45 protein-coding genes, 2 pseudogenes and 1 riboswitch (1 of these 48 running past the window's edge) are annotated in these 57,671 nt (G+C 58.8%); of the genes and pseudogenes, 18 read left to right on the forward strand and 29 right to left on the reverse strand.

The genetic code is table 11. The annotated features are described in order from the left end of the window. Positions 1–146: 146 nt before the first annotated feature. The 5 genes from NJC38_RS06515 to NJC38_RS06535 form a co-directional block, all read right to left on the reverse strand. Entirely contained in the window at positions 147–1,190 is a 1,044-nt protein-coding gene (locus NJC38_RS06515; protein WP_253112266.1) for a histone deacetylase family protein, read from the reverse strand. A gap of 141 nt (positions 1,191–1,331) precedes the next feature. Then, positions 1,332–2,324 (reverse strand): AraC family transcriptional regulator, encoded by a 993-nt coding sequence (locus NJC38_RS06520; RefSeq protein ID WP_253112276.1) that lies wholly within the window; start codon positions 2,322–2,324, stop codon positions 1,332–1,334. A 119-nt stretch (positions 2,325–2,443) separates the two neighbouring features. Next, positions 2,444–3,505 (reverse strand): SDR family oxidoreductase, encoded by a 1,062-nt coding sequence (locus NJC38_RS06525; protein ID WP_253112278.1) that lies wholly within the window; start codon positions 3,503–3,505, stop codon positions 2,444–2,446. 133 nt (positions 3,506–3,638) lie between these two features. Continuing rightward, positions 3,639–5,024 (reverse strand): gluconate:H+ symporter, encoded by a 1,386-nt coding sequence (locus NJC38_RS06530; RefSeq protein WP_045494758.1) that lies wholly within the window; start codon positions 5,022–5,024, stop codon positions 3,639–3,641. 540 nt (positions 5,025–5,564) lie between these two features. Beyond that, complete coding sequence (locus NJC38_RS06535; protein WP_253112280.1) at positions 5,565–6,788, reverse strand: transposase; 1,224 nt, start codon at positions 6,786–6,788, stop codon at positions 5,565–5,567. 254 nt (positions 6,789–7,042) lie between these two features. Between NJC38_RS06535 and NJC38_RS06540 the strand changes: the two genes are divergently transcribed. After that, on the forward strand, positions 7,043–7,783 hold the full coding sequence (locus NJC38_RS06540) for an alpha/beta hydrolase (RefSeq protein ID WP_253112285.1): 741 nt from the start codon (positions 7,043–7,045) through the stop codon (positions 7,781–7,783). A 108-nt stretch (positions 7,784–7,891) separates the two neighbouring features. On the opposite strand, the gene NJC38_RS06545 is transcribed toward NJC38_RS06540, so the two are convergent. Continuing rightward, positions 7,892–8,188 carry a hypothetical protein gene (locus NJC38_RS06545; protein WP_253112288.1) on the reverse strand — a complete coding sequence of 99 codons (297 nt, stop codon included), beginning with the start codon at positions 8,186–8,188 and terminating at the stop codon, positions 7,892–7,894. A gap of 882 nt (positions 8,189–9,070) precedes the next feature. Here NJC38_RS06545 and drt2 point away from each other — a divergent pair. Then, positions 9,071–10,348, forward strand: a complete 1,278-nt coding sequence (gene drt2, locus NJC38_RS06550) for an antiviral reverse transcriptase Drt2 (protein ID WP_253112291.1) — start codon at positions 9,071–9,073, stop codon at positions 10,346–10,348. A gap of 378 nt (positions 10,349–10,726) precedes the next feature. Here the strand turns inward: drt2 and NJC38_RS06555 are convergent, their stop codons facing one another. Then, positions 10,727–10,912: a hypothetical protein gene (locus NJC38_RS06555; RefSeq protein ID WP_253112294.1), complete on the reverse strand. Its 186-nt coding sequence runs from the start codon at positions 10,910–10,912 to the stop codon at positions 10,727–10,729. Beyond that, positions 10,909–11,235: a transposase gene (locus tag NJC38_RS06560; RefSeq protein ID WP_253112296.1), complete on the reverse strand. Its 327-nt coding sequence runs from the start codon at positions 11,233–11,235 to the stop codon at positions 10,909–10,911. Before NJC38_RS06560 ends, NJC38_RS06555 begins: the two co-directional genes overlap by 4 nt. A 946-nt stretch (positions 11,236–12,181) precedes the next feature. Between NJC38_RS06560 and NJC38_RS06565 the strand changes: the two genes are divergently transcribed. From NJC38_RS06565 to NJC38_RS06580, 4 genes are all read left to right on the forward strand, one after another. Continuing rightward, on the forward strand, positions 12,182–13,594 hold the full coding sequence (locus NJC38_RS06565; RefSeq protein ID WP_253112299.1) for a hypothetical protein: 1,413 nt from the start codon (positions 12,182–12,184) through the stop codon (positions 13,592–13,594). Between the two features lie 271 nt (positions 13,595–13,865). Next, complete coding sequence (locus NJC38_RS06570; protein WP_253112302.1) at positions 13,866–16,007, forward strand: hypothetical protein; 2,142 nt, start codon at positions 13,866–13,868, stop codon at positions 16,005–16,007. Further along, complete coding sequence (locus tag NJC38_RS06575; RefSeq protein ID WP_253112304.1) at positions 16,004–17,908, forward strand: hypothetical protein; 1,905 nt, start codon at positions 16,004–16,006, stop codon at positions 17,906–17,908. The genes NJC38_RS06570 and NJC38_RS06575 overlap by 4 nt, the downstream gene beginning before the upstream one ends. Positions 17,909–17,943: 35 nt before the next feature. Further along, positions 17,944–18,861: a hypothetical protein gene (locus tag NJC38_RS06580; protein WP_253112306.1), complete on the forward strand. Its 918-nt coding sequence runs from the start codon at positions 17,944–17,946 to the stop codon at positions 18,859–18,861. 560 nt (positions 18,862–19,421) lie between these two features. Here NJC38_RS06580 and NJC38_RS06585 read toward each other — a convergent pair. From NJC38_RS06585 to NJC38_RS06615, 8 genes are all read right to left on the reverse strand, one after another. Then, positions 19,422–19,826 (reverse strand): DUF2251 domain-containing protein, encoded by a 405-nt coding sequence (locus NJC38_RS06585; protein WP_253112309.1) that lies wholly within the window; start codon positions 19,824–19,826, stop codon positions 19,422–19,424. A gap of 303 nt (positions 19,827–20,129) precedes the next feature. Continuing rightward, positions 20,130–23,726: an urea carboxylase gene (gene uca, locus NJC38_RS06590; RefSeq protein WP_253112312.1), complete on the reverse strand. Its 3,597-nt coding sequence runs from the start codon at positions 23,724–23,726 to the stop codon at positions 20,130–20,132. A gap of 279 nt (positions 23,727–24,005) precedes the next feature. Continuing rightward, entirely contained in the window at positions 24,006–24,128 is a 123-nt protein-coding gene (locus NJC38_RS29015; protein ID WP_290447159.1) for a hypothetical protein, read from the reverse strand. Further along, the gene (locus NJC38_RS06595) at positions 24,119–24,745 is read right to left on the reverse strand and encodes an urea amidolyase associated protein UAAP2 (protein ID WP_253112314.1); all 627 of its coding nucleotides are present in this window, start codon (positions 24,743–24,745) and stop codon (positions 24,119–24,121) included. Before NJC38_RS06595 ends, NJC38_RS29015 begins: the two co-directional genes overlap by 10 nt. A 9-nt stretch (positions 24,746–24,754) precedes the next feature. Next, positions 24,755–25,468 carry an urea amidolyase associated protein UAAP1 gene (locus tag NJC38_RS06600; protein WP_253112317.1) on the reverse strand — a complete coding sequence of 238 codons (714 nt, stop codon included), beginning with the start codon at positions 25,466–25,468 and terminating at the stop codon, positions 24,755–24,757. A 2-nt stretch (positions 25,469–25,470) separates the two neighbouring features. Further along, the gene (locus NJC38_RS06605; RefSeq protein WP_253112319.1) at positions 25,471–26,250 is read right to left on the reverse strand and encodes an ABC transporter ATP-binding protein; all 780 of its coding nucleotides are present in this window, start codon (positions 26,248–26,250) and stop codon (positions 25,471–25,473) included. Continuing rightward, positions 26,247–27,062, reverse strand: coding sequence for an ABC transporter permease (locus NJC38_RS06610; protein WP_045491134.1), 816 nt, complete (start codon positions 27,060–27,062; stop codon positions 26,247–26,249). The genes NJC38_RS06605 and NJC38_RS06610 overlap by 4 nt, the downstream gene beginning before the upstream one ends. 13 nt (positions 27,063–27,075) lie before the next feature. Next, complete coding sequence (locus tag NJC38_RS06615; protein WP_253112323.1) at positions 27,076–28,143, reverse strand: putative urea ABC transporter substrate-binding protein; 1,068 nt, start codon at positions 28,141–28,143, stop codon at positions 27,076–27,078. A 65-nt stretch (positions 28,144–28,208) separates the two neighbouring features. Next, a riboswitch (guanidine-I (ykkC/yxkD leader) is annotated at positions 28,209–28,309 on the reverse strand. Between the two features lie 302 nt (positions 28,310–28,611). Between NJC38_RS06615 and NJC38_RS06620 the strand changes: the two genes are divergently transcribed. Beyond that, positions 28,612–30,219, forward strand: a complete 1,608-nt coding sequence (locus NJC38_RS06620; protein WP_253112327.1) for a methyl-accepting chemotaxis protein — start codon at positions 28,612–28,614, stop codon at positions 30,217–30,219. Positions 30,220–30,260: 41 nt separating this feature from the next. Here the strand turns inward: NJC38_RS06620 and NJC38_RS06625 are convergent, their stop codons facing one another. The 3 genes from NJC38_RS06625 to NJC38_RS06635 all read right to left on the reverse strand — a co-directional run bounded on the left by NJC38_RS06625 (position 30,261) and on the right by NJC38_RS06635 (position 34,296). Beyond that, positions 30,261–30,665: a DUF2251 domain-containing protein gene (locus NJC38_RS06625; protein ID WP_253112329.1), complete on the reverse strand. Its 405-nt coding sequence runs from the start codon at positions 30,663–30,665 to the stop codon at positions 30,261–30,263. A gap of 107 nt (positions 30,666–30,772) precedes the next feature. Next, positions 30,773–32,098, reverse strand: a complete 1,326-nt coding sequence (locus NJC38_RS06630) for an LLM class flavin-dependent oxidoreductase (protein WP_253112332.1) — start codon at positions 32,096–32,098, stop codon at positions 30,773–30,775. 251 nt (positions 32,099–32,349) lie between these two features. Further along, positions 32,350–34,296, reverse strand: a complete 1,947-nt coding sequence (locus NJC38_RS06635) for a BCCT family transporter (RefSeq protein WP_253113003.1) — start codon at positions 34,294–34,296, stop codon at positions 32,350–32,352. A 539-nt stretch (positions 34,297–34,835) separates the two neighbouring features. Here NJC38_RS06635 and betB point away from each other — a divergent pair. After that, positions 34,836–36,308, forward strand: a complete 1,473-nt coding sequence (gene betB / locus NJC38_RS06640; RefSeq protein WP_253112335.1) for a betaine-aldehyde dehydrogenase — start codon at positions 34,836–34,838, stop codon at positions 36,306–36,308. 142 nt (positions 36,309–36,450) lie between these two features. Further along, positions 36,451–38,130: pseudogene (gene betA / locus NJC38_RS06645) on the forward strand (choline dehydrogenase); the annotation flags it as partial. Between the two features lie 171 nt (positions 38,131–38,301). On the opposite strand, the gene NJC38_RS06650 reads toward betA, so the two are convergent. Beyond that, positions 38,302–39,657: an LLM class flavin-dependent oxidoreductase gene (locus tag NJC38_RS06650; RefSeq protein ID WP_253112338.1), complete on the reverse strand. Its 1,356-nt coding sequence runs from the start codon at positions 39,655–39,657 to the stop codon at positions 38,302–38,304. A 343-nt stretch (positions 39,658–40,000) separates the two neighbouring features. On the opposite strand from NJC38_RS06650, the gene tauA reads away from it, so the two are divergent. The 7 genes from tauA (at position 40,001) to NJC38_RS06685 (ending at position 46,435) form a co-directional block, all read left to right on the forward strand. Beyond that, complete coding sequence (gene tauA, locus NJC38_RS06655; protein WP_253112366.1) at positions 40,001–40,981, forward strand: taurine ABC transporter substrate-binding protein; 981 nt, start codon at positions 40,001–40,003, stop codon at positions 40,979–40,981. A gap of 72 nt (positions 40,982–41,053) precedes the next feature. Beyond that, on the forward strand, positions 41,054–41,848 hold the full coding sequence (gene tauB, locus NJC38_RS06660) for a taurine ABC transporter ATP-binding subunit (RefSeq protein ID WP_253112369.1): 795 nt from the start codon (positions 41,054–41,056) through the stop codon (positions 41,846–41,848). Between the two features lie 26 nt (positions 41,849–41,874). Then, entirely contained in the window at positions 41,875–42,693 is an 819-nt protein-coding gene (gene tauC, locus NJC38_RS06665; protein ID WP_253113006.1) for a taurine ABC transporter permease TauC, read from the forward strand. 14 nt (positions 42,694–42,707) lie between these two features. Next, complete coding sequence (gene tauD / locus NJC38_RS06670; protein ID WP_253112371.1) at positions 42,708–43,541, forward strand: taurine dioxygenase; 834 nt, start codon at positions 42,708–42,710, stop codon at positions 43,539–43,541. Between the two features lie 340 nt (positions 43,542–43,881). Then, positions 43,882–44,379 (forward strand): hypothetical protein, encoded by a 498-nt coding sequence (locus NJC38_RS06675; RefSeq protein ID WP_253112374.1) that lies wholly within the window; start codon positions 43,882–43,884, stop codon positions 44,377–44,379. 272 nt (positions 44,380–44,651) lie between these two features. Then, positions 44,652–45,734, forward strand: coding sequence for a tetratricopeptide repeat protein (locus NJC38_RS06680; protein ID WP_253112377.1), 1,083 nt, complete (start codon positions 44,652–44,654; stop codon positions 45,732–45,734). A 335-nt stretch (positions 45,735–46,069) separates the two neighbouring features. Then, positions 46,070–46,435: a histone-like nucleoid-structuring protein, MvaT/MvaU family gene (locus NJC38_RS06685; RefSeq protein ID WP_253112380.1), complete on the forward strand. Its 366-nt coding sequence runs from the start codon at positions 46,070–46,072 to the stop codon at positions 46,433–46,435. 589 nt (positions 46,436–47,024) lie between these two features. On the opposite strand, the gene NJC38_RS06690 is transcribed toward NJC38_RS06685, so the two are convergent. Continuing rightward, entirely contained in the window at positions 47,025–47,573 is a 549-nt protein-coding gene (locus NJC38_RS06690) for a DUF4946 domain-containing protein (protein WP_253112383.1), read from the reverse strand. Between the two features lie 135 nt (positions 47,574–47,708). On the opposite strand from NJC38_RS06690, the gene gloA reads away from it, so the two are divergent. Beyond that, positions 47,709–48,230, forward strand: a complete 522-nt coding sequence (gloA, locus tag NJC38_RS06695) for a lactoylglutathione lyase (protein WP_253112385.1) — start codon at positions 47,709–47,711, stop codon at positions 48,228–48,230. A 78-nt stretch (positions 48,231–48,308) separates the two neighbouring features. Here the strand turns inward: gloA and ahpF are convergent, their stop codons facing one another. The 3 genes from ahpF to NJC38_RS06710 form a co-directional block, all read right to left on the reverse strand. Then, a complete protein-coding gene (gene ahpF / locus NJC38_RS06700; protein ID WP_253112387.1) occupies positions 48,309–49,871 on the reverse strand; it encodes an alkyl hydroperoxide reductase subunit F in 1,563 nt (520 codons plus the stop codon). Positions 49,872–50,049: 178 nt separating this feature from the next. Next, positions 50,050–50,613: an alkyl hydroperoxide reductase subunit C gene (gene ahpC / locus NJC38_RS06705; protein WP_045491089.1), complete on the reverse strand. Its 564-nt coding sequence runs from the start codon at positions 50,611–50,613 to the stop codon at positions 50,050–50,052. Between the two features lie 114 nt (positions 50,614–50,727). Further along, positions 50,728–51,687 (reverse strand): site-specific integrase, encoded by a 960-nt coding sequence (locus NJC38_RS06710; RefSeq protein ID WP_253112390.1) that lies wholly within the window; start codon positions 51,685–51,687, stop codon positions 50,728–50,730. Positions 51,688–51,855: 168 nt separating this feature from the next. Between NJC38_RS06710 and NJC38_RS06715 the strand changes: the two genes are divergently transcribed. Beyond that, positions 51,856–52,839 (forward strand): DNA-binding protein, encoded by a 984-nt coding sequence (locus NJC38_RS06715; RefSeq protein WP_253112393.1) that lies wholly within the window; start codon positions 51,856–51,858, stop codon positions 52,837–52,839. A 129-nt stretch (positions 52,840–52,968) separates the two neighbouring features. Here NJC38_RS06715 and NJC38_RS06720 read toward each other — a convergent pair whose 3' ends face one another. From NJC38_RS06720 to NJC38_RS06740, 5 genes and pseudogenes are all read right to left on the reverse strand, one after another. Then, a complete protein-coding gene (locus NJC38_RS06720; protein ID WP_257105737.1) occupies positions 52,969–53,403 on the reverse strand; it encodes a response regulator in 435 nt (144 codons plus the stop codon). After that, positions 53,389–54,684, reverse strand: a pseudogene (locus NJC38_RS06725) (ATP-binding protein); the annotation flags it as partial. The pseudogene NJC38_RS06725 and the gene NJC38_RS06720, both read right to left, overlap by 15 nt. A gap of 70 nt (positions 54,685–54,754) precedes the next feature. Beyond that, positions 54,755–56,113, reverse strand: a complete 1,359-nt coding sequence (gorA, locus tag NJC38_RS06730; RefSeq protein WP_253112395.1) for a glutathione-disulfide reductase — start codon at positions 56,111–56,113, stop codon at positions 54,755–54,757. Between the two features lie 112 nt (positions 56,114–56,225). Further along, positions 56,226–57,065: a UTP--glucose-1-phosphate uridylyltransferase GalU gene (galU, locus tag NJC38_RS06735; RefSeq protein ID WP_045491081.1), complete on the reverse strand. Its 840-nt coding sequence runs from the start codon at positions 57,063–57,065 to the stop codon at positions 56,226–56,228. Positions 57,066–57,109: 44 nt separating this feature from the next. Continuing rightward, positions 57,110–57,671, reverse strand: partial view of a UDP-glucose/GDP-mannose dehydrogenase family protein gene (locus NJC38_RS06740; RefSeq protein WP_253112397.1) — the end only. It continues 800 nt past the right edge of the window; the window shows 562 of its 1,362 coding nt (coding positions 801–1,362); its start codon lies off the right edge, out of view; its stop codon occupies positions 57,110–57,112.

The following is a 57,671-nucleotide window of genomic DNA, read 5'->3' on the forward strand; positions in this document are numbered from 1 at the left end:
CGGGACACGCCCGGTTAGCCTGTGAAGTGAGCGCAGAGGTCATGGCGCCAGCAGCAGGAACCCACCGAAGCGACTTGGGGGCGGCTCGATGCCGCGCCTGAGCGCCGTAGGAATCTCCGGCCTTCAGGCCGGGGAGGATGTCAACATCATGACTTCTCCTTGCGGGCGGTTTCGTAGCCTTCCAGCACATTGACGGCATTGATGCCGATTTCTTCGACGGCATAACCGCCTTCCATCACAAACAGCGTAGGCAGGCCGAGCGCCGCGATGCGCGCGCCCATGGCCAGGTAGTCGCCACTGTCGAGGGTGAACTGCGAGATCGGGTCTTGCTTGAAGGTGTCCACCCCCAGCGACACCACCAGTACCTCGGCGGCGTAGGCGTCGATGGCTGCGCAGGCGGTTTCCAGCGCCTGGCTCCATTGCGCCCAGCCGCTGCCGTGGGGCAAGGGCAGGTTGAGGTTGCAACCCTCACCCTGGCCTTGGCCGGTTTCATCGGCATAACCCAGGAAGAACGGAAACTCGTTGGCCGGGTCGCCATGAATAGAGGTGAAAAACACATCACTGCGGTCGTAGAAAATCGCCTGGGTGCCGTTGCCGTGGTGATAGTCGACATCGAGGATCGCCACGCGCTGGCGGCCCTGGTCGAGAAACGCCTGGCTCGCAATGGCCGCATTGTTCAGGTAGCAATAGCCGCCCATGAGGTCGCTGGCGGCATGGTGCCCTGGCGGCCGGCACAGCGCGAAGGCGCTGTCGGCACCGCTCTGTATCTCGGCCTGGGCGGTGAGCGCCACTTGTGCTGCGCTGTAGGCGGCCTGCCAGGTGCCGGCGGTGATGGGCGCGCCAGCGTCGAAACTGTAGTAGCCCAGCTCTCCGTGCAACCCGTGGGGCTTCAAGCGGCGCAGCGTGCGCGCCGGCCAGGTGAAGGGCAACAGGTCACCGTCCTGGCCCATGGCTTGCCAACGCGCCCACGCGCCTTTGAAGAACGCCAGGTAGTCAGCGCTGTGCACACGGGCGATGGGCACCAGGCCATGGTCGCGCGGCGGCTGCACTGGCCCCAGCTCACGGGCCTTGACCCGGGCCAGGACATGATCAGCGCGCGAGGGCATCTCAAAACAGGGCATGAGTTGCCCGTTGATCAGCTCGCAGCGGCCGTGGTGCAGGTGATGGTCGTCGGTATAGACAGTCAGCATGGTCGTGCTCCGTGTGGCGTGACGACTGGCATTGTTTCGCCAGAAACGCCTGCTGGAGAACGTTATGAACGGCCAGAAGGGGATAGATATGGCCATTAGATTTGACCGAATTTCGCCCTTTTTAAGGGCGCGCTGCACGCTTCAGGTGCGGTACTGGCTGGGCGCAACCCCGCTCCAGCGAATAAATGCATGGCGAAAGCTGGCGGTTTCGCTATAACCCAGGGCTTCGGCAACCTGCTGGACCGGCCACTGTTGTTCGACCAACAGCACCTTGGCCCGCTCGAAACGCAGGGCATCAAGCAACTCCTGATAACTGCTGCCCATGTCATGCAGGTGCCGGCGCAGGCTGCGCGCTGAGCAGTTCATCTGCCGGGCCAGCCCTTCAAGCCCCGGAGGATTGGCCAGATGCTCGGCCAGGTATTGGCGAATACGCCCCAGCCAGGCCTGGCGGCCGCTGAACTCGGCGTTTTGCTGACGGCAGCGCTCGGCCATGATCCGGTGCGTCAGCCGGTCGGCCAGCGGCAGGGGCTGCTCCAGCATCTGCGCAGCAAAGGCAAAGCCGTGTTCGTGCGCCTCGAAACGCACCGGGCACGGAAAGTTGCGCCGATAGCGCTTGCTGTAGGTGGGCGCCGGATGGGCGAAGCAGGCTTGCAGCAAGGGCAGGGGACGGCCCAGCAGGTCGTCGCAGATCACCTTCAATGATCCCAGGCACAGCTCGGCATTGAACACGGCCAGCTCGGGGCGCGAATGGTACTGCGTGGCCAGCAGCCAGGCGACGTCGCCACGCACCTCCAGGCGCAGATCGAAGAGGGTGCCAAGCAACGCCGGGTAACGCAGCGCCAGCTCCAGAGCAGCACCCAGTGTATCGCTGAGCAACATGGCGTAACCGAGCAGGCCATACGCGGATACGTGCATCCGCTGGCCCAATTGCAGACCGAACGTCTCGCGCAATGCCAGGGCATTGGCGCACACCCGTGCCTCCTGGGCTGTGGTAATGCGTGGGTCGGGACGAATCAGGTCGGCTTCCTCGATGCCACTGCCGGCCAGAAGCTCGCTGGCAGCAATACCCTCCTCACGCAAGGTTTCGAGGATCAGCGACACCGCGTTCAGGGTAGTGAGGGTGGAGTGCAGCATCGGGCAGACCTGTGGGTTTACAAAGCCTGGACGATGGTGCCGCGCCAGCGGCTAAAAACCAAGTCATGAAAAAAGGCCCATGAACGTCATGGGCCTTTTGCCTTGCGTGGGTCTGAGCCTCAGGGGATCAGCCGATCAGCCCGCAATTTGTCGAACACATCGAAAAACGCCTGATCGCTGGCCTGATAGGCGTTAAAGCCCATGAGCCGGCTTTTCGACATGTCGGTGACCACTTCGATGGGACGCCCGAGATCGGCGTCGGTATGCCATGGCGAAATCAGCCGATCAATGTCCGCCTCTTGCAGGCCGTGCTCGGCCACGATCTGGCTCCAGACCTTCTGGTCGTCGGCCATCTGTGACTCCAGTGGCGCGGGCGAAGCGGGGAAGTCAGCGGCTTCAAGGCCGAAGTACTCGGCAATCCGCCCCCACATCCACTTCCAGCGAAAGATATCGCCGTTGGTGATGTTGAACGCCTGGTTGGCCGCCGCTGGCGTGGTGGCCGCCCACAGTTGCTGCCTGGCCAACTGCCGGGCATCGGTCATGTCGGTGAGGCTGTCCCACTGCACCCTGGAGCCGGGAAATACGAATGGCCGACCGGTGTGTTTGCAAACCGTGGCGTAAACCGCAAGCGTGGTGGCCATGTTCATCGCGTTACCCACCGCAACGCCGGTGACCGTATGCGGGCGGTGGACGCTCCAGGTGAAGCCGTCTTTGTCCGCCGCGGCGAACACTTCGTCTTCCTGCGCGTAATAGAAGTTCTCGACGTCCAGACGACCCTGTTGCTCACGGAACGGCGTCTGCGGCAGGCTGCCTTTGCCATAGGCCTCGAACGGGCCCAGGTAGTGCTTCAGGCCTGTCACCAGGGCCACGTGGTTTACGCTGCCAGCCGGGCGCAGGGCATCCAGCACATTGCGCACCATCGCCGAATTGACCTTGATGTTTTCGGCCTCGGTGGCCTGCCGTGACCAGGTGGTGATGAACACGTGAGTGGGTTTGAGGTCTTTCAGCGCGGCCGTGACGGACGCCGGATCCTGCAGATCGGCCGCCACGGGTATCACCCCTTCCTGCCTGGCGGGGTTACGGGAAAGGGCGGCGACCTGCCAGCCGTTCTCCAGCAGAAGCTGGGTGGTTGCGCTGCCGACGATGCCGCTGGCGCCGACGATCAATGCCAGATGAGTCATGGGCTTCTCCAAAATGGTGTGCTTCTAGGAAAGCCACAGGGAGGAAAGGTTCATGGTTTACGAAGGCAGCGGCGCTGACAGGTCGCTTCCTGCCAGTGCTGCAATAAATGCCTCTGGGTAGCGGTATCCCGGTTCAAGTCACCGGGATGACGGCATTCAGAATCAACACCATGATCAAACCCACCAAGGAGACGATGGATTGCACCACCGAGATGGTTTTGGTGGCTTCGCCCATGGTCATACCGAACGACTCTTTAACCATCCAGAAGCCCGCATGGTTGGCATAGTTGAAAAACAGCGAACCGCAGCCGATGGACAGCGCCAGCAACGGCAGGTTTAGAGTAGGGTCAGCACCGGCAAGGGGCGCCAGCAGGCCGGCAGCGCCGACGATACCGACAGTAGCCGAACCGGTTGACACCGACAGCAGCATCGCGATCAACCAGCCGAGCAACAGCGGCGGGATGGCCGACTGCTGGGTCAGGTGAACAATGGCGTCGCCGACCTTGGCACTGGTCAGCAGCTCCTGGAAAGCACCGCCGCCGGCAATGATCATGATGATCGAGGCGATGGGCATGAGGCTCTTGCCCAGCGCCGCGCGCAGCTTGTCGGTGTCGCCGCCGCGCAACAGCACCAGGCTGGTACCGGCGAACAGCACGCCCAGCAGCATGGCAATCAGCGGGTTGCCCACAAACGCCGCCATCTGCAACATTGCATTACCCTTGGGCAACAGCATCTCGGCGACCGCGTGCACCAGCATCAAAATCGCCGGCAGCAAGGCCGCCAGCACGCCGATCCAGACACTGGGCAGAGGCTTGCCATCGGTTTTTTCCGTGAGGGTGAACTGGTCGAGCAACGCCTGATCTGGCCGGGTGGTCATACGCGGTGCGATGAACATGCCATACAGCGGGCCGCCCAGAATCATCGCCGGGACAGCGGCAAGGAAACCGTAGAGCATGGTCGGCCCGACCGAGGTCTTGAGCGCGGCGATAGCGGTCAGCGGGCCGGGGTGCGGCGGCACCATACCGTGCATGGCGGCCAGCGCGGAAATCACCGGCACGCCCACGTAGACGTAAGCAGAGCCCTTGAAGCGAGCCTGGCCTTCGAGCTTGCGGGCCACACTGAAAATCAGCGGCAGCATGATCACCAGGCCGACCTCGAAGAACATCGGGATGCCAATGACGAACGCCACCAGCATCATCGCCCAGGGAATCAGGCGATCCGGGGTGCGTTTGAGGATGACCCCGGCGACCTGCTCGGTAACGCCTGCGTCAGCCAGGATCTTGCCCAGCATTGCCCCCAGCGCGATCACCACACCTACGGCACCCAGGGTTTTGCCAGCACCGGCAACCACATGTGACACGATCGAGCCGGGCTCCATGCCGGTGGCAAATCCAACACCCACGGACACCACCAGCAGAGCCAGCAGCGGATGCATCTTCAGGCGCGAAACAATGAGTGCCACCAGCACCAGAACACTGACCAGTGCGGTCATCAAGAGCTGAATATCTAACGGGGTCATGAAAAGATCTCGGTTGGGCTGGTGCGCAAGCTGCACTCAGCATCAATAGGCAGGGGGAGGGCGTCGCAGCCTGCAAAAGAGCATCGCCCTTGTGGCAAGGCCACCGGCCTGGTCATCTGCAGGGACGCAAGAGCGGGGATAGAAACGGTTACCGCAACAGCCCGGATTGCTCCGGACAGATGGCGGAAAAAGGACATACAAAAGCGCGAGTACCGCTGGGTTGAGCATTCATCTACCGACTGACCTTGTTACAGGGTCATGCACATAAATTCTTACAAATTATTTGTTGCGCACGGAGAGGCTGTCAAGGTTTGGCGGGAGGAATTCATGTGGGCTGCGAACGGCGGCTTCGTCAGCCGTATCGGCATAGCTGAAATGCCGCGATTCTATAGCGGCGTTGACACTGGCTCTTTAGACTTTCGCGCAGCCGCAAAACCATCCTTGATACGGGGCTTGCCGCAATACTGTTCAGTTAAGTTTTCAGAAGGGGCAGCCATTTGACATCCTCCCCGGCCTGAAGGCCGGAGATTCCTACGGCACTCAGGCGCGGCATCGAGCCGCCCCCGAGTCGCTTCGGTGGGTTCCTGCTGCTGGCGCCATGACCTCTGCGCTCACTTCACAGGCTAACCGGGCGTGTCCCGCCCTTAGTACATTGATCGCGCCGACCACATCGGCGTTGCCTTCAAAACCACATCCCACACACCTGAACAGCGCCTGCGTCTGGCGGTTGGCCGCCGACACATGGCCGCAACAAGGGCACGTGCGGCTGGTATTCTGCGGCGGCACGGCTATCAGCCAGCCGCCGCGCCACGCCAGCTTGTAGTCCAGTTGGCGGCGGAACTCGAACCAGCCCTGATCGAGGATGGCCCTGTTCAGGCCAGATTTGGCCCGAACGTTTCTTCCCGGCGCCTCGGCCGTACCTGCCGCCGACCTGGACATATTGCGTACCTGCAAGTCCTCGATACACACCATCGCGTGGTTTTGGCTGATCGTGGTGGAGCACTTGTGCAGGTAGTCGCGCCGGGCATTGCCAATGCGCGAGTGAATGCGCTGGACGCGGGCTTTCGCCTTGTTCCAGTTGCGGCTGAATCTGACCTTGCGGCTCATCGCCTGCTGCGCTTTGCACAGCGCGGTTTCATGGCGTTTGAAGCTGTTCAGGGGTGCGTAGAACGAGCCATCCGAAAGCGTGGCGAAGCGGGCAATGCCCATGTCGATGCCGACTGCCGCACCCTGTGCCGTGGGCTGCTCATCGACCTCGCGTTCGGTCTGGATACTCACGAACCACTTGCCACACGACTGGCTCACGGTGATGTTCTTCACCGTGCCAGGCACCTCGCGGCTGTTGCGGTAGCGCAGCCAGCCCAGTTTTGGCAGAAACAGGCGGCTGTTGGTCTGGTCGAGCTTGATCTGTTTCGGGTCGGGATAGCGGAAACTGTCGCGCTGCCCCTTCTTCTTGAAGCGGGGGAAGTCGGCTCGCTTGGCGAAGAAATTGGTGTAGGCCCGTTCCAGATCCTTGAGGCTCTGTTGCAATGGGTGAACAGGCGCATCGGCCAGCCATGCGGTTTGCGGGCTATTGCGCCACTCGGTCAGCAACTTGCACAGGCCCGCATAGCCGAGCTTGTTCTCACCTTGCTCGTGGCGCTCCTTCTGCAACGCCAGCGCCTTGTTGAAGGCGAAGCGACGGGAGCCGGCAAAGCGGCGCATTTGCCGCTCCTGCCGGCCGTCTGGCATGAGTTCGTACTTGAAGGCTTGAAGTCGTTGCATGCTGCTCTTGAGCCATGAGCAATGAAGACGCCATTAGGCGCGGACGGCACGGTGTTTTCAAGATGGATGCCCATGGGGTCTTTGTAACGAAACATCGCCATAGAGGGCATACTGTGTCGCCGTATTACTGCGCATCATCCTGTCGCGGTGCGTACATCGAACAGTTGCAGTAGGCACCCCACGGCAACCAGGGACGGCTACGCCGTCCGCGCTATCCTTCCCCGCCCTGAACGGCGGGGCTTGTCGCGCGCCCGATGGTCATACACCGATCGGGGCCCAAAGCGCCGATCCTGTTCCTGCACGGTTTTGGGTCCACCAAGGAAGATTACGCAGATATCACTTTGCAACCCACGTTCGAAGGCCATCCCTTCATTGCCTACGATGCGCCTGGTTGCGGCGCGACTGAGTGCCACGATCTCTCGCGCGTCGGCATTGCGTTGTTGGTCAGAACGGCAGAAGTGGTACTGAAACATTTCGGTATCGACCGGTTTCACCTGGTAGGGCACTCAATGGGTGGCCTGACCGGTTTGATGCTTGCGCATAATGAGCTTGGGCGAGTGCTCAGTTTCGTAAATATCGAAGGTAATATTGCGCCTGAGGACTGCTTTCTCAGCCGTCAGATCCATGACCACCCGCGCGAGGATGACGAGCGCTTTTTCCATGACTTCATTGAGCGCACCCGTTTGGCAGCTGACCCGGCCAGCGCACTTTACGCCGCCAGCCTTGCACATAAAGTGCGACCTGGGGCGGTGCGTGGGATCTTCGAATCAATGGTCGAGCTGTCTGACAATGCGGGGCTGATGAGCAAGTTTCTGGCGCTGCCATTTGCGCGGCAATACATGTACGGCGTCAGCAACTCCCACCTGTCTTACCTTGCCGACATCGCTACGCAAGGTGTCGATCTGGCGTGCATTCCGGATTGTGGCCATTTTCCGATGTATTCCAACCCAACGCTTATGTGGCAACACATCAAGAGGCTGCAGGACCGCGTTTGAGGCGGCCTATGTTTAATTGACTTCAGGGGGGCCAGGTAAGTGAGGCCCGTACTTGGCCCTTGCCAGAACAATGCGGGACCTCTCACCGCCGCCGCATGTCCCAAATCATCAGCCCTTGCGCGTTGCAACCTCAGTTTGCTGCAGCGCCGCCAGCGTCGCCTCAACCAATACCCGCGCCATATCCAGTTGATGGACCACCGAACGCGCCATTGCTCGGCACTCAATACTTTGGCTGTTGGCGACTTCATCAGCAGCGGCCGAGGCGCATTCCAGATAATCGGCAGCGGCGATCAGCGCATCCTCGGCGTGGATGCCGGGGTTGACGCTGAACAGGCCGGGGCCGGCCATGGGTAAGGGCAGGGCGAGGGTGGGTATTGGCGGTGGGTGGGGTGTAGATAAGATCATGATAGATAGTCCTCGATGTGGATGAGTGGCCCGCACACCTCGCGACTAAACAAAGGGGTGGTAGCCATGCACGGTTTAGTCGCCGGTACCGAGGACCCGGTGCGCCCGAAAGCACTCCGTGCACAGCCACCATAAAACGACGTCATAGCGCCTACGGCGCATAACGGTCATGGGACTTGCTTGTTCGGTACGGAGCGACTAAACCCCATCGCTGCGATGAGCGACGGACAGGACATTAGCGACCGATGGAGACCGTCACAAGCGGGGGCGGAGGATAACGCGAAAATTCAGAAGCGTCCTACAGGCTTGGGGTGATTTGGCTGTAGTGCGCTTGTGAATGTGTAACCGGCTGTTCTTGAGCTTATCCAAAGCGAGAGTCCATGGCCCGGAAATGCTTCAGGCGGGAAGAGATGGTATCGGCACCCTGCACCATGCCGATCAACGATGTCGAACGTGCCCGGTAACCTGCAGAGATGGTGCTTGTATCTTTGCCAATAGGGCGAAGTGAATTGGTCTGTCGTAGACCGGGTAGGGCAATTTGGGAGGCAAAATCGATTTGGATCAGTCTTCGTGGTGTGCTAGTCTTGCCTCGCTTGTGGCATTTGGCCACAAGGTGAATCACAGATTGTCAAGTTCGCATTGGTTCGCCGCGAAGGCTACCAGCAAACTCAACAATGATGCACGGAACCTCTTCATCGAGCACCTCCTAGCATTATACAAACAGTGATACTGACATTATACGTCATCCCTAGCAGTAGCGGCCTAGTTTATATAGCTAACACACGTATATGAATGGATAGTGTGGGGAACATTTAAGATTAGCCGGTGAGGCGCTCAGGACTGTCGCAATCCGAGTCTCACCGGTTGGCTTGAAGAGAAATCATGGAAGACAATACTTGGTTCAAAGCTCGTCACTACCTACATTTTGACCGCCCTGTTGGCGAGAAAACTGCGTGCAGCTATGCTACTGACCCTCGCAAGGTAAGTCGCCACTCTTTTTATCCCTTTATCCGTAATGCCACAGTCACGTCAAAGACCAAACACCACCCGCATTTACGGATGTTTGAAGTAGTCGAAAAAGTTAGGCCGATCTCTTACGCCGCACATATGGACTCCCATATATATGCCTATTACTCTTCAATTCTATCGCAACGGTACGAGAAAAAGTTGGAACGGCTTGGCCTTAGCACTTCCGTACTGGCGTTCCGAGCTTTAGGTGGTCAGAGCAATATTCATCATGCGCACAACGCCTTCCAGGAAATAAAAGCGCGAACTGAATGCAGTGTATTATGTTTTGATATCGAAAAGTTCTTCGACAGATTGAATCATCAGCTTCTGAAGGAAGCTTGGAAAGAAATTTTGGATGTTGCGGCTTTACCGGCTGATCATTACGCAGTCTTCAAGGCTATTACTAAGCATTCTTATGTGGAACGCAAACTGGTTTATGATGCGCTGGGTATTTCTTTGCATAACCCTGTGGTTGCTAATAAACGTCTTTGTGATGCCTTCGAATTCAGAAATATCGTTCGGGGCCAAAGCCTTGTCACGTCCAACTTGATGAAATATGGTATTCCCCAAGGTTCTCCGATAAGCGCAATCCTTTCCAATATGTACATGCTCGACTTTGATCGCGCGATGCTTCATTTCCTCTCCCGCACTGAATCTGTCTATTACCGATATTGTGATGACATCATGATCATCTGTCCAATCCAAGCCCAGAAAAGCATTGAGGCTGAGGTAGTGACTGAGATCAATAAGCTGCTTTTGAATATTCAAGAAGCGAAAACTGACATTCAGCGGTTCACGCGTGATAAATCGGGAAAGCTCTCTTCTGAAAGACCTATTCAGTATCTAGGATTTATGTTCGATGGTGAGCGGGCATTTATTCGACCAGCTTCGCTCACTCGCTATTACCGAAAAATGAAGGTCAGGGTGCGCTTGGCTAAGAAGGCCAAAGATCGTATTAACGGACTTCGTCGCTCGCGGGGAGAGGCAGACAAAGGTCTATTTCTCAGAGCGCTTTACAAAGGATACACCCATCTAGGGAGACGAAATTTCATAACATATGGGTATCGTGCAGCAGAAATTATGGACTCCAAAACCATCAGGCAACAGCTGCGTGCTCACTGGCGCAAGCTCCAGCAGGAGATCAATCTATAGGGCACCTCTAAAAACGTAAGCGAGGCAACGCAGGTAGTTTTTAGAGGTGCCCTATAGCGAGCAGAATCACTCTACGAGCTTCGGTGCTAGTCTATGAGGGGGCTACGGTAAAACCGTTAATCCACTGTTGGACGGTGGTTTTGTAGATTGCACACATTTCAAATATGCCAACTGGGTAGACGAAGGTAAGCCTTTGAATTCAACGTCTAGAGGTAATCGTGGGCGCGTGGATATCGGCTGTCAGTGGTTGTTGATAGCAGATGGTAGCGAGCTCTTATAAATACGTTATTTAACAAGTGGGCGATGTCAGATGTTCATAAGCGGCTCATGGCCCCGAAATTGGTCACTCGGCACACTGGAAATTAAGTCGATTGTTCATCAATTGATGTTCATAGAATCAGTTTCCCCACTCGCGTTAGCCCCACTGTCCCAATTGGCGAACAGATAAGCGCACTGCGGCTTCGCCGCACCGAATACGGCGATCACGCGGGCCAGTGCTGTGTCAGCGCCGACGCGCATGTCCATGGGGTCGGTGGCGAGCCAGATGGCGTCGATGCGGATCATTGCGAAAGGCTGCGGATGAAGCGGGCGCAACCGTCCGGATCGGAGATCGGCCATCTCACAGTGACTGTTCGCTGCCCGGAAGAAATATTGATGCGGGCTACATGCTGACAAGCAGGCGTCGCCGCAGCGGTCTCAAGCTTCAACGGTACAAATGCAGGAAAGGCGCAAGCCCGCCAGTCACGATAGATAGGTATCCACTTGCGAACCAGATTGGCGTTGATGCCGTGCCGCAGGGCCATGCTGGCAATGGAGTCATCAGGGCCCAGGCATTTTTGGGCAACTTGGGTCTTGAAGGTTGTGGGATAAGAGGTGCGCTGACGCATGGTGTTCCTTGATCCACGTATTTTTAAGTGGACACCATTACCCTTAATCTGGGGATTCTGAAGGTCTGTTCGGCAGACGCTCTCCGTGCACTGCCAGTGCGGCTCCATCAGCAATCTGAATTGATGGTTAGCGTGTTTGGCTTGCTCAGCTTCGCCTGAGCCAAAATTAGCTCTCAATGCCTAGACGAGAGGTCAGCATGAGGCCATGCTGCCACCCCCGTTTGTTTTTCTGGAAGCTGTAGACATGACAGTCAAACCTAATATTGGCCCTCACGCCGGCAACGCAAACAATCGGTTTGATTTTGCCGACGCTTTTAATCGAATCAGCGAGGCGCCTGATGCGGTCTATGCCACCACCGGAAATGGTACTGAGTTCACGGCTCAGGCTCGCCTTTCGAGGAGAGGGGGTCGTCAAGGAGAACCTGTCATTGTGTTCTATTCGAATGGTATCGCCAGAGCCCGGGTTTACGCCTGTTGCTGGGGAATGCGGACAAATTGCAGTAAAACCCACATCGATACCTATACATGTGCGCTTTGATTCGTAGCGACTTGATAGGGCTTAGGCTTGGCTTGGAATCTGCGATGATCGTAGCGGCTTCGTCAACGCGTGAGCGTCGCCGGGTAATTAGCTACAAATTGAACTCTGGGTAATTGCTATCACAGGGTGACAATCGTCACGCTAGGTCCGCTCGACAGCGCCTATCTGCTGATTTCCGGCCAAGCAGTGCGCACGCCAAACCCACCTCTTCGCGCTCGATATCCATCGCACTCGATGCTTAGCCGCCGGATAGTGGCGCTTTGCACCTTACAATGACCTATTGTTACTATGGATGGCATTATCAGGCTAGCCATGCCCGATGACAAAACGGAGCGTTCACCCCATCCTGCGCGGGTGTCTATGTGTTGAGCGGAAAAATGCGTTTGTACCTGCTTGGAACTACATGGAATGAGTTTTGACTTGTTGACTGTGCCAGAAGGATATCGCACGGAGGTCGCTTTGGTTGTTGCGCCCTATGTTGATCCCAAATTCATGGGTACGTTGGTAAAGCAGATGAAGCCCAACAGGCTTTGTTTATTAGTCGACGACGGCATACGTCCTGAGGATCTGCAGGCGATTCATGGTCAACGTAAACGGCAAGTGGAGCTGGAGGTCCGACTGGCTCGAGCCCCCGGCTTGATGCACATGAAAGCTTTCTATTTCGAGTTCGTGCACGAAGGCGCATCTAACCGTCGAAAACGGAGACTTCTGTTTGGCTCTGCAAACGCCACGGACGCGGCCTTCCACGGACGCCGGAATGCCGAGCTCATTGCGCAAGTAGACCTTGCAATCAGCGCGGATTCCGAAATCGCCGATTATTTTGCCGCAATCCTGGCAACCTTCGATGTTCCAGATACTCATGTCGTGGAGTATGTGGAATTGACCTTGAGTAAGCCGCCGGTGCTGCATCTCCCTAAGATCACCAGCGTTCTCCCTGGGCGACTTCCATCTGGTTTTGATACCTGGCTGCAACGGGGAGTTCTCGCCGCGCAGTACAGAAACGCCCCTCAATTTGCAGCACTCAATATCCAGCTCAAAAAGGCGCTGCCCCAGGATTTGGTCGCCCTAATCTTTGCCAATCGCAGCTTCACTGAAAAAGGACAGCGCAACGTCGTGCGCTATGGCTATCTGAACGACAGCGACGACGTGACGATACAAGACGCTGATGTTGACATTCCCCGCTGGAAGTCACGCTACGGCGTATGGACTCATCTGGGAGACTGGATTTCCTATGAGTGCTATCGCAGCCATCGAAAGAGCATGAAATCCAAAGCTTCAGCGGCTCGAGGTGGCAAAATTTCGCAGATTCTCGATCAAGGTCGAGATGCGATATGGCGGGAAGAACGGACCACTGCGTTACTGGACGCACTGGGCGAGGTGTGGAGGGACTTGATAGCAGTTGATGTGCAGCCTGGACTGTATCTAGAAGGCATGAATAACAAGCTCAATCCCGTGCCTTACAAGCAACGTTTTCTCCTCAAGCTCGAACAAGATATGCAGCTTGCACAGGATTCAGATTTTAGGAACCGGTACATAAACGGGTACGAGTTCCCTGATATGCCAAGGTTTAGACAAGACACCACAGCATGGGAAGGATTCGTTCGATCATGGTGTGAGTCAATCGCTGTTGAGGCTGCGAAGAATCGAACACCCTCGCTTGTCGCTAGGCGAATTCGTGACGTCATGGAAGAGAAGGGGCTTTCACTTGGAGAGCTAGAGTATTCCAGTATCGCCAATTTCTTGAGAGCGCATTGGGCAACCCAATGGGAGGGTGAAGATCTCACATTGGGTGAATGGATTATCGGATACCACGATGATTAATCATGTAGTCCCTGATCCGAGAACGCTTCCAGTACTAGGGATCCAAGGTTGCTGAACCGTCTCTGAGACCGTAACGCTTGTCATGCTGGTAGGGAATTGCCCAAGGCGAATTCGCTTTCAAGCAAACGACCAGAACAGCCGATAGAGTTCTCAGTACCCGCACGACCGGCATTCCCAAGGCAATGGGTTATTGCGTTCAACCACTTGACTCAAAAATCGCCAACAGCCTGGATGGAAGATCGCCGCATCTGAATTAATGCAAGGAGCCAAGATGGAAAGCCCAGAATTTCTGTTGAGTAATCTCAATCGGGTCGTACGAGAACTGAGAGGTGCTATCGCTTATCTCGAGGAAGCAGATCTCGCCGTTCAACTGGACGCCGTGATCAAACGGCTTTTTCTTGCGGAGCTTTTGGCAAAGGAGCAGGTGATTGCAATCGGAGGCTCTCAAGGCGCAGGGAAGACCAAGCTCATCAGGCTGATGTACGACTTGCACTGCACCGAAAACTCTCCTGAGACGGGATGGTTGCCCGACAATTCGGGACGGGGCGAACGCACACCTGTGCTCGTGGTGGAGGACGACATTGAAAAGCCGCAAGGCTACCTTCGGATGCTTGTAGAAAGCTCTGAGCAAGCAGGCCATGTGCGCATTGTTGAACGAAAAGCAGACTCGGAAGCCGCGTTTCGTCAAGCTGCCGCCGGACAGCTCGACAACGTCATGCTGGTGGTGTTGAAAGTTCCGCGTCGCTTTTTTAACCATACGGGACAAGGCTTCATGCTCATGCCGGGTTATGAGCCCATTCACGAAGAAAACCGTTCTTGGCAGATTCTTATGCGCCAAGCCTTGGTCGCGTGTTCTGGGCGAATCATTGTTACTGACGAAGTGCGTCTTGCCAGTGGTTCACAGGCAACGATTCAAGCGGATTTACAGATGAGCAGTCTCGCCGGCACAGAGCCACTGATCATCATCTCCAAAACGGAAATTCATGGCGACACTCCGAAAAAGCTGGATGAGCTGCGCACAAGCGCTGCGCGAGTATTCGAAATTCACTCTGATCGACTCGATACCCAGATTCTCTGCACCGGGTCGAGTGCCGCTAGCATCGAGCAATGGCGTCCTCTGCTGACCAAAGCCCTACCGGAAATCCAGAACACCAATCATGCGAGCCGTGAACGCCAGTTGCAGCAATTGGAACATCTGCTCAGTCATGACCTGAATTACGCAGTGGTCGGCATTCGCGGCGCTTTTGTCTCGAAGGCTGTGGCGGAAGATACCGTAGGGCACCAAACGGTCCAGCAAGCCTTGGAGGTGTTTGACCGGGCTCGGGACAGTCTGCGATCTGAATACAAAAAAGCGCTCAAGAATTCACTGGATGAGCATTACGGCATCGCCAAAGCATGCATGGATGGGCTTCTGGTCGCCAACCATGAAGGGTTCTTGAACAAGGTGACCGGGATTTTTGACACAGTGACCGAGAAGCATGTTCGGCTCTCCAAAGATCTGCAAGCCGCCTGGGCCAATCCTGGCAGTTATCTGGATACTCACATCGATGTGATCGGCAAAATAACCGCTAAAAAATTGGGTGCTCCGCAAGCATTTGCCAAGCGTCTTGAATCTGGCAATGGCTCGACCAATACCATCGTCCGCCTTGGGTACACTGACGATCAGGGGCATGCGGCTCAGTGGAAAAACATCACACCAGAAATTCTGGATAACATCACGGTGTTGTTTTACCCCAAACGAGATGATCAGGGGCTGTCGGGAAAGTTCAGCAAGGAAATGACCAACGCTATCAAGATGTTGCCTGCGATGACCTTGGAGTTCGCCAGAATCGGAAGCTTGTTTCCTGATGTATTTCAAATTGATCCCGATACGTTACAGCCCCTCGATGACGAAGACGCAACGGCAGCAGCCAAACGTATCGAGCGAGATTTCTCTGCTTTACAGAAAGTCGGCAGCAACGTGATCAAGGGGATCGCCTTGATGCTGGCAGTTGATGTTGCCGCAGACGGTCATGTAGACACGATCCCTGCACTCTTCAATTCACTAGGCATCGGTGCCGGTACCGCCGGAATGACACTGGCGGGTGCGGCGACGGCCATGATTGCCATTGGGATGCTGACGTACAGCGTACTCAAGGAAGTCGATCGTCAGGATAGGTATACCCGCGACCACGCGATCGATGTTTTGAAGCTCTTCAAGGAGCAGTACCAAGCTCATTACCTTGAGCAGTTCGACATCCTTATCGAGCAGGTGCGTACGCGAATGTTCGAGAGCTTGACAGTACGGTATCGGTTGGACGAAACCATCATGCGCCGCGACCGAGTCACCAAGGCACTCGCTGATGTGACATCACTTCGTCTGGACCTGCAGGATGAGATCGGGGTTAACAGAAATACGTCGTTATTTGTATGAGTTTGCTGGCCCTGTGGGAAGAGTTGCATAGCCGTCGGCTGGATTGGGCGCATCGGGCGTATCGAAGTTTTCTGGATAGCCTGGATTCACGAGTGCGGGCTTGCTTCGCTGAGAACGATTCAGAAGCTTCGGTTGCGCTTTTCGGTCGCACTCAAGTGGGTAAAACCACATTGTTGCTGCATGTCCTAGGCGTCGACGAAAAACATTTGCCATTTGTGAGTGGAATCTTGCGTGGTGGTCGCGAAGCAGGGCAGTCGTCGACCGCCACGGCAATGCAGTACCACCGGGCGGCTGACGATCAATGGCATCTGAAAATTGGTCAGCGAACAACGTTGGGTAAGCAGCAGTTGGTTGAAGCCTTGGCTAGCTTGAGAGAGTATGTTGAGAAGGGGGTTCCGTTACCCTATGAACCCGTCGAGGTTGGGATTCCCCGGAAGTATTTTTCAAAACAATCTGATGAACGTCCTCGTGTACGTATCCTGGATTTGCCAGGAGACAACCCTAGAGATGCTCAGGAAGCAAATCATGTACGTCATATCGCGAGCCGTTATCTGCCTTTAGCCGATCTGATACTGGTAGTAGGAAAGCTGGATGATTTGTCTTTTCTGAACCCCAAAGCGTTTACGTTGCCATGTATCAGCGACTGGCGGTACACGCCCAATCGATTTCGGATCATTACCACCTTTTCGTTTTCTCTTGATTCAGAAAAAGACTGGGCAAGACGTCAGCCTGTACTCAATACAACAGCCGTTAGGGAACGGGTGCTTGAGCAGATTGGTACCCATAGCATCAATCTGGGCACTGACGCCGGGAACGGCCGTCTATTTTTTCCGCTCGATTTCGGGGCGTCTTGGGACGAAACGAAGCGTCTCGATCCTGAGACAGCCGAGCGAATGGGTGGCATCAATCATCAGTTCATGAATGAACTGCTTATGGACATTGCTGCGTCAGCGACAGTCCATGGCCGTTTACGTCAAGCTGCCGACAGCCACATCGTCGCGCGCAGGGTCAAGCGAGAGGAGTCGCAGCAAATGCGGTCTCGGCTAGCCATACTGCTCGCTGAGAAACACCGCGCAGAGAGAAAGCTGAGAGAAATCAGAGGATTGATCGGTACTCAGAAAAAAGCTGTGGAGCGGGCGCTGGTGCCATCATTCGGTGCATCCGAGCGGTTGAAGGTAAGAATGGAATGTCAAAGCGCTATTCAAATTCCTCCCGAGATGGTCGATCTGAGTGGGCTTGCCACGGATACTCTTGCATTCATGCGACGCATCAGTTGGTGCTGTGATCACCTGGTCGACGCTTGCAGCTCTTTGGACGCCTCCGATGTGTTGCCTTCTGGTGTTCGAGTCGAAAATATTTTCGAAATTCAACCACAGAAATTACGCCTGCAACTTGATAAGTGTTTTTCTACCTTCCGAGCGTCACTCAGGGCTTATGTGATTGAAGAGTACTATCCCTCATTTTCTGATGACTTCAGTAATGATAAATCCAGGCTAACGCGTTTGATGGGAATGGGCAGAGAGATTGCTGTCGAACTTTCCGTTGAGCATTGGCTGGCTGGTGCCGCCAAGGTAATTGACAAGTTCAAGCAAAAATTCGATCAGGAGGAGCGCCAACTCACCGCCCTCGAGTCGTCGCTATCAGACTATAGAAAAAAATATGATCTTGCCGCCGTGGCTCATTCTGATTGGCAGCAGTACATCCTCAATTTTGAGCGCGACATGGATGCTGAGACTGCACGGGGCGAGCGATTTTCGCGTTACCTAAGCGAGGCTTTTGATACGGAATTGGCTGAGCGCCGTAAAGTAATAGCTGTTGAGAGGTCTCCCTCCCGCAAGGTGCTTCATTTGCTCAGCTGCAAGCAGCTTAGCGAGGAGAGAGACAGGCTACTGTTGGGATAAACGAGTAATTTCACCACTTTGATCGGCAGTAACGTATGTCAAAAAACAACACAGACGAAGCCGAATTGTCAGCGCTGATGTCACGGGTGCTCTCCGCACCGTTGGCCCCTTTGCGCGACGACAACACCCAGCTTCAAAAGGATTTGAGCCAAGCAGCGACAGCCAACAACGCGCTCGGGCAGAGAATTCTTGGAGGCTTGGATACGCTTACTCTAGCCCAATCGAAAATGGGCTCGGTGATCGCAAACTTGGAAGAGCTTCCCGACAAAACCCAGGATCTCGCTGATCAGCTCGAAGAACTGAAGTCAGTCGTTTCTACATCGGAAGAGCTGAAGCAGCTCCTTAAAAACCAATTGCGTGCCCAGCATGTGCTGGGACAGCAGGGACATAAGCGGATCCTGACGAAACTGAGTGATCATCAGGAGGCGGTCGATTCTCTTGGTGGATTGATCGTTGAAAATATCGCCAAGAACGCCACTCAGTTGTTGAGCAGAATAGCGGAGATCGACGCTCAACTCGCTCAGTCGATGCGCGGTCTGGAAGGTGCCATAGGGTCAGTCGCTCAGTGTGGCGAGTCCGTAGTCGCTCACCTGGATGGGATACAGGGAGCAGCGCTCACGCTTGCTCAAGTTCAGCAAGCTTTAGAGAACCAAGCTCAAGCTATTCGCTCGCAAAGTGTGCAGAACCAGGATCAGATTATTAGCGAGCTACGGGAGGGGCAGAAGACCCAAGCCTTGCTGGTCTCAGAACTGTCCAATCTGATTACGAATCTAGGCCGGCAGTTGCATGAGGGTTTTCAACGCTCGAACGTACAGGCCGATCAAGCGCTGTCGATTTTGGATCAGCGACAGCAAATACGATCGAGTCAGTCATTCAAATGGTTGTTGACGCTGGGAGTGCTGAATACCCTAGGGGTTGTCGCTTGCGTAGCGTGGCTGATCGTTCAGCGATAAGGCTTTCTAGCGGTGACAATGGCCGGTGGAGCCTGGCTCATCACCTGTCAGGTGGAGTATTCGAAGCTTGGGCGCGTATCAACCTCGACAAAGGCGTCACCATGTGCCGCTTTCTCGATGAGCTGGATACTGGCCTGGAGACTGGTAAGGTGGATGTCGGAGTTCTGCTTCCAGATGGTGAAATCGTAAGGCCCTCATTTGCGCAGCTTCATTGGCAGCCACCTCATTCTACAGTTCACCATGAACACAAAGGACATAGCCCGTTGAGAGAGTGGATGCCAGAAGCGGGTTTGTCGAATCAGTAGCTTAGGTAGCTCATGAGCGTTTATGACATAGCCTGTCGTTTAACATAATATACATTATACGTAACAAGGTATTACACCTTACGACCACAGACACATCAGATTCCACGAGCAGTCCTCCAGAAATCCACCAAACCATCGCAAGGGATTTTAAGTCCCTCGCACGACAGCCTCATCTCACTATCTCATTCTTGCGTTCAACACCACCCGCACCATCCAAAGCCCGGTATGCAGCACCAGGCTCACAACAGCGCAAGCTCAACCAAACAAACCAAGCACATCGTCACGCCAGTCATGTCCGTTTTTCGACCATATACGATTGATCGGCGGCGGAAATCCTGTGCGGCAGTAGCCTTGCTTGTTGTCAAAGTCGAACACCGCATGCGGATTGCCGTTGATCAGCAGCAAGGCCTTGCGGTGGTCCATGGACCAGCCGATTCGCACTACAGAAGGTTTGTCGCGGTCGATGACATCTTCGACGTCATAAATGTGCAGCGCATCCTGAATCGGGTTGCCTTCGGTGTCGGTATCCAGTGCGTAAAAATATCCGGTAGTCCCGTCGTCTTCGAAGACGGCGACCAGGCTGCCTTCGTGGGCCGGGCCTTCCAGTACCAGGTCTTGTCCGATCATCAATTCGCTTTCAGCGGCCAGGTAGATGGGCATGTCGAGTAGTCCTTATTGGTTAAGCTGCCCAATGCTGCACTGGCGGCACCAGTCTGTCTGTCAGACCGGTATGGCTTCGCCGCAGGCCTTTTCTGCAATATTGCCCGCAGATCGAAGATGTCGTGGCTGCTCGACTTGACGCGCTGCCCGTTCTGGCCTTTCATATCGCTCAAAATCATGAATACTATTCATAACTCAACTAAACAAACATTTAGTTGAGTTATCTTAACCTGCATTCGACGGCGCATTTCAGGTCTGGCCCTCTACCCTCCATACGTCGCCAAATTCAAGCGTTTACAGGAACTAGCCAGCCTCAACTTCCTGAATCACCACCACTCGCTGGCCGGCACGGATCGCACTACCAGGGTTCACCAGCACCTCCCGCACAATCCCGGCGCAGCTTGCCAGCACCGGTATTTCCATTTTCATCGACTCCAGAATCACCAGCACGTCCCCTGCTTCCACGTGCGTTCCCGGCGTGGCTTGCACTTGCCAGAGGTTGCCGGCTATCGGGCTTTCGACGCCTGAGCAGCCTTGCTCCAGGACGTCGTCCTGAGTGAGTTCGGCCACCTCCTCCTGGCTGTCGAAATGCGCCTGGCCGCTGGCGATCCAGCGTTCGCGCTCGGCGCGGAAGGCGGCCTGTTGTTGCTCGCGGAACGCTTCAATGCCGTCAGCCTCTTTCGCCAGGAACTCCTGGTAATCCGACAGGCGCAGCTCCCCTTCTTCGATCTGCAGGTCAAACCTGCCGAGCGGGAAGTCACGCCGGATGGTGAGCAACTCGTCAGCCGTGACCGGGTAAAAGCGAATCTGGTCAAAGAAACGCAGCAGCCAGGGCTTGCCGTTGAACGCGGCGACTTGCCGGTAGCGGTTCCACATTTGCAGGGTGCGCCCGACGAACTGATAGCCCCCCGGCCCTTCCATCCCGTACACGCACATATAGGCACCGCCGATTCCGACCGAGTTTTCGGCGGTCCAGGTGCGGGCCGGGTTGTATTTGGTGGTCACCAGCCGGTGACGCGGGTCCAGTGGTGTGGCCACCGGCGCGCCGAGGTACACATCACCCAGGCCCATGACCAGGTAACTGGCCTCGAAGACTGTACGCTGCACGGCGTCCAGATCCGGCAAGTCGTTTATGCGGCGGATGAATTCCAGGTTGCTGGGGCACCATGGGGCGTCCTTGCGCACCGTGGTCATGTATTTCTCGATGGCCAGCTGGCACGCCGGGTCATCCCAGGACAGCGGCAGATGCACAACGCGCGAGGGCACTTGCAGGTCGTCAGCGGCGCAGACCGCGTCCCACTCGCCAGCCACTGCGCTCAGCAGTTGCTCCAGGCTCACCTGCTCTGGCTGGTAGTGCACTTGCAGTGAACGGATACCGGGGGTGAGATCGATCACGCCGTCCAGCGCCAGGCTTTCAAGTGCCTGCATCAGCGCATGGCCGCGAAAGCGCAATACCAGATTGAGTTCCGGGCCGCCGATTTCCAGCAGCAGATGGGTATCGCCGGCCAGCCGGGCGACCAGGCGGGTGTCGGACTCGCCAATGTCGAGCACAATCGGCGATGCCAACCCGGCGGTCGCCACCTCGCCGATAACGGCCGGCGGCACCTCCAGCAATTCGCGGGTTGCCAGCTGGCGGGCCTGCACAACGTCGGTCGGGATGAAACGCAGCTTGTCACCGGCCTTGAGCTGGCCGAGTTGCCAGAGGTCAGCTTCGATGACGGTCACCGGGCAGACGAAGCCACCCAGGCTCGGACCGTCCGGGCCGAGGATCACCGGCATGTCGCCGGTGAAGTCCACTGCGCCGATGGCATATGGGTTGTCGTGGATATTGGAGGGGTGCAGGCCCGCTTCGCCGCCGTCGCTGCGCACCCATTCAGGCTTGGGGCCGATCAGGCGTACGCCGGTGCGGCTGGAGTTGAAGTGCACTTCCCAGTCGGTGGCGAAGAACCGGTCCATGTACGACTCGGTGAAGTACTCCGGCGCCCCATGCGGACCATAGATCACCCGGATGGCACGGACCGCAGGCAAGGCGGGTTGTCGCGGCAGAGACGCGCCGGCACTGGAGTCGCTCAGCTCCGTGATGTGCAGTACATCCCCTGCCCGCAGCGCCCGCCCCCCGTGGCCGCCAAACTGGCCGAGGGTGAAGGTACTTTTGCTGCCCAGGTAGTCCGGCACGTCAATTCCGCCGCGCAGGGTCAGGTAGCTGCGCGCGCCCGCCCCGCTGACGGCGCCCAGGGTCAGCACCGCGCCTGCCTTGACATGGATGGTCGTGTTCATCGGCGCCGCTTCGCCATCCAGGGTAACCGGCAGTGGCGCGCCAGTGACGGCCACCACCGCCTCGGTGTTGAAGCGCAGTACCGGGCCATTGATGGTGATCTCCAAGCCTGCCAGCCCCTCCGGGTTGCCGAGCAGGCGGTTGCCCATGCGCAAGGCGCGGCTGTCCATCGGACCGGAAGGCGGCACGCCCACCGCCCAATAGCCCAGCCGGCCGGGATAGTCCTGCACGCTGGTCTGGGTACCGCCGACCATCACTTCGAAGGTGTGCGGGTGGTAAACAAGCGCTTCCAGGCATCGCGTCCATGGCTGGCCCGTCACAAACGGCCGGCTGGCGAGGATTTCGCCCAGATAGCCACAGTTGGTTTCTACCCCATACAGGCGGGTTTCGCCGAGCGCACGTTGCAGGCCGCTACGTGCCTGTTCGCGGTCCGGGGCCCAGGCGATGAGTTTGGCAATCATGGGGTCGAAAAACGGCGGGATTTCGCAGCCAGCCTCGACCCAGGTGTCGATCCGCAAGGCGCGCCCGTGCGCCGCAGGAAAGGCCACCGAGGTGAGCAAGCCTGGGCTTGGCTGAAAGTCTTTGCCAGGATCTTCGGCATACAACCTTGCCTGAATGGCGTGCCCGGTCGGCGTCAGTTGCTCGCGCAGTTCGCTCAGGGGCGGCAGTTCGCCGGCGGCCAGTTGCACCATCCAGCTCACCAGGTCGATGCCCCATACTTGCTCAGTGACGCCATGCTCGACCTGCAGCCGGGTATTGACCTCCAGAAAGTAGAAGCAGCCGGCATCGCTGTCATAGACGAACTCAACCGTGCCGGCGCTGCGGTAGTTAACGGCCTTGGCCAGTTGCGCAGCGGCGTCACACAGTGCCTGCTCCATGCCCTGCGGCAGGTTGGGCGCCGGGGTTTCTTCGATGACTTTCTGGTTGCGGCGCTGAATAGAGCAGTCACGCACTCCCAGGGTCAGCACATCACCCTGACCGTCACCAAACACCTGAACCTCAAGGTGCCGCGCACGCTCGATGTATTTTTCAAGGAACACACCGGCGTCACTGAAATTGTTCTGGCCAAGGCGTTTGACTGTCTCGAACGCCTCGCTCAGTTGCTGGCTGTCGCGGCACACGCGCATGCCGATGCCGCCGCCACCGGCGGTGCTTTTAAGCATGACCGGGTAGCCAACCGCCTGCGCCTCAAGCAGTGCCTGCTCCAGCGTGTCCAGCAGTTCGGTGCCTTCGAGCAGCGGCACGCCCTGTTCGCGAGCCAGGGCGCGTGCGGTGTGCTTGAGGCCGAACAGCCGCAATTGCTCAGGCGTCGGCCCTACAAAGGCAACGCCAGCCGCTTCGCAGGCTTCGGCGAAGGCGGCATTTTCGGAGAGAAAGCCGTAACCGGGATGGATCGCGGTAGCGCCACTCGCCTGCGCGGCCGCCAGGATTTTATCGACGGCCAGATAAGTAGTGGCCGCTGCGCCCTCCCCCAGGCTCAAGGCCTGGTCAGCCTCCAGTACATGGCGACTGGCGAGGTCAGCCTCTGAATAGACAGCGACGCCTTTGACATTCAGTTCACGCAAGGTGCGCAGGATGCGGCAAGCGATGGCGCCACGGTTGGCGATGAGCAACGATTCGAACATGACTACGTCCCCTGAAGGTCCATAGGGCACCTCTAAAAACTACCTGCTGGCTGGACGCCTGCGGCGCTACGCGCGCCATCGCTGCGTTAAAAACAGGCTCACAATGCTCATTTACAACCCGTAAAGTCGTGCGCGACTCCGACCGTTGCTCGCCTGTTTTTGCCTTGCGCTGGCTACCTCGGCTACGTTTTTAGAGACGCCCCATAAGCGCCTCGACTGGGTTGCGGGCCGTCCCGCAGTTGTAAGAAGTCCTGGGGTCGTCCCCGGACAGAAAGGTCTTTAGCCACTCAGCGATGGTTGTCGGGGGGCCTTGGGCGGCTCGCCTCGATACTGGCCGGCGCGGATCTCACAGGCCTTGAACAGCCACAGGCGGATACGCTCAAGCAGTGGCTTCAGTTCCATATCAGCACCTGCGCAGGGGTCGGGTTGTAGCCGTTGCAGGGGTTGTTGAGCTGCGGGCAGTTGGAAATCAGCACCATCACATCCATTTGCGCCGTCAGTTGCACGTACTTGCCCGCCCCTGAAATGCCGTCTTCAAACGTCAGGCCACCGCCTGGTGTCACCGGCACATTCATGAAGAAGTTGATGTTCGGCGCGATGTCGCGCTTGCCAAGCCGGCCATCATGGCAGCAGGCACGCAGGTAGTTGTCGCGGCAACTGTGCATGTGGCGCTTGTCCAGCGCATAGCGCACCGTGTTGCTCTCTTGGGCGCAGGCGCCGCCAAGCGTATCGTGGCGACCGCAGTTGTCCTGGGTGATGGTCAGCATCGGCCGGCCCAGGTTGGAGTACAGCACGCTGCCCTCACCCAGATAGACATTGGCCTGCTTGCGCAGCGTGCGCTGCACGTCGTAACGCTCGCGGGGGTTGGCCGTACTGTAGAACAGCGTATCAATTGCCTGATTGCCTTCCAGGTCAAGAATGCGCAGGGTCTGCCCGGCCTTGACTTCGCCAAGCCATGGCTCACCGGCAGCAATGGTTGCCCTGAAAGCGGCGGTGTCGGGTTGCAGGTTACGGGTCATGGCAAGTCCTCAAGCAAACAGGCGATGGGTATTGATAAAGCCGCGCTCGTTCTCTGGACGCGAGGTACGGCAATGCTCGGCCACCGACTCGTCGGCGTTGGCGAACGTGAGCTGGACCGGCTTGGGCGCGTACACAGGTGCCGGGTCCATCGGGTGTTGCAAGGCGGTCACCACAAACAGCGTGTCCATGGGCGCATACAGTTCGATGACATCGCCGGCTTGCGAATGCCCCTGGGCGAAGTGCAACCCGCCCTGCTCGTCCACCTCAACACGACTGAACAGGTTCAGCGGCATGGTCAGATCGGTCAGTTGCAGGTCCCATTTGCCCATTTCCACCAGCAAGTTGTCGGTCCCGTTGCGGTAAAAACCGTTACGCAGTTCCTGGTAGCGGCCGACGCCATATTTCTCTTGCACCTCGTCTGCGTTGAGCACGCCACCGATGCTGTCGCTCCAGCCGGCGCTGTCCTGAGTGATCGCCGCCAGTACCCGGCCCATGTCTGAATACAGGCAATGGCCGCGGGTCAGCTTTGCGGTGTGCTGGCATTTGAGGGAATCGGGCAGGTTCAGCCGCTCGCTTTTCTCATGGGCGTTGAACAGCATCAGGCTGACATTGGCGCCGCCCTCAAGGTCGGTAAACCGCACGACTTGCCCGCGTTTGAGCACAAATGACAGATGCCCGCCGCCTGGCAGCAGGTCTTCTGCGATGGTCTGTGTGTAAGACATGATTAGCTTCCTGTGTGCAGCGATAAGGATTCAGGGATAAAGCCCGACATGGCGCTGGTGCGTTGGCTGTTGAGCGGCAGGTCATACGTCACCCGCGAGCCGAAGGCCGTGGGCGCATGTGGGTCCAGACGCACCTTGTCGAAAACCAGCAGGCGGGTGCCGAGGCTGAACCCTTCACTCAGGTCATGGGTCACCATAAACACCGTCAGCCCGGTCTCTTGCCACAGCTCCAGCAGCAAGGCATGCATGTCCTTGCGAATGCCTGGGTCCAGCGCGCCGAAAGGTTCATCGAGCAGCAGCACTTTGGGTTTCATGATCAGCGCCTGGGCAATCGCCAGACGCTGCTGCATGCCGCCAGACAACTGGCTGGGGTACTTGTCTTGGGCATGGGCCAGCCCCACCCTGGCCAGCAGTTGCGCAGCCTGCTCACGGGCTTCACGCTTTGCCCGCCCCAGCAGGCGGCCCAGCCAGGGCGCACGGGGCAGCTCAAGGCCCAGCGCCACGTTGTCCAGCACACTCAGATGCGGGAACACCGAATAGCGCTGGAAAACCACGCCCCGGCTGGAATCGGGTTCGGCCACCAGCGGTTGGCCGTTGAGCAGGATCTGCCCCCGGCTCGGCCGTTCCTGGCCCAGCAGCATGCGCAGGAAGGTCGACTTGCCACAGCCCGAGGCGCCCACCATGGTGCAGAACTCACCTTCGGCAATACTGAGGTTCAGGCCTTCGAGCACGACATGCTCACCGTATTGCTGCCAGACATTGCTGACTTCGATAAAGCTCATGGGCGTGCCCCTTCATACCAAGGGAAAGCCCGGCGTGTGAGGGTCTTGAGCAGCCAGTCGGTCAGCCAGGCCAACAGCGTGATCCACACCACGTAGGGCAAAATCACGTCCATCGCCAGGTAGCGCCGTACCAGAAAAATCCGGTAACCCAGGCCATCTTCCGAGGCGATCGCTTCAGCGGCGATCAGAAACAGCCAGGCCGAGCCCAGCACCAGCCGCAGCGAAATGAGCAGCCGGGGTAACAGTTGCGGCAAGACCACCCGCAGGATCAGCGTCCAGCTGGTCGCCCCCAGGGTTTGCGCCTTTATCAGCAGCTCCGCCGGGATTTCGCGGACCCGCTGCTCCAGATCCCGGGCCAGGATCGGGGTGATGCCGATCACGATCAGCATCACCTTCGACAGCTCGCCCAGGCCAAAGACAATGAACAGGATCGGCAGGATCGCCAGCGGTGGCACCATCGACATCACCACCAGCAGCGGCGACAACGATGCGCCGAAGATGGGCAAGGCGCCGGAGGCAATCCCCAGGCACAGCCCCAGCGCCGCACTGATCGCCAGGCCCGTGGCCAGCCGCTTGAGGCTTGAACCGGTGTCCTGCCAGAGCAGGTACTCACCGCTGCGTTTGTCCTCGACAAAAGCCACCCGCTCGATCGCTGCGCCCATCTGCGCTGCGCCAGGCAGTAATTTGTCATTGGGATTGTCAGCCAGCCGCTGGGCTGAACTGACAAAATAGGCAAACAGCACCAACACGAAAGGCAGCAGCATCAGCAGCATGCGTGAGGGGCGGTCCGGGTGGCGATTGATCAAACGCATGATGTGCCCCTTTTCAAAGCGAACCGTCAGCAGCCATCTGCACGTAGGCCGGATCGAACCTGAGCTTGAGGTTGGCCTGGTTGCCAAGCACCTGGCCGCTGGCAAAGCTCATCCCCACGGCGCCGCTGTCTGCGGCGCCGTCGCCCAGCAAACCATGGTCAAAGGAGAATGCAGCAACCTTGTGCATGGTGTTGGCGAGTTCCGGACTGCGCACGAATGCGAGGGCCGACTGGGGGGTGGCGAACAAGTGGGTGGTGGCAAGCTGGCGATTGAAGCCATCCAGGCTGGTACCGGAGGCTTTGGCCATGTGTTCCAGGGCGCGTTGCTGCTCTGCTGACTGGCTGGCCATCAAGGCCATGACTTCATACCAGGCGCCGGTAAGGGCCTTGCCCAGCGCGGGGTTGTCTTGCAGGGTCTGGGTATTGACGACCAACAGGTCAAGAATCTCGCCGGGGATCTTGCTGGAATCGAACACCTGGGTGACATCCGGCTTGGCGGTGATCTCGGCCAGCATCGGATTCCAGGTGGTCACCGCCTGCACATCAGGGGTATCGAAGGCAGCGGCAATGTCGGCATCGGAGGTATTGATGACCTTCAGGTCCCGCTCCTTGAGCCCGACAGTGTCCAGGCCCCGGGCGAGCAAGTAATGGGAAACCGACAGCTCGACCAGATTGACGCTCATACCCTTGAGGTCTTGCAGCGTCTTGCCCTTGCCCTTGAGCACCACACCGTCGTTACCATTGGAATAGTCGCCGACGATCAACGCGGTGCTGTCAACGCCGCCCGCGGCCGGAATGGTCAGTGCGTCCATATTGGTCATCGAGCAGCCATCGAACTGGCCAGCCGTGTACTGGTTGATCGACTCTACGTAATCGTTAACCTGAGTGAGCTTGATGTGGATGCCGTATTTGTCGGCCCACTTTTTGATGATGCCCTCAGAGGCGGCATATTCCCAAGGCATCCAGCCCGCATAGATCGTCCAGCAGATGTCGAAGTCGGTTTTGACCGCGGCTTTGGAATGAGGGCTGGCGAACAGCACAAGGCTTGCGGCCAGAACAGCGCTAACAAATGACTTTCGCATGGAGGGACTCCAGTTGACTGTGGACGGACAAGGAGCAGCGCGACACCCGTTGCATCAGGTGGTCTGTCTCCCGGGCTTTTATCCCGCCGTGTAACCTCAACTGGAGGTCGTCAGCTCTCGGACCTGACGCTCGCTTTCGCAAGCCGGAACCCTAGCCAACCATTTTCAGATTTTGGTGCTATAGCTCGCGCTACTCCCGCACACCAAGGCTAATGCCAGAGGCGTGCCAAAATGTCGGGCAGGCGCTTTGATCAGCCTGGCAGCCTTGCCAGTCGGCCCTCACGGGCCAACACGAGCGTCGCTGCGCGGTTTTCTGGCAAGCGATCACGCAGGGCCTGTGCGCTCGTGTGGGGCGCACCGCACTCCATTAGGGCGTTGCTTGGCCTGAGTGCTGCGCCGCGCTACAAGACAATACCGCCCATCCCAATCTATGCTTGGCTCACACTGCTGAATCAGGGATGTCGCATCGTGAATATTCGCCAGAAGATTATCGGTTTCGGCCTGGTCGGCACTCTCGCCGTCTGGTTACTCGGTGCCGCCGGGCTGCTCGGGCAGCATGTCCAGAACACCGCTCTGACCCGCAATGACGACAGCCTGACCGCGATTCGTAATCATATGGAGGGCGACATGATGCACGATGCCCTGCGTGCCGATGTGCTGGCGGCGCTGCTGGTCGATCGTCAGGACAAGGCCGAAGTGGAGCAGGTGCTGGCCGACCTCGATGAGCATGCAAAGTGGTTCCGTACCGTGGTCCGGAACAACCTCGCCCTGCCCCTTGATGCCGATCTGAAGCAGGCGATCGGTGATCTGCAACCGCTCCTTGAAGCCTATATAAACAGTGCCACTTCGATCATTCGTCTGGCACTGGAGTCGCCTGAGCAGGCACGCGCGCAACTGCCGGCGTTTTTGAATACGTTCAAGGAGCTTGAAGAGCGCAATTCAGCACTCAGCGACCTGATCAGCAACAATGCCGACGCCACCCGGCAACAAAGCCGCGCTGCGCTGCAGCAGAGCGTCACCGTCCTGAGCGGCGGGATCGCTCTGGTCACTGTGGTGATGTTGCTGTGCACGCTACAACTGCTGCGTTCGGTGCTGCGGCCACTGGGCAGCACCATGCGTATTGCCGAACGCATTGCCCAGGGCGACCTCACCGGCGAAATTGACGCACACGACCGCGATGAAACCGGACGGCTGCTGCGTGCATTGGCTGAGATGCGCGATAACCTGCGGCAGATGATCCAGGCAATTCAGCAGGAAAACCAGCTGCTGCACAGTGTCGTGCAGGAGTTGGGACAGTCCTCTACCAGCCTGGTACAGCGCGCCAGCCAGCAGTCGCAAAGCGCTTCAAGCATGGCCGCGGCAACTGAACAGATGATCACCAACATCACCAGGATCGCTGAGCATGCCCGGGATGCACAGTCGTTCTCCAGCCAGTCTGAACGCCTGGCCAGTGACGGCGGCGACGTGATTCTCAACGTGGTGGACGGCATGCAGGGTATCGACGTAGCGGTCAACCGTTCTTCAGAAACCATCACGGCGCTGGGCCAGAGTTCGGAAGAGATTCACTCGATCATCCAGGTGATTAACAGCATCGCCGAACAGACCAACCTGCTCGCGCTTAATGCCGCCATCGAAGCGGCCCGCGCCGGTGAGGCCGGCAGAGGCTTTGCCGTGGTGGCGGACGAAGTGCGCGGTCTGGCTGCACGTACCGCACAATCGACCCGGGAAATCACCGCAATGATCGAGCGTATCCGGCAAAGCACCGGCCAGGCGGTCGACAGCATGCAGACCGGCGTCTCTCGGGTACGTGAAGGTGTGGCACTGGCCACGCAGGCAGGCGATTCAATCAGGCAGATTCGTCAGGGCGCGCGCCAGTCGGCGACGGTGGTCGAAGAAATCTCCCATACCATCACCGAACAATCCAAGGCCAGTCAGGAGGTTGCGCAACAGGTCGAATTGATCGCCCGCATGGCGCACGACAACAACCAGGTCATGAATGACCTGGCTGCCGCTGCCCAGCGGTTGGGCAATATTGCTGAGGGGATGCAGGCAAGCGTGATGCGTTTCCGGCTTTGAATGGTCCGGCGACGCCGCGCGCCGGGGCCAGGCAAAAAAGATCAGGCAAAAAGATTCAGCGCCTCGTCATCCCAATCGTGCCCCTTCTGCGACCAACCGTTACCCGCCGGCTCCGGGAAACCGCTGCGGCAATAACCCTGTTTGCTGTCGAAATCGAAAATCGCGTGAGGATAATCATTGATCAGCAGCACCGCCTTGCGATGGTCGGTGGACCAGCCGATTTTCACCGCAGATGGCTGGTTGCGGTCAGACACGTTGCTGACGTTGTAGATATGCAAGGCATCCTGAATCGGATTGCCGTCAGCGCTGGTGTCCAAGGCGTAGAAGTAGCCTGTGTCCTCATCGTCTTCAAATACCACCACGTACGGCCCCTCCTGCGCTGGCGCTTCAAGGACCAAAGGGGTTCCAACCTGCAAGGTGCTTTCGCCAGCCAGGTAGATCGTCATGAGACTGTTCCTTCGAAAATGTCAGTGACATGCTGACCATCGGCGGAGGATTTTTATCCCTTACTGGCCCTTTCGCGACCAGGGTCGCTGCCACAGCGGTGCAGTGCTTATGATCTGCGACTGAACCGCGGAATTTCCAGCCCCAGGCTTTCGCGCAATGTGCTGCCTTCATATTCGCGGCGATACACCCCGCGCTCCTGCAACAGCGGAATCACCTCCTGAGTGAAGCGCTTGAACTGTCCCGGATGGCCGATATAGATGTTGTAGCCATCCACCGCACGCGCCTCGAACCATTCGGTCAATTTCGCCGCCACGGTTTCAGCCGAGCCAACAAACGCCCCCGGCCGCAGTTGTCGGCCAAACTCTACAGCCTGACGCAAGCTGAAGCCCTTTTCCCGAGCCTGATCGGCAATGCGTTTGGCGTTGGTGAAGAAGCTGCTACGCGCATATTCCAGGCTCTCTTGCGGGAATGGCGCGTCCAGGTCGTATTGGCTGAAATCGTGCCAGCCGAAGTTACGCCCGAACTCTTTGAGCGCCAGTTCGAAGCTGTGGTCTTGCTGATGGTAGTGGCGCTCGATTTCCCGGGCGTGTTGGTCGGTATCGCCCACGTAAATCTCCGCGCCCGGCAGAATCAGGATCTGCTCGGGGTCACGCCCCAGGCGCCGGGCACGTTCTTTTACATCGCGGTAGAACGCCTGGCCCTGCTCGATGCTGGCGGCGTGGGTGAAAATCACATCCGCCGTGGCGGCGCCCAGCTCGCGGCCCTGCTGCGAGTCACCGGCCTGGAAAATCACCGGCTGGCCCTGCGGCGAACGCTGGATGTTCAGCGGCCCGGCCACCGAGAAATGTTCGCCTTTGTGATGCAGGGCGTGCAGCTTGCTGGTGTCGAGAAACTCGCCTGTGCTGCGGTCACGGGTGAAGGCATCGTCCTCATAGGAGTGCCACAGCTTTTGCACCACCTCGACGTGCTCTTGGGCGCGGCTGTAGCGGGTGTCGTAGTCGTAGTGCTCGTCCAGCCCATAGTTGCCTGAGGTGCCGGCGTCGCCGCTGGTAACCACATTCCAGCCAGCGCGGCCCTTGCTGATCAGGTCCAGCGACGCCAGACGCCGGGCGACGTTGAACGGCGCGTTATAGGAAGTGGTCAGGGTGCCGACCAGACCGATGTGTCTGGTGCTGACCGCCAGCGCTGATAACAGGGTCAGCGGTTCCAGCCGGTTGAGGTAATGCGAGGGCGAGCCGGGAGTGATGAACTGGCTGTCGACGATGAAAATCAGATCAAACAGTGCGGCTTCCGCCTGGCGGGCGATGTCGATGTACCAGTCGATGTTCACACTGGCATCGGCCGGCAACTGCGGATCAAGCCACAGGTTGTGCTTGCCCGGCCCGCCGCAACCCATGGTCAGGGCGCCGAGTTTGATCTGTCGCTTGCTCATTGTGTCCGATCCCTTGCGTCTGGCGATCTATTGGATCGCTCTGAATAACCGATATGGTTATAAGCTAACGACTTGCCGGGATCGTGTGAAATTCGCTTTGGACATAATCTAATTCCAAATCATGCGAATGATTGATTATTTGATTTCCATCAAATGATTGGCGCCACCTCGTAGGAGCGGCCAGGCGGCTATACGCTTCAGCTTTGAAGCCTTCGCGGCTGAAGCCGCTCCTACGAGAAATCTACTGAAGATCAGGTATACACCCGGTCCAGGCGGTGCTGGTGGGTGTCGAATTGATCGAGTACGTCCTGGGTGATCTGCTCCTGGGTAAAGCCCATCAGGTCGTACTCCTGGCTGCCGGTAAACAGATACACCTCGGCCCGGTAGAAACGCCTGCGTGGCTCACTGTCGCCGTCACTGCCGAGGTCATTCGGTGCCGCCAGATAACCGTCCAGGCTGACTTCGTAAACGAACGGGTTGCCCTCCTCCAGATCAATGCGCAAACCCATCATCGAGCGCGACTGCCCTACCCGGCTGACCACCTCAAAACCCCGCTCCTGCAATTGCAGCACGGCGTCGTTGAGCGCGGGACTGACGTGTTGATCCATGAAGCGCTGCACCGTCGCCTGGTTAGGTTGCAGGTCCATCTGGCCCAACCGCTCGGCAAAACCGCGCCGCCCGCGAGCGGCCAGTTCGGCTTTGGTCTGTTCCTGCAACTGGTCCTGCTGCATGGCCTTGTACAAACCATACATAAACACCGCCAGTACCACCGAGAACGGCAGCCCCGCCAGCACGACCATGGTCTGCATCGCCTCGAAGTTACCCGCCAGCAACAGCCCGATGGTCACCAGAGTGATGATCGCCGACCAGACGATGCGCATCCAGTGCGGTGCGTCTTCGTCCACATCGCCGCCCTTGCAGGAAAGGTTGGCCATCATCACCGCACCGGAATCGGCCGGGGTCAGGAACAGCACGAAGCCGACGAAAATTGCCACCCCGACCACCACCTTGGCGGCCGGGAAGTACTCCAGCAGTTTATAGATCGACATGGCCGGCTGTTCCACGGCGATCTTGCCCAGCTCCGCAGCGCCGCCGTTGATCACCAGGTCCAGTGCGGTATTACCGAAAATCGACAGCCAGGCCAGGGTGAAGCCCAGCGGGATCAACAGCACGCCGGCGACCAGCTCGCGCACCGTGCGGCCACGGGAGATTCGGGCGATGAACATGCCCACGAATGGCCCCCAGGAAATCCACCACGCCCAATAGAACACGGTCCACAGCCCCAGCCAGCGCTCCGAGCGCGCGGCGGCGTTCTCGTACACGTAGAGATCGAAGGTCTTCAGCACCAGGCCATTGAGGTAGTCGCCGATATTCTGCACAAAGCCGTTGAGCAGGTACTGGGTGGGACCGGCCAACAGCACGAACAACAACAGGCTGCTGAACAGCACGATGTTCAGGTTCGACAGGCGGCGAATGCCGTTTTCGACACCGGAAACCGCCGCAATGGTCGCCACAGTGCTCATCACCAGAATGACGATCAGCAGGTTGCTGTTGCTGTGCTCGATGCCAAACAGATACTCCAGCCCTGAGGCCACCTGCATCGACCCGATGCCCAGATTGGTGACCAGGCCCAGCAGGGTCACGAACATGCCGAAGATGTCGACGGTATCTCCCGCCACGCCCTTGACCCAACGTTCACCCATCAGCGGGTACAGCGCCGAGCGCAGTGCCAGCGGCTGGTTGTGCCGGTAGGCGAAGTACGCCACCGCCAGCCCGACCAGCGCGTAGATCGCCCAGCCATGCAGCCCCCAGTGCAGAAAGGTCAATTGCAGCCCCTGCCGCGCCGCCTCCAGGCTGGCCGCAGGGCCCTCGGGCGGATTGAAGTAATGGTCCAGCGGCTCGGAAGCGCCGAAGTACAACAATGAAATGCCGATGCCGGAAGAGAACAGCATGCCGGCCCAGGCGCCGTAGCTGAAATCGGGCTGATCATCCTTGCTGCCCAGTTTGAGTTTACCGAACGAGCTGAACGCGATACCGATCACGAACACCAGGTAAGCGGCAATCATCAACATGTAATACCAGCCGAAATTGCGCGACAGCCAGGCCTGGGCCTGCCCCAGCACACGGCCAGCGGTTTCGGGTGCAGCGATCAGCAAGGCAGTCAATAGCAGGACCAACAGCGCCGAAGTGAAGAACACCACGCGGTTGACCCTTGGCTTCTCGGTGGAAGCCTTTATCAGGGAGGCAGAACTCATTGCACGGCTCCAAGGCAGAGCGAGGTGAATAACGCCGCAGGCTAAAGCCGGCAGCCCATGTGTGCCGACATCCATGAGTCAGGGCGCATCAGGCGGCGCACGGCTCCCACCTGTCTGCGCAGGTATCGTGAATCGGGAGCCGCTGGCAGGGTTTGAGCGAATGTGCAGCGAAATATCGCGAACGTCTGGCGTCATGCCCTGTCACAAACTTTACGGAATGCCTCTCTGCGACTGCTTGACTGTTCAAGGAAACAGCCAGCAGCGGCAGATTGTCGCAGAGCTTATTTGTTATTGATTGATTGTTCAATATAAAAAAGGTAGGCTGAATTTCGTTAATCACGGCCAGCCATGGCCTGACCTTTGGCGGCCCTATGCGCCGGTGCACTGCACCGCACGAATGAGAAATCGCGCCTGAGTCCTGGCTCCTTGCATCTGGATCAGGACGCGAATCGCCAATCAACCATTTGCCTTGCGAGAACCCTATGGCCCGTTTTGAAACGCAAAAACTCTATATCGATGGCGGTTATGTCGACGCCAGCGGCACCGAGACCTTTGACGCCATCAACCCTGCCAACGGTGAAGTCCTGGCCAAGGTGCAGCGCGCCACTGCCGCTGACGTTGACCGCGCGGTAAAGAGCGCCGAGAAAGGCCAGAAAATCTGGGCCGCGATGACCGCGACAGAACGCTCGCGGATTCTGCGCCGCGCCGTGGACATCCTGCGTGAGCGCAACGACGAGCTGGCTCAGCTCGAAACCCTGGACACCGGCAAGGCCTATTCGGAAACCCGCTACGTCGACATCGTCACCGGTGCCGATGTGCTGGAGTACTACGCAGGCCTGGCGGTCGCCATCGAAGGTGAGCAAATCCCGCTGCGTGACACATCCTTCGTCTATACCCGCCGCGAGCCACTGGGCATCACCGCCGGTATCGGTGCATGGAACTACCCGATCCAGATCGCCCTGTGGAAGTCGGCCCCGGCCCTGGCCGCCGGCAACGCGATGATCTTCAAACCAAGTGAAGTCACCTCCCTGACCACCCTGAAACTGGCCGAGATCTTCACCCAGGCCGGCCTGCCCGATGGCGTGTTCAACGTCCTGACCGGCAGTGGTCGGGATGTCGGTAGCGCACTGACCGAGCACCCGCAGATCGAGAAGGTCTCGTTCACCGGTGGCACCAGCACCGGTAAAAAAGTCATGGCCAGCGCGTCGGCTTCGAGCCTCAAGGAAGTGACCATGGAACTGGGCGGCAAGTCGCCGCTGATCATTTTCGCCGACGCCGACCTGGACAAGGCCGCCGACATCGCAATGATGGCCAACTTCTACAGCTCCGGTCAGGTGTGCACCAACGGTACTCGCGTATTTGTACCGACCGCGCTCAAGGCCGAGTTCGAAGCGAAGATCGTCGAGCGCGTCAAACGCATCCGGGTTGGCGATCCGACCATCGAGACCACCAACTTCGGCCCGCTGGTCAGCTTCGCACACATGGAAAGCGTGCTGGGCTACATCACCAAGGGTAAAGAAGAAGGCGCACGGCTGCTGATTGGCGGCGAGCGCCTGACTGAAGGTGCACTGGCACAGGGTGCCTACGTGGCGCCGACCGTATTCACCGACTGCAGCGACGAGATGACCATCGTGCGCGAAGAAATCTTCGGCCCGGTGATGAGCATCCTGACTTACGACAGCGAAGAAGAAGTCATCCGCCGCGCCAACGACACCGACTACGGCCTGGCTGCCGGTATCGTCACCCAGGACCTGACCCGTGCCCATCGCGTGATTCACCAGCTGGAAGCCGGTATTTGCTGGATCAACGCCTGGGGTGAGTCGGCCGCGCAAATGCCGGTCGGTGGCTACAAGCAGTCTGGCGTCGGCCGTGAAAACGGCATTTCGTCCCTGGCGCAGTACACCCGCATCAAGTCGGTGCAAGTCGAGCTGGGCGACTACGCGTCCGTCTTCTGAACAACGCGATATTGAGTAACCGCGCAAGGAGCGACCTTGGTCGCGAAGGGGCCGTATCAGGCGCTACATCTCTAGCGCCTTCAAGTCCGCCTTCGCGAGCAAGCTCGCTCCTACAATTGCCCCATGATAGAGGACGCATTTTATGTCCCAAGAATACGATTACATCATCATCGGTGCCGGCTCGGCCGGTAACACCCTCGCCGCTCGCCTGACCGAAGACCCTGGTGTCACGGTCCTGCTGCTCGAAGCCGGCGGCCCTGACTACCGCCTCGACTTCCGCACCCAGATGCCGGCAGCACTGGCCTTTCCGTTGCAGGGCCGACGCTACAACTGGGCCTATGAAACCGATCCTGAACCACACATGAATAACCGGCGCATGGAGTGCGGTCGCGGCAAGGGCCTGGGCGGCTCGTCGCTGATCAATGGCATGTGCTATATCCGCGGTAACGCCATGGACCTCGACGGCTGGGCTCAGCTGCCGGGCCTGGAAGACTGGAGCTACCTGGACTGCCTGCCCTACTACCGCAAGGCCGAAACCCGCGACATCGGCGCCAACGACTGGCACGGTGGTGAAGGTCCGGTGAGCGTGGCGACGCCCAAGCCCAACAACAACCCGCTGTTCGCCGCGATGGTCGAAGCCGGCGTGCAAGCGGGTTACCCGCGCACCGAAGACCTCAACGGCTACCAGCAGGAAGGCTTCGGTCCGATGGACCGTACCGTGACCCCGAAAGGTCGTCGTGCCAGCACCGCCCGAGGCTATCTGGACACCGCCAAACAGCGCGACACCCTGACCATCGTCACCCACGCCATGACTGACCGCATCGTGTTCAACGGCAAACGCGCCAGTGGCGTGCGTTACCTGATCGGCGACAGCAGCGCTGTTCATGAAGCCTGGGCACGCAAGGAAGTGCTGCTGTGCGCTGGCGCGATTGCCTCACCGCAGATCCTGCAGCGCTCCGGCGTCGGCCCGGCCGAACTGCTGGAAAAACACAATGTGCCGGTGGTCCACGACTTGCCGGGGGTCGGCGAAAACCTGCAAGACCACCTGGAAATGTACATCCAGTACGCCTGCACCCAGCCGGTCTCGCTGTACCCTTCGCTGCTGTGGTGGAACCAGCCAGCCATTGGCGCCGAATGGCTGTTCAACGGCACCGGTATCGGCGCCAGCAACCAGTTCGAGGCCGGCGGTTTCATCCGTACCCGTCCCGAGTTCGAGTGGCCGAACATCCAGTACCACTTCCTGCCCGTCGCGATCAATTACAACGGCACCAATGGCGTCAAGGAACATGGCTTCCAGGCCCACGTCGGCTCGATGCGCTCGCTGAGCCGTGGCCGGGTGCAGATCAAGTCAAAAGACCCGCACGAGCATCCAAGCATCCTGTTCAACTACATGGCGACCGAGCAGGACTGGCAGGAATTTCGTGATGCGATCCGGATTACCCGCGAGATCATTGCCCAGCCGGCACTGGACGCTTACCGTGGTCGCGAGATCAGCCCGGGCCTTGAGGTCAAGACCGACGAGCAGCTCGATGCGTTCGTGCGTGAACACGCCGAAACCGCGTTCCACCCGTCCTGCTCGTGCAAGATGGGCACCGACGATATGGCAGTGGTCGATGGCCAGGGCCGTGTCCACGGCCTGCAAGGCCTGCGGGTCGTCGATGCGTCGATCATGCCGGAGATCATCACCGGCAACCTCAACGCCACCACCATCATGCTCGCCGAGAAGATCGCCGATCGCATCCGTGGTCGTCAGCCGCTGCCGCGCAGCAACGCCAAGTACTTCAAGGCCAACGGCGCCCCGGTACGTCGCGCGCCCATGCGCAAGACTGAACACACCGACGGCATCCCGGCCCTGGAGGCGGTGCAGGAAGCTGTTATAGCGCCAGAGCCGGTCGCCCACTAAACCCTGGCATCGCGTAGCAAACACGGCCCCCCGTAGGAGCAGCTTCAGCTGCGAAAGGCTTCGCAGCTGAAGCTGCTCCTACGGGAAGGCCTATACCGCCCCCTTCTTCGGTATGCCGCCCAGACCAAGGTCGCTCACAAAATGTCTACGCCACTGCGGCCGTGGCAAGCCCAGATGCTCGCGTAACGTGCGACCTTCATAGCGCTCGCGGAACAGCCCGCGCTGGCGCAGGATCGGCAGCACCCCTTCGACAAACGCATCCAGCCCTTCAGGAAAATGCGCCGGCATCAGATTGAAGCCGTCGGCGGCTTCGTTCTCGAACCAGGCAATCATCTCGTCCGCCACCTGTTGCGCGGTGCCCACCACAATCCGGTGCCCCCGTGCCCCGGCAGCCAGGTGACAGACCTGACGCAGGGTCAAACCGTCCTTATGGCTCATGTCGAGCAGCAACTGCGCCCGGCTTTTCATGTTTTCCGGTAGCGGCAGCTCCGGCAGCGGCTGGTCCAGGTCGAAACCGCGCACGTCATGCCCCAGCCGATCGCTGACCAGCGCCAGCGCGGCGTCCAGGTCATTCCACTGCTGCAGCCGTTCGAAATGCTCCAGCGCCTCACTCATGGTGCGGCCGATGATCGGCATGATGCCGGGCATCACCACACAATGCGCGGGGTCACGGCCCTGCTCTGCCGCCTGGCGTTTAAGGTCGCGGTAGAAAGCCTGGGCGCTCGGCAGGTCCTGCTGGGCGGTGAATACCACCTCGGCAATGCGCGAAGCCAGCGCCATGCCCGGCCCTGACGAGCCGGCCTGAACCAGCACCGGATGGCCCTGCGGCGCACGGGTCAGGTTCAACGGACCCGCAATATTGAAGAACTCGCCCTGGTGATCCAGGCGGTGCATCCTGTTGGTGTCCAGATACACACCGCTTTGCGCATCGCGCACATAGGCTTCGTCCTCGAAGCTGTCCCACAAGCCGCGCACCACATCAACGAACTCTTCGGCCTGGGCATAACGCCGCTCATGGTCAGGGTGCTTGCCCAGGCTGAAGTTCGCCGCGCTGTCGTAGCCGGTGGTCACCACGTTCCAGCCGGCCCGGCCGTTGGAAAGATGGTCCAGCGTGCCGAACTGCCGGGCAATATTGTAAGGCTCGCCATAGGTCGTGGAGGCCGTGGCGACCAGGCCAATACGCTCGGTGACCATCGCCAGCGCACCGAGCAGGGTCAGCGGCTCGAAGCGCACGATCATTGAGGGCGGTTCCTGCGGGCCGGTGACCAGCTTGTCGCCGAAAAACACCAGGTCCAGGCAGGCCCGCTCGGCGCTTTCGGTCAGACGCCGGACCAGCGCGAAGTTTTCGCTGCCGCTCTGCGCGCCAGGGTAGCGCCAGCCAGAGGCGTGATGACCGGCGGCCTGAATGAACAGGCCCAGTCGCATGTGTTTGGGGGTATGACTCATAAGGTGTTCCGCAGCGATGTGACCCAGGTCAGCCGGCTATATCCTTAGCACTCAAGGTTATAACAGAGCTAAATATATAAAGCCTGCAATGATAAATAAACGTGATGATTCTGGCTATTGGGCGGGCCTTCATCACAGCCTCGCTGTCTGGCATCCGCGGGCCAGAGCCTGGGCAGCTGAACTTTCTAAGCTAATTCCAATTAATTATTGGATTGGCATTTTTTATAACTTCAATATCCCTTCACCGGATCCTGGCAGCGTGCCCAGCCCTCCGTGATTGCCCTGCATTTCATCTTTACATGCAGCGGCGCCAGCCAAATTCATGAATTGAAGAAGACTCGTCATGGCTCATAAAGCGTTCATTCGTCCTTTGCTCACCGCGCTGGCAGCTTCTCTGCTGGCCTTGAATGTTCAGGCAGCTCCACTGGTGGTCGGTTACCAGACCGGTGTCGACCCCAGCAAGGTGCCGCAGGCTGACGGCGTCTATGAAAAAGCCATTGGCGAGAAGATTGACTGGCGGCGCTTCAACAGCGGCCCGGAAGTGGTGACCGCGCTGGCCTCCGGCGACGTCCAGATCGGCAACCTGGGCTCCAGCCCGCTGGCCGCCGCCGCTTCACGCAAGCTGCCGATCGTGGCCTTCATCGTCTCGGCACAGATCAACTCCGCCGAGGCGTTGGTGGTCCGTAATGGCAGCGGCATCAACAACCCGCAGGAACTGGTCGGCAAGACCATCGCCACCCCGTTCGTGTCTACTTCGCACTACAGCCTGCTGGCCGCTCTCAAGCAATGGGGCCTGGAAGGCAAGGTCAAAGTGGTCAACCTGCAACCGCTGCAAATCGCCGCCGCCTGGAAACGTGGCGACATCGACGGTGCCTTTGTCTGGTCGCCGGCCCTTGGTGAAATTCGCAAGACCGGCAAGGTACTGACCGATGCCGCAGAAGTGGGCCGTTGGGGCGCACCCACCTTCGAAGTCTGGGTGGCGCGTAAGGATTACGCCGAAAAACATCCAGAAGTGGTGGCCAAATTCGCCAAAGTCACCCTCGACTCGTTCGCTGACTACGCCGCCAACAAGGCCAAGTGGACCGCTGATTCAGAACAGGTGAAGAAAATCGCCAAACTGACCGGCTCCAACGCCGAAGACGTGCCCGATCTGCTGGCCGGCTCTGAATACGCCGACGCCCAGACCCAGCGCTCTGCCGCATTGCTCAGTGGCGGCACGGTCGACGCCGTGGCCAAGACCGCCGCGTTCCTCAAGCAACAAGGCAAGGTCGAGACCGTACTCAGCGACTACAGCCCCTACGTCAGCGACAAATACATCCAGTAGGAGCGGCTTTAGCCGCGAAGCCTTAGCTGCGAAGCCTTAGCCGCCAAACCAGTCGATCACAAGGGAGGCCCCATGGCCCTGCTGCAACTTGAACGCGTCAGCGCTCATTACCCTGGCGCCGCCGAGCCGGTGCTGGCCGACATCTCGCTCACCCTCGGTCCTCAGCAGTTGCTGGTAGCTCTTGGGCCGTCGGGCAGTGGCAAGACGTCCCTGCTGAACCTGATCGCTGGTTTCGTAGCGCCCAGCAGCGGGCGGATCACGCTCGATGGCGTTCCCGTGCAAGGCCCCGGCGCCGAGCGCGGTGTGGTGTTCCAGGATGACGCCCTGCTGCCCTGGCTCGATGTGCTGGCCAATGTCGGCTTTGGCCTGCAACTGGCCGGTGTGGAGCGCAGCCAGCGCGAGCAGACCGCCCGGCAGATGCTGGCGCTGGTGGACCTGGCTGGTTTCGAAACGCGGCAGATCTGGGAGCTGTCCGGCGGTCAACGCCAGCGCGTTGGCCTGGCCCGCGCACTGGCGGCTGATCCACGGGTGTTACTGATGGACGAGCCATTTGGTGCCCTCGACGCGTTCACCCGCGAACAGGTTCAGGAATTGCTGCTGACCATCTGGCAACGCACCCACAAGCCGGTGCTGCTGATCACCCATGACATTGAAGAAGCGGTGTTCCTGGCAACCGACCTTATTCTGCTGGCGCCTTCGCCTGGCCGGATTGATGAACACCTGAAACTCGACTTTGGCCAGCGCTACGCCGCTGGCGAGCCGGCCCGGGCGATCAAGTCCGACCCTGCCTTCATTGCCACCCGCGAGCACGTGCTTGAGCGGGTGTTTTCACAACGCAGCGCCAGCGCGCGCAAGGAGGTCGTATGAGTGGCGCACAGATCAGCCAGCAAAGTCTGGCCCGAGCTTCCACCCAGCCGGCAGACAATCCACCCCGCGCACGCGCAAGACTGGGCATCCGGACCATTTCGGCGTTGACCTTCAGCGCACTGTTGGCGCTGTGGTGGGCGGTCACTGCCGCACAGTTGATCGAGCCGCTGTTTTTACCCTCTCCTGCTGCCGTGCTGCAAAAAGCCTGGTTGCTGGCCACCGAGGGATACATGGAGTCGACCCTTTGGCAGCATTTGGGCGCCAGCCTGCAGCGTATCGGCCTGGCGCTGGTGGCAGCGGTGGTGTTTGCCATCCCGGTGGGCATCGCCATCGGCCATAACCGCGTGGCGCAGGGCATTCTCGATCCGTTGATCGAGTTCTACCGGCCTATTCCGCCACTGGCTTACCTGCCGCTGATCGTGATCTGGTTCGGTATCGGCGAGTTCTCCAAAGTGCTGTTGATCTATCTCGCGATCTTCGCGCCGATTGCCATTGCCACGGCCACCGGCGTGCGCAACGTCGACCAGACCAAAGTGCGTGCCGCGCAGTCATTGGGCGCCACCCGCCGGCAGTTGATCCGCCATGTGATCCTCCCGGCCGCCTTGCCAGACATCCTGATCGGCATCCGGATCGGCCTGGGGGTTGGCTGGTCGACCCTGGTGGCCGCCGAGCTGATTGCCGCCACCAACGGTTTGGGCTTCATGGTCCAGTCGGCCGCGCAGTTTCTGGTCACGGAAGTGGTCGTGCTGGGCATTCTGGTGATCGCCCTGATCGCCTTCGCCATGGAGTTGGGCCTGCGCGCCCTGCAACGCAAGCTGGTGCCCTGGCATGGGCGCGGCCATTGAACGAGAGAACCTGCATGAGCCTGCAAATCACCCCCATCAGCCCGGCCCTGGGCGCCCGCGTGACCGGTGTCGACCTGAGCTTGCCATTGAGCGCCGACCACCACCAGCAGCTGCATCAGGCATTGCTTGACCATCAGGTGCTGTTTTTCCGTAACCAGCCGCTGCAGCCGGCTTCCCAGGCGCGGCTGGCCGCGTATTTCGGCGATCTGCATATCCACCCGATCTACCCCAATGTGCCTGAGCAACCTGAAGTGCTGATCCTCGACACCGAGCGCAACGACCTGCGTGACAATGCGCTCTGGCATTCGGACGTCAGCTTTCTCAAAACGCCGGCGCTTGGTGCCGTGCTCAGTGCCAAACAGGTGCCGCCTTATGGTGGCGACACGCTATGGGCCAGCAGCAGCGCGGCGTACGACGGCTTGTCCGAGCCACTCAAGCGCTTGCTCGACGGCCTGACCGCCACCCACGACCTGAGCAAATCATTCCCCGAATCACGCTTTGCCGTGACGGATCAAGAGCGGTTGCGCTTCGAAGAGGCCAAACGGCGCAACCCGCCCAGCAGCCACCCGGTGGTACGTACCCACCCGGTCACCGGCCGCAAGGGGCTGTTCGTCAATGAGGGGTTCACCACGCGAATCAACGAGCTGCCTGAGCTTGAAGGCGACGCCATCCTCAGGTTGCTGTTCAGCCACGCCACCCAGCCGCAATACACCGTGCGCTGGCAATGGCAGAAGGATGACGTGGCGTTCTGGGATAACCGGATCACTCAGCATTTCGCCATCGACGACTACCGCCCGCAACGCCGCATCATGCATCGCGCCACGATCCTGGGTGATGCGCCATTCTGAAGGGCAAGGTTCTTGTGGGAGCGACCTTGGTCTGGGCGGCACTCCGACGAAGGCGGCGTGAAACCCACCGCTAATATGCTGATTCCACCGTCCCTTTCGCGAGCAAGCTCGCTCCCAAAGGGCAGCAACAAGGCAATGAAACAGACCTGAGCCGCCTTAACTGATCGGCATTACCTCTACAGGCCACTAGTTGCCGTCAACCGGCAAACACTGGCCTGGCATTCATCCATTCTGATCCGCGTGAACGCCAATACCATTGAGGTTGGCCGTGATTGGCATGAAAGCTGCTCCCTCCCCCTCGGCGATACCACTGCCGATCAAGGACTACAGGGAGTTTCAGATGAATATCAATACCTCGAGCATCGCTGCGGCTTACGCCCCGTCGACCCGGACCAGTTCTGGTAACAACGGCCAGCAGGCCCAGGCGAGCTACGCCGCACAGGCTGCGACCGTGCAAGCTGCCACTGTAGCCAGTTCACCTGCCGAGAAGCCGTTGCCAGTCCAGGCTTACGCTTTGCCTGCCTGGATGACGGTTACCAGCGCCTCAGTTATCAAGGCTGACAATACCGGCGCAATCACCATAAGTGTCCAGAATCAGGCTCTGATGAACGCCGACCCACAAGAACAGGCGCAGCTTGATGAGCTTTGGCGTCAGCATGCCAGCCAGGTGTATGCCGACAATGGCCTGAGCGACCTTGGCACCCGTTATGAGGCCACCCGCAACAACCCGGAACTCGACACGAAGCTGCACCGCCAATTCAACCAGTCGGTCACTGCCGATCCGCAACTCATGGCCTTGTTGGACAAGTTCGGCATCGCCCTGCTGCCAGTGGCCTGACCGCCGAGGTGCCCTGCAGACGCTCTGCAGGGCACGATTTCGAGGCCCCGCGTTGAATCGTTTCACCTGTCGGCACCGCACCTGGCGATTGTCCTTGGCATGGTTGCCAGCGTGCAGACCCATTACCTGTGAGAAAACCGTCCTGCAAGACCTCCTCAAACCATTGAACCGGGCCAGGGAAGCATTGCGCGAGCGCTGACGATAATGATGGCGGATTTGACAGACGCCTCAGTCTCTTCGAAGCTGCATGGCGTCAAGTACTGGATACCGTAATGCCCAACGACTCACCTCAGCCCTCCCGCCGCGGGCGCCAGGCCCTGATCATCGGTTCGCTGGTCGGCGTCCTGGTCCTGGCCTTATGGGCCTGGCGCAGCGAAACCAGTCGCCCCGCCGCGCCGGTACGCCCCAGCCAGAGCTACACGCAAACACTCGAGCTGGCCCGCGACGGCAAGCCGGGTGCCGCGCGCCTGCTGTATCAACAGTTGGCCCGTGACGACCTTGCCGACGAGCGGCGCATTGCGTTGCTGGCCGAACTGCCCAACTACCCTAGCCCGCAAGCGCTGAAACTGCTCAAGGCCCAACTCGACCATGAGTCGCCGGCGGTCAGCCTGGCGGCGGTTGAAAGTGCGGTACGGCTGCTGCCCGGTCATCACCTGGCCGTGGTGCTCGGCCCCTTGGTCAATGCCGATGAACCGGCATTGCGCCTCAGCGCGACCTTGGCCCTGACCCGTTTGTCACCGGATGAACTGGGGCTGTATTTCGCCGCCCTGCAACACAGCGCCGAAGCGTTTCAGCACGACTTGGCGCAACAGCCTCCCACTGTCCAGAACCGCATGCAACTGGGCAGGCTCTATCGCCAGACCGGCGATAACGCCTTGGCGCTCAGTGCGCTGGAAGACGCCGTGAAGCTGGCGCCGGACAACGTGCTGGCAGCCCTGGCGCGCATAGAGCAGCTTGATGATAACCAGCAGGCAGACCAGGCCCGACAACTCATGCGACAGTTGCTCGAAAAACACCCCGACTCCGCCCTGCTGCAGCATGCTCTGGGCATCTGGTTGCGCGATCATGGGCAGGCCGAGTTCGCCCTGCTTAGCCTGGCCCGTGCGGCGGAACTGGCGGCGGATAACAATGATTATCGGTATGACCTGGCCGTGACGCTGCACACGCTGGAACAACTGGAGGCAGCACAGAAGCAACTGCAGCAGATTCTGCAGAACCAACCGGCCAACCGACGGGCCAGAGTGCTGTTGATTCAGTACGCCCGCGAAAGTGGTCAACTACAGAATGTTCAGGTCTTGCTGGCGCAACTTGAACAACAGAATCCGGACGATCCGGCCCTGCAACAAGGTCTCTGATACTCGCCCTCAGCTACTGTAAGACGGCGTCGGCGGATACGTCAGCGCGTTACTCGCAACTTTAAAAATCCATACACCAATAACACTCTGCCGACCCTCACCAAGTGCAGCGCACATTAAACAATTGCACAAGATGGTTTTCTAATTGAAAAAAAACGGGCATTATTAATCCGCTACCGATTTAAAACTGCTCGCTGATCAGGTAGTGATGGCTGAAACGGTTAATTCCCCATCGCATCATCGAGCAGAAAACGGAATGAGCGAATCGGTCAAAGTTTTTTGTCTTGTCGCTTTGTTCGGCTGGTAACAGCCAATACACTGTCGGAGTATGTTTTTTGTCCAGACTTGCTGAGTTTCGCGCCGCAGAAAAAGCCCTTCAAGAACAACTGGCTCAGCTGGAAGCCTTGAAGAAAGACGCAGGCCTTCAGAAAGAGATCGAATTCGAGCAGAAGCTCAAGGAGCTGATGGCTAGCTATGGCAAGAGCCTGCGTGATGTCATCGCCATCCTCGACCCTAACAGCGCAACCACCCTGGTTGCTGCGCCTGCGGGTCCAAAGCGCCGCCGCGCCCGTGTCGTCAAGGTTTACCAGAACCCGCACACCGGTGAACTGATCGAGACCAAAGGTGGCAATCACCGTGGCCTGAAAGCCTGGAAAGAACAGTACGGTGCAGACACCGTCGAATCCTGGGTTCGTGCCTGAGACGTGACAGTTCACAAAAGCCCTGCTCTGCAGGGCTTTTTTATTGCCGCCCGAAAGTATAGTCAGCAACCTGTAAACAGCTAAACGAGGCCGTCCGCACAAGGCGAAAAACGTTCGCAATCGCGCTTGGATTTACAGCTTGTAACTGACCATTTTGACCCGGCTGGCTTCCAGTCTGTTTCAACCCGACGATGGCAATGCAAGGAGTTCTTAGAGGTGCCGGTTGGCCTGCAACTCCGTTCGTCGATATACAACTACATCCGGCAAGAATGTCGAACCCGTCACAGATCTGACAGCGTAAGAATACTGACGCCAATAAAATCACATTGCCACTATCGGGATTGATGACCCCATACTTGAGCAAGTCCCAGCTTATTATTCTGAAAAATTACAGTCAGATAATTAGTCTTAGCCTGTAGGCTGTTTCCGAATTTTGCTCACCGGCAGTGCCCGCACGACCCGAAAGCACGACGAAAAAAAGCCGTTGGGCTTCACAATTTTTTCACGCAGGATGTTTCAAGCTACACACAGCTAAAGGACTAGCACCCCATGCCCGCACACGCGGGCTTTATTTTGCCCGCAAGAAAGCTCAGGGCGCCGTGTCGAGCTTCAGCCCGTCACGAATCTGCTGCACCTGCTGCCTGTTGGCTGCATAGCCCTCTGCCGAGCCCGCATACGAAAGCGACCAGGCCTGCCGGGCATTGGCCGCCGCCACCAGGGTCTGGGTCATGACATGCACGCCGTTCTGGGTCACCGTGCAGGTGCTCTCCATGCCCGGCACACCACCCAGGCTGACTTCTCGTACATGAGTGCATGCGCTTTGCAGGCCGCTGCGCGCGAAATTGACCTGTACGGCTTTGCGCATCTCCATCAGCACACCTTGCACATTGACTTCATGACCGGCAACCAGTTGGGAGCGGGTCAACTCCACCACCATGCTTGGCTCACCGGCGGCATCGTTCTTGATGGCGCGCTGGCGCAGTTGCACCGAAGGCTGCCCTGATGCGCCTTCAACCGTCGGCAATGACTGCACCTCCCAGCCGGGTGGCCAGAGGATCATGGTGTCGTCGGCCTGTGCGGTAGCGGCGGTTAGCAGCAAAGCGGCAACAGGGAGCAAGGGATAGCGAATCATCGGCATGAGCACCGCAGTAGAGAATAAAGATCCAGAACATGAGTCTGCGGCTTTCTGGCAACAATAGGCAAATGCCGGGTTGCATCGACCGCCCTGCCCCGTATCATTGACCGTCTTTGCCCATTCAAGCCGGAGACTTTCATGAGCCTGCACGAACTCAACACTTTCCCGGGCGTGACTGCCGAACCTGACGCCGTCACCCAGGGTTTTGTGTTCAACCACACCATGCTGCGCGTCAAGGACATCACCGACTCGCTGGATTTCTACACCCGCGTCCTGGGCTTTCATCTGGTCGACAAGCGTGATTTTCCTGAAGCCGAGTTCAGCCTGTATTTCCTGGCCCTGGTCGACAAGGCGCAGATTCCGCAAGACGACGCTGCTCGCCATCAGTGGATGAAGTCCATCCCTGGCGTGCTGGAACTGACCCACAACCACGGCACCGAGAACGACGCCGGGTTCTCTTACCACAACGGCAACACTGACCCGCGCGGCTTCGGCCATATCTGTGTGTCGGTGCCTGACGTGGTCGCTGCCTGCGCCCGTTTTGAGCAACTGAATGTACCGTTCCAGAAGCGCCTGCAAGACGGCCGCATGAACCACCTGGCGTTCGTCAAGGACCCGGATGGCTACTGGGTAGAGATCATCCAGCCAGCACCGCTGTAAGCGCGCAGATTCGCGGCCAAAGCCCGCAAAAAAGCCCCGACTGCGTGAGCAGCCGGGGCTTTTTGTTGGTGCTGCGAATCAGGCTGGCGCGCTGGTGCGGATCAGGTGATCGAAAGCACTCAGCGACGCTTTGGCACCTTCGCCCAGGGCGATGATGATCTGCTTGTACGGCGTGACAGTGACGTCACCGGCCGCAAAAATACCCGGCACCGAGGTTTCACCGCGGGCATCGACCACGATCTCGCCGCGCGGCGACAGCTCGATCACGCCTTTGAGCCACTCGCTGTTAGGCAGCAGACCGATCTGTACAAAGATCCCTTCCAGTTCCACCGCACGCTCTTCGCCGCTGACCCGGTCCTTGTAGCGCAGGCCGTTGACCTTCTCGCCGTCGCCGGCCACTTCAGTGGTCTGTGCACTGGTCAGCACGGTGACGTTGGGCAAACTATTGAGCTTGCGTTGCAGCACCGCGTCAGCTCGCAGCTGGCTGTCGAACTCCAGCAGCGTTACGTGGGAGACGATACCGGCCAGGTCAATGGCCGCTTCCACACCGGAGTTGCCGCCGCCGATCACTGCCACACGCTTGCCCCTGAACAGTGGACCGTCACAGTGCGGGCAGTACGCCACGCCCTTGTTGCGATACTCCTTCTCGCCGGGGACGTTCATTTCCCGCCAGCGCGCACCGGTCGCCAGGATCAGGGTCTTGGCTTTGAGGCTCGCACCACTGGAAAACTTCACCTCGTGCAGCGCGCCGTCCTTGCCTGGAATCAACTGGTCAGCGCGTTGCAGGTTCATGATGTCGACTTCGTACTGCTTGACGTGCTCTTCGAGGGCAACCGCCAGCTTCGGGCCTTCGGTGTGCTGGACCGAGATAAAGTTTTCGATCGCCATGGTGTCGAGCACCTGACCGCCGAAACGCTCGGCGGCAACGCCGGTACGAATGCCTTTACGTGCCGAGTAGACCGCTGCGGCGGAGCCAGCCGGGCCACCACCAATCACCAGCACGTCGAAGGCTTGTTTGGCGTTGAGCTTCTCGGCCTGGCGCGCACCGGCACCGGTGTCGATTTTGTCGAGAATCTCTTCCAGGCCCATACGGCCCTGACCAAACAGCTCACCGTTGAGGTAAATGCTCGGCACCGACATGACTTTGCGCTCGGTGACTTCATCCTGGAACAGTGCGCCGTCGATGGCGACGTGCTTGATGTTCGGGTTGAGCACGGCCATCAGGTTCAGTGCCTGGACCACGTCCGGGCAGTTCTGGCAGGACTGGGAAAAATAGGTTTCGAAACTGAACTCGCCTTGCAGGGCGCGCACTTGTTCGATGACCTCATCACTGACTTTGGGCGGGTAGCCGCCTGCTTGCAGCAGCGCCAGAACCAGCGAGGTGAATTCGTGCCCCATCGGGATACCAGCAAACCGCAGGCTGATGTCCTGGCCTGGGCTATTGAGGGTGAACGACGGCCTGCGCGCATCGTTACCGTCAGTGGCCAGGGTAATGTCTTTGCCGACGCTGACTACATCTTGCAGCAGCGCGAGCATTTCCTGGGATTTGGCGCCGTCGTCGAGGGAGGCCTGGATCTCGATGGGGCGAGTGGCCCGCTCCAGATAGGATTTCAACTGGGCTTTAAGATTGGCGTCCAACATGGTTTGGCTTTCCTTTTTTCAGGTAACAGGATTTGTATGAAAAGTCGGCAACCTGGGCCACCTTTCGTACAAAACCTTGAAATAAAAACGCCCAGGCGATGACCGCCCGGGCGTTTGATGGGGCGATGCGGCTTACAGACTTACGCGTGCGGCGCCCCGATCGTTTGCGGCATGCGGATCAGATCTTGCCGACCAGGTCCAGGGACGGAGCCAGAGTGGCCTCGCCTTCCTGCCATTTGGCTGGGCAGACTTCGCCTGGGTGAGCAGCAACGTACTGAGCGGCCTTGATCTTGCGCAGCAGCTCGGAAGCGTCACGGCCTACGCCGCCGTCGTTGAGCTCAACGATCTTGATCTGGCCTTCCGGGTTGATTACGAAAGTGCCACGGTCAGCCAGACCGGCTTCTTCGATCAGCACGTCGAAGTTGCGCGAGATGGTCAGGGTTGGGTCGCCGATCATGGTGTATTTGATCTTGCCGATGGCTGGCGAGGTGTTGTGCCAGGCAGCGTGGGCGAAATGGGTGTCGGTCGAAACGCTGTAGATTTCTACGCCCAGCTTCTGGAATTCTGCGTAGTTGTCAGCCAGGTCTTCCAGTTCGGTCGGGCAGACGAAGGTGAAGTCGGCTGGGTAGAAGAACACCACAGACCACTTGCCTTTCAGGTCGGCGTCCGAGACGTCAACGAATTTGCCTTCTTTGTAGGCAGTCGCTTTGAACGGTTTGACTTGGCTGTTGATGATAGGCATCGATGAATCTCCATGGTGAGTGAATCGAATGAGTTTGGATTCGATGGAAAGAAGCTTACCCACAATCGGCGCACCAGGCTCATTGGTAAAGTCGATGCTGCTGATTGCTTTTGACTATGGCGGATCATTATTAATAGAAGAAATCTTCAATTCGGTGACAGGCACTGCTGCCTTACCGAACGGTGAGGTTTCAATGTAGCGCATGGCTGACTTCATGTCCTTCCAGCCGACATAACTCATCAGCGACTTCAGATCCCAGCCATTGTGCTGCGCCCAGGTGGCGAAGCCGCGCCGCAGCGAATGACTGCTGTAGGCATCCGCCTTGATTGCGGCGCGCTCGAACGCCTGGCGTAGCAAGGTGATGATGCTGTTGGCGTGCAACCCCTCCTCGCCCAGATTGCCCCAGCGGTCAATACTGCGAAACACCGGCCCGTGCTCCAGTGCGGCGCAGTCTATCCAGTCAAGGTACGCCTGCACTGGGCACAAACGCAGCAGCGCCGGCGTCTGGAAACTGCGCCCGGTGAAATCCCGATCACTTTTGCTGCGCGGCAGGTACAGGGTAATCCCGACTCCGCTCACGGCCTTGACATGCTCAACCTGCAGGCGGCACAGCTCGTCACTGCGAAAGCCGCGCCAGAAACCCAGCAGGATCAACGCCGCGTCACGCCGACAACGCATCACCTGCCCATGATCCTGCACCTGGGCGGCCTGACGCGCCTGCTGGTCGAGGCTGTCGACCACCTGTTGCAAGTCTCCCAGCTGCAAAGGCTCGGCCTGCTTTTCCTGGGCCGGGTGCACAGCGCGAATGCCCTTGAGCACCTGACGCACCACCGGCGCCTTGGTCGGATCGACGAAGCCCTGGCTGGTGTGCCACTGCGCTAATGCCGAAAGGCGCAGCTTCAGCGTATTGATCGACAGCACGCCAGCGTAACTGGCCAGGTAGCGCGCCACGCTGTCGCTGGTGGCCGGCAGAAAACCGCCAAACGTCACTTCGAAATGTTCGATGGCCGCCCGGTAGCTGCGCCGTGTGTTGTCGCGCGTGGCGGCAGCGATGTAACGATCAATCTCGCTCATGAGGGTTTCATACCGTACTGAACCGTAAAAAGCCGCCTGACAACGACTGACACGGGATAATACGCCAATATCCCGTGTTAAATAAGATGATATTTACCCTATGAAGATCGTACTATTTAGTATGTAATTACAGGATACATACCACAGTACGAAATCGTAGGAGCAACCATGGCGCGCGGCGGAATCAATAAGGCCCTGGTGCACAAAGCCAGACAGGCGCTGCTGGCGCGCGGCGACAACCCGAGCATCGACGCAGTACGCGTTGAAATGGGCAATACCGGCTCTAAAACCACCATTCATCGCTATCTCAAAGAGCTGGAGGGGCACGACAGCCCTGCCCCAAGCCTTAATGAAGAGCTGGCCGAACTGGTCGCGGTGTTGGCTGAGCGACTGCAAGGCCAGGCTCAGGAGCGCATTGATGAAGCCGAGCAACACGCAAGTCAGCAGTGCCAGGCTATGCGCGCAGAACTCGCAGGCGTGCAGCAGCAACTGGAGCAATGGCAAACCCGTTTTGATTTGCAAAAAGAAGTGTTGAGCAAAGAAACCCAAGCGCTGGAGCAAACCAGAGACGCTCTGCAGCAGGCCAAAACCGAGAACACTCGGCTGAATCAGGCCAACCAGGACCTGCAATCACGCCTGGAAGATCGCGACCGGCATCTCGAATCGCTGGAAGAAAAGCACCGCCACGCCCGCGACGCCCTGGAGCACTACCGCAACTCGGTAAAAGAACAGCGCGACCAGGACCAGCAGCGCTACGAGGGGCAACTCCAACAGCTGCAAATGGAGCTGCGGCAGTCGCGGCAAACCCTGGCCTTGCACCAGGAATCGATCACCCTGCTCAACCGCGACAACGAGCGCTTGCTGGCTGAGCAACGCGGCACCGCCCGAGAACTGCATGCTTGCCAGACGCAACTGGACAAAACCACCAAACAGGCTGAAAAAGCCGGCGCCGAACAACACAAAGCCATCAACCGCAGCGCCCAACTGGAAGTACGCCTGCAAACCGCCCAGCAGCAAAGCGCTGCACTCAAGCAAAGCCTGAACGAAGCCACGCAACAAAACCGCATGCTCGAATTACTGCTGAGCAGAAAGGAAGCCGCCCTGGAAACCCTGCAGGCGCAAATTGCCGAACACGACTCGCCCACCCCGTAGGAGCGGCTTTAGCCGCGAAGCCTTCACGACTAAAGCCAATACTGCTCATTTAGACAGGTGGGAGTCAGCAAGCCAGCTCTCACCTAACCGACCTGACTGATCTGTATCAGCCCTACACAACAACAGTATTCAAGCGGCCCTTTCAAGCATCCAGCGCACCCGCGCCGCCAGTTCATCGACATTGAACGGCTTGGTCAGCACATCTTTTTCGACCGCCTGTGACACCTCGTCAATCTGAGGACTGCCGGCATAGCCCGTCATGAACAGCACATTGAGCGCCGGCCGGAACTGACGGGCGATCCCGGCCAGTTGACGGCCATTGAGGCCCGGCAGGCCGACGTCGGTAATCAGCAAGTCGATACGAGCCGAGCCCTGCAGACGTTTGATAGCGCCTGCAGCATCGCCGGACTCCAGGGTTGAGTAACCAAGATCGCGCAACGCATCGACCACCAGCATCCGCACCGCGCTTTCATCCTCAACCACCAGCACGCACTCCCCCGCAACAGCGCGAGGCGCCTGCCGGGCATCACTGACATCGGCCACCCGCTGGCTGACCTGAGCCACACAAGGCAGATACAGCCGGATGCAGGTGCCCTCGCCCTCACGACTGTCGACCCGCACATGGCCACCGGTCTGTTTCATGAAGCCGTAGACCATCGACAATCCCAAACCCGTACCCTGACCTACCGGTTTGGTGGTGAAAAATGGGTCGAAGACCTTTTCGATGACCTGGGCAGGAATACCGCAACCACTGTCCTCGACGCTCAGCTGCACATACTCGCCAGGCGCCAGGTCCTGATGCAGGGTGTCGATGGCCGTGACCTGGCTGCGCACCCGCAAACGCCCCCCTTCCGGCATGGCGTCCCGCGCATTGATCACCAGATTGAGTAACGCATTTTCCAACTGGTGCTCATCCGTACAAATGACCCTGTCATGCTCTTCAAGCTCGATCTGCAACTGAATGCTCTCGCCAATCGTGCGACGCAACAGCTCCTCCATGGACAGCACCATCGGATTGACGGGCATGATGCTGTTGCTCAACGACTGACGCCGGGCAAACGTCAATAAGCGCTGAGTCAGGGCCGCAGCGCGATTGGCCGCGGTCGTGGCTGCATCAATGTACTTGTCAACCTCAGCCACACGCCCGGCGGCAATCCGCCGCCGCGTAAGGTCCAGCGCCCCGAGCACACCGGTCAGCATGTTGTTGAAGTCGTGGGCAATGCCTCCGGTCAATTGGCCAATGGCGTCCATCTTCTGCGCGTGGCGCAGTGCTTCTTCGGCCTGGGCGCGCTCGGCGATCTCCACCTGCAGGCGCTGATTGGCTTCGGCCAGCTCGCGGGTACGCTCGGCCACCCGCAACTCCAGACTGTCATTGAGTTCGCGCAACGCCTCTTCGGCATTGACCTGTGCGGTGATGTCGGTGTGAGTACCCAGCCAGTGGGTGATATGGCCCTGATCATCACGAATCGGCAATGCCCGACACAAAAACCAATTGAATGTGCCGTCCTTGCTGCGCAGCGGAAAGGTGTCTTCCCAGACCGAGCCCGTGGAGAAGCAATGTTTGAGTCGCGCAGTGACCCGCTGATAATGATCCTGATGATGCACCGCTCGCCAACCCAACGCCTGCATCGACTCCAGCGACGCGCCGGTATAGTCATACCAGCGCTCGTTGTACCAGCGGATACAGCCCTCGGGGTCAGCCGTCCAGGCCAGCTGACTCATGTTGTCGGCCAGCGTGCGAAACTGTCGCTCGCTTTCACGCAGCGCATCGATCTGCCGCAGGGCGTTATTGTCGGGCGGCATGCAACTCAGTGGCATGACCGGCGTCGGGGTCTGCTTGCTCAACACAGGACTCCATCCTTGAATGCGGATTTTGCACGGTTCTCATCCTGAAAACCGGGCATGGTAACAACCGTTAGCGCGCCACCGGACTGCGCATGGTGACGAACTCCTCCGCCGCCGTCGGATGCACGCCCAGGGTATCGTCGAACACCTGCTTGGTCGCACCGGCCTTGAGCGCGACCGCCAGGCTTTGCACGATCTCACCGGCATCCGGGCCGACCATATGGCAACCGAGCACCCGGTCACTGGCGCTGTCGACGACCAGCTTCATGAAAGTCCGCTCCTGATCATCGGTCAGGGTCAGTTTCATTGGCCTGAAACGGCTTTCGAACACCTGTACCGAGTAGCCCTCTTCAATGGCTTGCTCTTCGGTAAGGCCCACGGTGCCAATGTTCGGCAGACTGAAAACGGCTGTCGGGATGTGATTGTAGTCTACCGGGCGAAACTGCTCGGGCTTGAACAGACGACGGGCCACCGCCATGCCTTCTGCCAGCGCCACAGGGGTCAGCTGCACACCACCAATGACATCGCCCAACGCAAGAATCGACGGCTCGCTGCTCTGATAATGCTCATCGACCTGGATATAGCCCTGCTTGTCGAGTTTGACGTCGACAGTCTCCAGCCCCAAATTGTCGAGCATCGGTCGCCGGCCAGTGGCATAGAACACGCAATCGGTGTCCAGCGTGCCGCCATCCTTGAGACTGACCTTCAGACTACCGTCTGGCTGCTTGTCGATCCTTGAGATATCGCAATTGAAACGCACATCCATGCCATGCTTGAGCAATTCTTCATGCAAGTGCTTGCGCACCCCGCCGTCAAAACCGCGCAGGAACAGCTCGCCACGGTACGCCAGGGTGGTCTGCGCACCCAGGCCGTTGAAGATCGAGGCGAACTCGACCGCAATGTAGCCGCCGCCCACCACGATGATGCGTTTGGGCAACTCGGCCAGATGGAAAGCCTCGTTAGAGGTGATCGCATGCTCACGCCCCGGTACATCGGGCACTTGTGGCCAGCCACCGGTGGCGATCAGGATGCGTTCGGCGGTGTATGACGTGCCATCGACCTGCACAGTATGCGGGCCGGTGATCCGCCCATGCCCTTCGAGCAGGGTCACGCCACTGTCGACCAGCAGTTTGCGGTAAATACCGTTAAGACGCTGGATCTCCTTGTCTTTGTTGCCGATCAGGGTGGCCCAGTTGAACTCGGGCTGCCCTACATTCCAGCCAAAGCCTTTGGCATTGTCGAAGTCATCGGCAAAGTGCGCACCGTACACCAGCAGTTTTTTCGGCACACAGCCCACGTTGACACACGTACCGCCCAGATAACGGCTTTCCACAACCGCAACCCGCGCCCCGAAACCCGCAGCAAAGCGCGCTGCCCGTACACCACCGGAACCGGCGCCGATGACAAAAAGATCGAAGTCGTAAGCCATTACTGCCTCCATGAATAGGTGCTCAGCATAACGGCTATGCGAACCCCGCAGAAATGAAAAAGCCACCCCGGTGCGAACACCGGGATGGCTTTGGGTGGACAGGCAGGTGAAGTCAGAACGCTTTGCCGGTCTTGTAGAAGTTTTCGAAGCAGAAGTTGGTCGCGTCGATGTAACCCTCGGCGCCGCCGCAGTCGAAACGCTGGCCTTTGAACTTGTAAGCCAGCACGTTGCCTTGGGCAGCCTGCTTCATCAATGCGTCAGTGATCTGGATCTCGCCGCCTTTGCCTGGCTCGGTCTGTTCGATCAGCTCGAAAATGTCCGGCGTCAGGATGTAACGACCGATGATGGCCAGGTTCGACGGTGCGTCTTCAGGCTTCGGCTTCTCGACCATGTCGTTGACACGGAACAGACCCGGCTTGATTTCCTCACCGGCAATCACACCGTACTTGTTGGTTTCCTGCGGATCGACTTCCTGAATGGCAACGATCGAGCAGCGATACAGTTTGAACAGCTTGACCATCTGTTGCAGCACGCCGTCGCCTTCGAGGTTGACGCACAGGTCGTCGGCCAGCACCACGGCGAACGGCTCGTTGCCGATCAACGGGCGACCGCTGAGGATTGCGTGGCCCAGGCCTTTCATTTCAGTCTGACGGGTGTACGAGAAGCTGCACTCGTCGATCAGGCGGCGGATGCCGACCAGGTATTTTTCCTTGTCGGTGCCTTTGATCTGGTGCTCCAGCTCGTAGCTGATGTCGAAGTGATCTTCCAGCGCGCGCTTGCCGCGACCGGTGACGATGGAGATCTGGTTCAAGCCCGCTTCAAGTGCTTCTTCCACACCGTATTGAATCAGTGGCTTGTTGACCACTGGCAGCATCTCTTTGGGCATGGCTTTGGTCGCTGGCAAAAAGCGAGTGCCGTAACCGGCTGCAGGGAACAAGCATTTCTTGATCATATAAGTCCTTAGTTAAGGGCTGGGGCATTGTCGGCGCAGTCTAATCAGGCGGCGGTCACCTTACAATGCCCCACCACTGGCCTTCCGATGCCATGGTAGAGGAATCCTTGGGCAGATAGTTCCGCGCTGTCGTAGATATTGCGACCATCGAACAATACCGGCATGCGCATCGATGCGCGAATTCGCAGGAAATCGGGCTGGCGAAACTGCTTCCATTCGGTGACCAGCACCACTGCGTCAGCACCCTGCGCACAGCCGTAAAGCGACTCGCACAAGCGTAGCTGACCGCGGCCGATTGCATCGACATAACGCTCGGCCACCGCAGCCATCGCGGCAGGATCAGTGGCCTGGACCTGGACACCGGCGGCCAACAGCGCGTCGATCAACACCAGGCTGGGGGCCTCGCGAATATCGTCGGTGCCCGGTTTGAATGCCAGCCCCCAGACGCCGACCACCCGGCCTTGCAGATAGCCACCGAAATGCTGACGCAAGGCGCTGAACAACAGGGTTTTCTGGGTCGCATTGCGCGCCTGCACGGCTTTGAGAATCTGCGCCTCGAAGCCTTGCTGCTCGGCGGTCTTGATCAACGCCCGCACATCCTTGGGG

It is taken from the genome of Pseudomonas sp. 21LCFQ010 (assembly GCF_024129905.1).
Taxonomy (GTDB): domain Bacteria; phylum Pseudomonadota; class Gammaproteobacteria; order Pseudomonadales; family Pseudomonadaceae; genus Aquipseudomonas.

What these genes read in the sequence shown, in the direction of transcription:
- NJC38_RS06515 (WP_253112266.1), bottom strand. Translation starts at nt 1,190, where the DNA reads ATGCTGACTGTCTATACCGACGACCATCACCTGCACCACGGCCGCTGC.
- NJC38_RS06520 (WP_253112276.1), bottom strand. Translation starts at nt 2,324, where the DNA reads ATGCTGCACTCCACCCTCACTACCCTGAACGCGGTGTCGCTGATCCTC.
- NJC38_RS06525 (WP_253112278.1), bottom strand. Translation starts at nt 3,505, where the DNA reads ATGACTCATCTGGCATTGATCGTCGGCGCCAGCGGCATCGTCGGCAGC.
- NJC38_RS06530 (WP_045494758.1), bottom strand. Translation starts at nt 5,024, where the DNA reads ATGACCCCGTTAGATATTCAGCTCTTGATGACCGCACTGGTCAGTGTT.
- NJC38_RS06535 (WP_253112280.1), bottom strand. Translation starts at nt 6,788, where the DNA reads ATGCAACGACTTCAAGCCTTCAAGTACGAACTCATGCCAGACGGCCGG.
- NJC38_RS06540 (WP_253112285.1), top strand. Translation starts at nt 7,043, where the DNA reads ATGGTCATACACCGATCGGGGCCCAAAGCGCCGATCCTGTTCCTGCAC.
- NJC38_RS06545 (WP_253112288.1), bottom strand. Translation starts at nt 8,188, where the DNA reads ATGATCTTATCTACACCCCACCCACCGCCAATACCCACCCTCGCCCTG.
- drt2 (WP_253112291.1), top strand. Translation starts at nt 9,071, where the DNA reads ATGGAAGACAATACTTGGTTCAAAGCTCGTCACTACCTACATTTTGAC.
- NJC38_RS06555 (WP_253112294.1), bottom strand. Translation starts at nt 10,912, where the DNA reads ATGATCCGCATCGACGCCATCTGGCTCGCCACCGACCCCATGGACATG.
- NJC38_RS06560 (WP_253112296.1), bottom strand. Translation starts at nt 11,235, where the DNA reads ATGCGTCAGCGCACCTCTTATCCCACAACCTTCAAGACCCAAGTTGCC.
- NJC38_RS06565 (WP_253112299.1), top strand. Translation starts at nt 12,182, where the DNA reads ATGAGTTTTGACTTGTTGACTGTGCCAGAAGGATATCGCACGGAGGTC.
- NJC38_RS06570 (WP_253112302.1), top strand. Translation starts at nt 13,866, where the DNA reads ATGGAAAGCCCAGAATTTCTGTTGAGTAATCTCAATCGGGTCGTACGA.
- NJC38_RS06575 (WP_253112304.1), top strand. Translation starts at nt 16,004, where the DNA reads ATGAGTTTGCTGGCCCTGTGGGAAGAGTTGCATAGCCGTCGGCTGGAT.
- NJC38_RS06580 (WP_253112306.1), top strand. Translation starts at nt 17,944, where the DNA reads ATGTCAAAAAACAACACAGACGAAGCCGAATTGTCAGCGCTGATGTCA.
- NJC38_RS06585 (WP_253112309.1), bottom strand. Translation starts at nt 19,826, where the DNA reads ATGCCCATCTACCTGGCCGCTGAAAGCGAATTGATGATCGGACAAGAC.
- uca (WP_253112312.1), bottom strand. Translation starts at nt 23,726, where the DNA reads ATGTTCGAATCGTTGCTCATCGCCAACCGTGGCGCCATCGCTTGCCGC.
- NJC38_RS29015 (WP_290447159.1), bottom strand. Translation starts at nt 24,128, where the DNA reads ATGGAACTGAAGCCACTGCTTGAGCGTATCCGCCTGTGGCTGTTCAAG.
- NJC38_RS06595 (WP_253112314.1), bottom strand. Translation starts at nt 24,745, where the DNA reads ATGACCCGTAACCTGCAACCCGACACCGCCGCTTTCAGGGCAACCATT.
- NJC38_RS06600 (WP_253112317.1), bottom strand. Translation starts at nt 25,468, where the DNA reads ATGTCTTACACACAGACCATCGCAGAAGACCTGCTGCCAGGCGGCGGG.
- NJC38_RS06605 (WP_253112319.1), bottom strand. Translation starts at nt 26,250, where the DNA reads ATGAGCTTTATCGAAGTCAGCAATGTCTGGCAGCAATACGGTGAGCAT.
- NJC38_RS06610 (WP_045491134.1), bottom strand. Translation starts at nt 27,062, where the DNA reads ATGCGTTTGATCAATCGCCACCCGGACCGCCCCTCACGCATGCTGCTG.
- NJC38_RS06615 (WP_253112323.1), bottom strand. Translation starts at nt 28,143, where the DNA reads ATGCGAAAGTCATTTGTTAGCGCTGTTCTGGCCGCAAGCCTTGTGCTG.
- NJC38_RS06625 (WP_253112329.1), bottom strand. Translation starts at nt 30,665, where the DNA reads ATGACGATCTACCTGGCTGGCGAAAGCACCTTGCAGGTTGGAACCCCT.
- NJC38_RS06630 (WP_253112332.1), bottom strand. Translation starts at nt 32,098, where the DNA reads ATGAGCAAGCGACAGATCAAACTCGGCGCCCTGACCATGGGTTGCGGC.
- betB (WP_253112335.1), top strand. Translation starts at nt 34,836, where the DNA reads ATGGCCCGTTTTGAAACGCAAAAACTCTATATCGATGGCGGTTATGTC.
- NJC38_RS06650 (WP_253112338.1), bottom strand. Translation starts at nt 39,657, where the DNA reads ATGAGTCATACCCCCAAACACATGCGACTGGGCCTGTTCATTCAGGCC.
- tauA (WP_253112366.1), top strand. Translation starts at nt 40,001, where the DNA reads ATGGCTCATAAAGCGTTCATTCGTCCTTTGCTCACCGCGCTGGCAGCT.
- tauB (WP_253112369.1), top strand. Translation starts at nt 41,054, where the DNA reads ATGGCCCTGCTGCAACTTGAACGCGTCAGCGCTCATTACCCTGGCGCC.
- tauD (WP_253112371.1), top strand. Translation starts at nt 42,708, where the DNA reads ATGAGCCTGCAAATCACCCCCATCAGCCCGGCCCTGGGCGCCCGCGTG.
- NJC38_RS06675 (WP_253112374.1), top strand. Translation starts at nt 43,882, where the DNA reads ATGAATATCAATACCTCGAGCATCGCTGCGGCTTACGCCCCGTCGACC.
- NJC38_RS06680 (WP_253112377.1), top strand. Translation starts at nt 44,652, where the DNA reads ATGCCCAACGACTCACCTCAGCCCTCCCGCCGCGGGCGCCAGGCCCTG.
- NJC38_RS06690 (WP_253112383.1), bottom strand. Translation starts at nt 47,573, where the DNA reads ATGCCGATGATTCGCTATCCCTTGCTCCCTGTTGCCGCTTTGCTGCTA.
- gloA (WP_253112385.1), top strand. Translation starts at nt 47,709, where the DNA reads ATGAGCCTGCACGAACTCAACACTTTCCCGGGCGTGACTGCCGAACCT.
- ahpF (WP_253112387.1), bottom strand. Translation starts at nt 49,871, where the DNA reads ATGTTGGACGCCAATCTTAAAGCCCAGTTGAAATCCTATCTGGAGCGG.
- ahpC (WP_045491089.1), bottom strand. Translation starts at nt 50,613, where the DNA reads ATGCCTATCATCAACAGCCAAGTCAAACCGTTCAAAGCGACTGCCTAC.
- NJC38_RS06710 (WP_253112390.1), bottom strand. Translation starts at nt 51,687, where the DNA reads ATGAGCGAGATTGATCGTTACATCGCTGCCGCCACGCGCGACAACACA.
- NJC38_RS06715 (WP_253112393.1), top strand. Translation starts at nt 51,856, where the DNA reads ATGGCGCGCGGCGGAATCAATAAGGCCCTGGTGCACAAAGCCAGACAG.
- gorA (WP_253112395.1), bottom strand. Translation starts at nt 56,113, where the DNA reads ATGGCTTACGACTTCGATCTTTTTGTCATCGGCGCCGGTTCCGGTGGT.
- galU (WP_045491081.1), bottom strand. Translation starts at nt 57,065, where the DNA reads ATGATCAAGAAATGCTTGTTCCCTGCAGCCGGTTACGGCACTCGCTTT.